General features: G+C 69.0%; 63 protein-coding genes and 5 pseudogenes (2 of these 68 cut by a window edge). 58 read left to right on the top strand and 10 right to left on the bottom strand.

What is annotated here, in order from left to right; translation table 11 throughout:
* The 13 genes from ACFYZA_RS23685 to ACFYZA_RS23625 all read left to right on the top strand — a co-directional run.
* Positions 1-197 carry the 3' portion of a C40 family peptidase gene (locus ACFYZA_RS23685; protein ID WP_388492592.1) on the top strand. Its footprint begins 922 nt before the window's first position, so only the last 197 of its 1,119 coding nucleotides appear in the window; its start codon lies beyond the left edge, outside the window; its stop codon occupies positions 195-197.
* Positions 198-325: 128 nt separating this feature from the next.
* The gene (locus tag ACFYZA_RS23680) at positions 326-640 is read left to right on the top strand and encodes a DUF6112 family protein (RefSeq protein WP_388492591.1); all 315 of its coding nucleotides are present in this window, start codon (positions 326-328) and stop codon (positions 638-640) included.
* The gene (locus ACFYZA_RS23675) at positions 640-1,332 is read left to right on the top strand and encodes a hypothetical protein (RefSeq protein WP_388492590.1); all 693 of its coding nucleotides are present in this window, start codon (positions 640-642) and stop codon (positions 1,330-1,332) included. The genes ACFYZA_RS23680 and ACFYZA_RS23675 overlap by 1 nt, the downstream gene beginning before the upstream one ends.
* Positions 1,333-1,368: 36 nt before the next feature.
* Complete coding sequence (locus ACFYZA_RS23670; RefSeq protein ID WP_388492588.1) at positions 1,369-2,736, top strand: ATP-binding protein; 1,368 nt, start codon at positions 1,369-1,371, stop codon at positions 2,734-2,736.
* Positions 2,737-2,817: 81 nt separating this feature from the next.
* A complete protein-coding gene (locus tag ACFYZA_RS23665; RefSeq protein WP_388492587.1) occupies positions 2,818-4,314 on the top strand; it encodes an SCO6880 family protein in 1,497 nt (498 codons plus the stop codon).
* Positions 4,315-4,341: 27 nt separating this feature from the next.
* Positions 4,342-4,800, top strand: a complete 459-nt coding sequence (locus tag ACFYZA_RS23660; RefSeq protein ID WP_388492709.1) for a DUF6238 family protein — start codon at positions 4,342-4,344, stop codon at positions 4,798-4,800.
* A 28-nt stretch (positions 4,801-4,828) separates the two neighbouring features.
* On the top strand, positions 4,829-6,343 hold the full coding sequence (locus tag ACFYZA_RS23655; RefSeq protein ID WP_388492585.1) for a VirB4 family type IV secretion system protein: 1,515 nt from the start codon (positions 4,829-4,831) through the stop codon (positions 6,341-6,343).
* An 86-nt stretch (positions 6,344-6,429) separates the two neighbouring features.
* Complete coding sequence (locus ACFYZA_RS23650) at positions 6,430-6,930, top strand: hypothetical protein (RefSeq protein WP_388492583.1); 501 nt, start codon at positions 6,430-6,432, stop codon at positions 6,928-6,930.
* A 277-nt stretch (positions 6,931-7,207) separates the two neighbouring features.
* The gene (locus tag ACFYZA_RS23645) at positions 7,208-8,089 is read left to right on the top strand and encodes a hypothetical protein (RefSeq protein ID WP_388492582.1); all 882 of its coding nucleotides are present in this window, start codon (positions 7,208-7,210) and stop codon (positions 8,087-8,089) included.
* A gap of 22 nt (positions 8,090-8,111) precedes the next feature.
* Complete coding sequence (locus tag ACFYZA_RS23640; RefSeq protein WP_388492580.1) at positions 8,112-8,711, top strand: hypothetical protein; 600 nt, start codon at positions 8,112-8,114, stop codon at positions 8,709-8,711.
* 110 nt (positions 8,712-8,821) lie between these two features.
* The gene (locus ACFYZA_RS23635; RefSeq protein WP_388492579.1) at positions 8,822-9,844 is read left to right on the top strand and encodes a hypothetical protein; all 1,023 of its coding nucleotides are present in this window, start codon (positions 8,822-8,824) and stop codon (positions 9,842-9,844) included.
* Between the two features lie 141 nt (positions 9,845-9,985).
* Positions 9,986-10,501, top strand: a complete 516-nt coding sequence (locus tag ACFYZA_RS23630; protein ID WP_388492708.1) for a hypothetical protein — start codon at positions 9,986-9,988, stop codon at positions 10,499-10,501.
* 46 nt (positions 10,502-10,547) lie between these two features.
* Positions 10,548-11,312 carry a glycosyltransferase family 2 protein gene (locus ACFYZA_RS23625; RefSeq protein ID WP_388492707.1) on the top strand — a complete coding sequence of 255 codons (765 nt, stop codon included), beginning with the start codon at positions 10,548-10,550 and terminating at the stop codon, positions 11,310-11,312.
* Positions 11,313-11,373: 61 nt separating this feature from the next.
* Here ACFYZA_RS23625 and merB read toward each other — a convergent pair whose 3' ends face one another.
* Together merB and ACFYZA_RS23615 are read right to left on the bottom strand one after the other, a co-directional pair.
* Complete coding sequence (merB, locus tag ACFYZA_RS23620; RefSeq protein WP_388492577.1) at positions 11,374-11,805, bottom strand: organomercurial lyase; 432 nt, start codon at positions 11,803-11,805, stop codon at positions 11,374-11,376.
* A gap of 269 nt (positions 11,806-12,074) precedes the next feature.
* Positions 12,075-12,542, bottom strand: a pseudogene (locus ACFYZA_RS23615) (IS5 family transposase); the annotation flags it as partial.
* Positions 12,543-12,661: 119 nt separating this feature from the next.
* Between ACFYZA_RS23615 and ACFYZA_RS23610 the strand changes: the two are divergent.
* Complete coding sequence (locus tag ACFYZA_RS23610) at positions 12,662-12,901, top strand: hypothetical protein (RefSeq protein ID WP_100573581.1); 240 nt, start codon at positions 12,662-12,664, stop codon at positions 12,899-12,901.
* Between the two features lie 111 nt (positions 12,902-13,012).
* Positions 13,013-13,537 (top strand): hypothetical protein, encoded by a 525-nt coding sequence (locus tag ACFYZA_RS23605; protein WP_388492576.1) that lies wholly within the window; start codon positions 13,013-13,015, stop codon positions 13,535-13,537.
* Here ACFYZA_RS23605 and istB read toward each other — a convergent pair.
* On the bottom strand, positions 13,534-14,307 hold the full coding sequence (istB, locus tag ACFYZA_RS23600; protein ID WP_168531939.1) for an IS21-like element helper ATPase IstB: 774 nt from the start codon (positions 14,305-14,307) through the stop codon (positions 13,534-13,536). The two genes, ACFYZA_RS23605 and istB, sit on opposite strands and share 4 nt — an antisense overlap.
* A 307-nt stretch (positions 14,308-14,614) precedes the next feature.
* Positions 14,615-16,351 (bottom strand): hypothetical protein, encoded by a 1,737-nt coding sequence (locus ACFYZA_RS23595; protein ID WP_388492574.1) that lies wholly within the window; start codon positions 16,349-16,351, stop codon positions 14,615-14,617.
* Positions 16,352-16,931: 580 nt separating this feature from the next.
* On the opposite strand from ACFYZA_RS23595, the gene ACFYZA_RS23590 reads away from it, so the two are divergent.
* The 21 genes and pseudogenes from ACFYZA_RS23590 to ACFYZA_RS23490 all read left to right on the top strand — a co-directional run bounded on the left by ACFYZA_RS23590 (position 16,932) and on the right by ACFYZA_RS23490 (position 32,450).
* Positions 16,932-17,486: an HNH endonuclease gene (locus tag ACFYZA_RS23590; protein WP_388492573.1), complete on the top strand. Its 555-nt coding sequence runs from the start codon at positions 16,932-16,934 to the stop codon at positions 17,484-17,486.
* A 256-nt stretch (positions 17,487-17,742) separates the two neighbouring features.
* A pseudogene (locus tag ACFYZA_RS23585) lies at positions 17,743-17,949 on the top strand (heavy metal translocating P-type ATPase); the annotation flags it as partial.
* Positions 17,950-17,977: 28 nt separating this feature from the next.
* A pseudogene (locus ACFYZA_RS23580) lies at positions 17,978-18,360 on the top strand ((2Fe-2S) ferredoxin domain-containing protein).
* 546 nt (positions 18,361-18,906) lie between these two features.
* A complete protein-coding gene (locus ACFYZA_RS23575) occupies positions 18,907-19,242 on the top strand; it encodes a hypothetical protein (protein WP_388492571.1) in 336 nt (111 codons plus the stop codon).
* Positions 19,243-19,297: 55 nt separating this feature from the next.
* A complete protein-coding gene (locus ACFYZA_RS23570; RefSeq protein ID WP_388492570.1) occupies positions 19,298-19,993 on the top strand; it encodes a hypothetical protein in 696 nt (231 codons plus the stop codon).
* Between the two features lie 37 nt (positions 19,994-20,030).
* On the top strand, positions 20,031-20,489 hold the full coding sequence (locus ACFYZA_RS23565) for a hypothetical protein (protein ID WP_388492569.1): 459 nt from the start codon (positions 20,031-20,033) through the stop codon (positions 20,487-20,489).
* Entirely contained in the window at positions 20,486-21,664 is a 1,179-nt protein-coding gene (locus ACFYZA_RS23560) for a hypothetical protein (protein ID WP_388492568.1), read from the top strand. Before ACFYZA_RS23565 ends, ACFYZA_RS23560 begins: the two co-directional genes overlap by 4 nt.
* A gap of 16 nt (positions 21,665-21,680) precedes the next feature.
* Positions 21,681-22,949 carry an MFS transporter gene (locus tag ACFYZA_RS23555; protein ID WP_388492566.1) on the top strand — a complete coding sequence of 423 codons (1,269 nt, stop codon included), beginning with the start codon at positions 21,681-21,683 and terminating at the stop codon, positions 22,947-22,949.
* A gap of 48 nt (positions 22,950-22,997) precedes the next feature.
* Entirely contained in the window at positions 22,998-23,495 is a 498-nt protein-coding gene (locus ACFYZA_RS23550) for a hypothetical protein (protein ID WP_388492565.1), read from the top strand.
* Positions 23,496-23,594: 99 nt separating this feature from the next.
* Complete coding sequence (locus ACFYZA_RS23545; RefSeq protein ID WP_388492564.1) at positions 23,595-24,020, top strand: hypothetical protein; 426 nt, start codon at positions 23,595-23,597, stop codon at positions 24,018-24,020.
* Entirely contained in the window at positions 24,017-24,859 is an 843-nt protein-coding gene (locus ACFYZA_RS23540; protein WP_388492563.1) for a relaxase/mobilization nuclease, read from the top strand. Before ACFYZA_RS23545 ends, ACFYZA_RS23540 begins: the two co-directional genes overlap by 4 nt.
* Before the next feature lie 35 nt (positions 24,860-24,894).
* Positions 24,895-25,569: a hypothetical protein gene (locus ACFYZA_RS23535; RefSeq protein ID WP_388492562.1), complete on the top strand. Its 675-nt coding sequence runs from the start codon at positions 24,895-24,897 to the stop codon at positions 25,567-25,569.
* 22 nt (positions 25,570-25,591) lie between these two features.
* Positions 25,592-26,353, top strand: coding sequence for a hypothetical protein (locus tag ACFYZA_RS23530; RefSeq protein ID WP_388492561.1), 762 nt, complete (start codon positions 25,592-25,594; stop codon positions 26,351-26,353).
* Positions 26,354-26,774: 421 nt separating this feature from the next.
* Entirely contained in the window at positions 26,775-27,158 is a 384-nt protein-coding gene (locus ACFYZA_RS23525; protein WP_388492559.1) for a hypothetical protein, read from the top strand.
* Complete coding sequence (locus tag ACFYZA_RS23520; protein WP_388492558.1) at positions 27,155-27,958, top strand: DUF317 domain-containing protein; 804 nt, start codon at positions 27,155-27,157, stop codon at positions 27,956-27,958. Before ACFYZA_RS23525 ends, ACFYZA_RS23520 begins: the two co-directional genes overlap by 4 nt.
* 28 nt (positions 27,959-27,986) lie before the next feature.
* A complete protein-coding gene (locus ACFYZA_RS23515) occupies positions 27,987-28,346 on the top strand; it encodes a hypothetical protein (protein WP_388492556.1) in 360 nt (119 codons plus the stop codon).
* Positions 28,347-28,506: 160 nt separating this feature from the next.
* A pseudogene (locus tag ACFYZA_RS23510) lies at positions 28,507-28,617 on the top strand (DUF317 domain-containing protein); the annotation flags it as partial.
* A gap of 443 nt (positions 28,618-29,060) precedes the next feature.
* On the top strand, positions 29,061-29,573 hold the full coding sequence (locus ACFYZA_RS23505; protein WP_388492554.1) for a hypothetical protein: 513 nt from the start codon (positions 29,061-29,063) through the stop codon (positions 29,571-29,573).
* Positions 29,574-29,653: 80 nt separating this feature from the next.
* Positions 29,654-31,444: a type IV secretory system conjugative DNA transfer family protein gene (locus ACFYZA_RS23500; protein ID WP_388492553.1), complete on the top strand. Its 1,791-nt coding sequence runs from the start codon at positions 29,654-29,656 to the stop codon at positions 31,442-31,444.
* Entirely contained in the window at positions 31,441-31,902 is a 462-nt protein-coding gene (locus ACFYZA_RS23495) for an XF1762 family protein (protein WP_388492552.1), read from the top strand. Before ACFYZA_RS23500 ends, ACFYZA_RS23495 begins: the two co-directional genes overlap by 4 nt.
* A gap of 140 nt (positions 31,903-32,042) precedes the next feature.
* Positions 32,043-32,450 carry a hypothetical protein gene (locus ACFYZA_RS23490; RefSeq protein WP_388492551.1) on the top strand — a complete coding sequence of 136 codons (408 nt, stop codon included), beginning with the start codon at positions 32,043-32,045 and terminating at the stop codon, positions 32,448-32,450.
* Between the two features lie 71 nt (positions 32,451-32,521).
* Here the strand turns inward: ACFYZA_RS23490 and ACFYZA_RS23485 are convergent, their stop codons facing one another.
* Positions 32,522-32,680 carry a hypothetical protein gene (locus tag ACFYZA_RS23485; protein WP_388492550.1) on the bottom strand — a complete coding sequence of 53 codons (159 nt, stop codon included), beginning with the start codon at positions 32,678-32,680 and terminating at the stop codon, positions 32,522-32,524.
* 287 nt (positions 32,681-32,967) lie between these two features.
* Here ACFYZA_RS23485 and ACFYZA_RS23480 point away from each other — a divergent pair, with 287 nt between their 5' ends.
* The 9 genes and pseudogenes from ACFYZA_RS23480 (at position 32,968) to ACFYZA_RS23440 (ending at position 41,224) form a co-directional block, all read left to right on the top strand.
* Positions 32,968-33,285, top strand: coding sequence for a hypothetical protein (locus tag ACFYZA_RS23480; RefSeq protein WP_388492549.1), 318 nt, complete (start codon positions 32,968-32,970; stop codon positions 33,283-33,285).
* A 69-nt stretch (positions 33,286-33,354) separates the two neighbouring features.
* Positions 33,355-33,903, top strand: a complete 549-nt coding sequence (locus ACFYZA_RS23475) for a hypothetical protein (protein WP_388492547.1) — start codon at positions 33,355-33,357, stop codon at positions 33,901-33,903.
* 116 nt (positions 33,904-34,019) lie between these two features.
* The gene (locus tag ACFYZA_RS23470) at positions 34,020-34,913 is read left to right on the top strand and encodes a hypothetical protein (protein WP_388492545.1); all 894 of its coding nucleotides are present in this window, start codon (positions 34,020-34,022) and stop codon (positions 34,911-34,913) included.
* A 171-nt stretch (positions 34,914-35,084) separates the two neighbouring features.
* Positions 35,085-35,630, top strand: a complete 546-nt coding sequence (locus ACFYZA_RS23465) for a DUF317 domain-containing protein (protein WP_388492544.1) — start codon at positions 35,085-35,087, stop codon at positions 35,628-35,630.
* A gap of 93 nt (positions 35,631-35,723) precedes the next feature.
* A complete protein-coding gene (locus ACFYZA_RS23460; RefSeq protein ID WP_388492542.1) occupies positions 35,724-36,017 on the top strand; it encodes a hypothetical protein in 294 nt (97 codons plus the stop codon).
* A 438-nt stretch (positions 36,018-36,455) separates the two neighbouring features.
* Complete coding sequence (locus tag ACFYZA_RS23455) at positions 36,456-37,097, top strand: hypothetical protein (RefSeq protein ID WP_388492541.1); 642 nt, start codon at positions 36,456-36,458, stop codon at positions 37,095-37,097.
* A gap of 154 nt (positions 37,098-37,251) precedes the next feature.
* Positions 37,252-37,515, top strand: a pseudogene (locus ACFYZA_RS23450) (hypothetical protein); the annotation flags it as partial.
* A 63-nt stretch (positions 37,516-37,578) separates the two neighbouring features.
* A complete protein-coding gene (locus ACFYZA_RS23445) occupies positions 37,579-38,775 on the top strand; it encodes a tyrosine-type recombinase/integrase (protein WP_388492539.1) in 1,197 nt (398 codons plus the stop codon).
* The gene (locus tag ACFYZA_RS23440; RefSeq protein ID WP_388492537.1) at positions 38,768-41,224 is read left to right on the top strand and encodes a tyrosine-type recombinase/integrase; all 2,457 of its coding nucleotides are present in this window, start codon (positions 38,768-38,770) and stop codon (positions 41,222-41,224) included. The genes ACFYZA_RS23445 and ACFYZA_RS23440 overlap by 8 nt, the downstream gene beginning before the upstream one ends.
* Before the next feature lie 25 nt (positions 41,225-41,249).
* Here ACFYZA_RS23440 and ACFYZA_RS23435 read toward each other — a convergent pair whose 3' ends face one another.
* Positions 41,250-41,729: a hypothetical protein gene (locus ACFYZA_RS23435; protein ID WP_351687958.1), complete on the bottom strand. Its 480-nt coding sequence runs from the start codon at positions 41,727-41,729 to the stop codon at positions 41,250-41,252.
* A gap of 185 nt (positions 41,730-41,914) precedes the next feature.
* Between ACFYZA_RS23435 and ACFYZA_RS23430 the strand changes: the two genes are divergently transcribed.
* Genes ACFYZA_RS23430 through ACFYZA_RS23410 form a run of 5 tightly spaced genes read left to right on the top strand, consistent with a single transcriptional unit; the run spans position 41,915 to position 46,303 of the window.
* A complete protein-coding gene (locus ACFYZA_RS23430; protein ID WP_388492535.1) occupies positions 41,915-42,502 on the top strand; it encodes a hypothetical protein in 588 nt (195 codons plus the stop codon).
* Positions 42,499-43,767, top strand: coding sequence for a DNA cytosine methyltransferase (locus ACFYZA_RS23425; protein ID WP_388492534.1), 1,269 nt, complete (start codon positions 42,499-42,501; stop codon positions 43,765-43,767). Before ACFYZA_RS23430 ends, ACFYZA_RS23425 begins: the two co-directional genes overlap by 4 nt.
* The gene (locus ACFYZA_RS23420; RefSeq protein ID WP_388492532.1) at positions 43,767-44,879 is read left to right on the top strand and encodes a DnaB-like helicase N-terminal domain-containing protein; all 1,113 of its coding nucleotides are present in this window, start codon (positions 43,767-43,769) and stop codon (positions 44,877-44,879) included. The genes ACFYZA_RS23425 and ACFYZA_RS23420 overlap by 1 nt, the downstream gene beginning before the upstream one ends.
* Positions 44,880-44,939: 60 nt before the next feature.
* The gene (locus ACFYZA_RS23415; protein ID WP_388492531.1) at positions 44,940-45,989 is read left to right on the top strand and encodes a DUF317 domain-containing protein; all 1,050 of its coding nucleotides are present in this window, start codon (positions 44,940-44,942) and stop codon (positions 45,987-45,989) included.
* Positions 45,974-46,303 carry a DUF317 domain-containing protein gene (locus ACFYZA_RS23410; RefSeq protein WP_388492530.1) on the top strand — a complete coding sequence of 110 codons (330 nt, stop codon included), beginning with the start codon at positions 45,974-45,976 and terminating at the stop codon, positions 46,301-46,303. Before ACFYZA_RS23415 ends, ACFYZA_RS23410 begins: the two co-directional genes overlap by 16 nt.
* Before the next feature lie 187 nt (positions 46,304-46,490).
* Here ACFYZA_RS23410 and ACFYZA_RS23405 read toward each other — a convergent pair whose 3' ends face one another.
* Entirely contained in the window at positions 46,491-47,387 is an 897-nt protein-coding gene (locus ACFYZA_RS23405; protein ID WP_388492528.1) for a DUF5655 domain-containing protein, read from the bottom strand.
* 72 nt (positions 47,388-47,459) lie between these two features.
* Between ACFYZA_RS23405 and ACFYZA_RS23400 the strand changes: the two genes are divergently transcribed.
* Complete coding sequence (locus ACFYZA_RS23400; protein WP_388492527.1) at positions 47,460-47,780, top strand: STAS domain-containing protein; 321 nt, start codon at positions 47,460-47,462, stop codon at positions 47,778-47,780.
* On the opposite strand, the gene ACFYZA_RS23395 is transcribed toward ACFYZA_RS23400, so the two are convergent.
* Together ACFYZA_RS23395 and ACFYZA_RS23390 are read right to left on the bottom strand one after the other, a co-directional pair.
* Positions 47,770-48,312 (bottom strand): GNAT family N-acetyltransferase, encoded by a 543-nt coding sequence (locus ACFYZA_RS23395; protein ID WP_388492526.1) that lies wholly within the window; start codon positions 48,310-48,312, stop codon positions 47,770-47,772. The genes ACFYZA_RS23400 and ACFYZA_RS23395 overlap by 11 nt on opposite strands.
* Positions 48,309-49,586: an XRE family transcriptional regulator gene (locus ACFYZA_RS23390; RefSeq protein ID WP_388492524.1), complete on the bottom strand. Its 1,278-nt coding sequence runs from the start codon at positions 49,584-49,586 to the stop codon at positions 48,309-48,311. The genes ACFYZA_RS23395 and ACFYZA_RS23390 overlap by 4 nt, the downstream gene beginning before the upstream one ends.
* Before the next feature lie 694 nt (positions 49,587-50,280).
* Between ACFYZA_RS23390 and ACFYZA_RS23385 the strand changes: the two genes are divergently transcribed.
* The 7 genes from ACFYZA_RS23385 (at position 50,281) to ACFYZA_RS23355 (ending at position 55,975) form a co-directional block, all read left to right on the top strand.
* Positions 50,281-50,430: a hypothetical protein gene (locus tag ACFYZA_RS23385; RefSeq protein WP_388492523.1), complete on the top strand. Its 150-nt coding sequence runs from the start codon at positions 50,281-50,283 to the stop codon at positions 50,428-50,430.
* A gap of 383 nt (positions 50,431-50,813) precedes the next feature.
* A complete protein-coding gene (locus tag ACFYZA_RS23380; protein WP_388492522.1) occupies positions 50,814-51,698 on the top strand; it encodes a glycosyltransferase family 8 protein in 885 nt (294 codons plus the stop codon).
* Positions 51,699-51,733: 35 nt separating this feature from the next.
* Positions 51,734-52,636: a phosphotransferase family protein gene (locus ACFYZA_RS23375; protein WP_388492521.1), complete on the top strand. Its 903-nt coding sequence runs from the start codon at positions 51,734-51,736 to the stop codon at positions 52,634-52,636.
* Positions 52,633-53,367: a glycosyltransferase gene (locus ACFYZA_RS23370; protein WP_388492520.1), complete on the top strand. Its 735-nt coding sequence runs from the start codon at positions 52,633-52,635 to the stop codon at positions 53,365-53,367. The genes ACFYZA_RS23375 and ACFYZA_RS23370 overlap by 4 nt, the downstream gene beginning before the upstream one ends.
* A gap of 24 nt (positions 53,368-53,391) precedes the next feature.
* Entirely contained in the window at positions 53,392-54,276 is an 885-nt protein-coding gene (locus tag ACFYZA_RS23365) for a PIG-L deacetylase family protein (RefSeq protein WP_388492519.1), read from the top strand.
* Positions 54,273-54,905: a hypothetical protein gene (locus ACFYZA_RS23360; RefSeq protein WP_388492518.1), complete on the top strand. Its 633-nt coding sequence runs from the start codon at positions 54,273-54,275 to the stop codon at positions 54,903-54,905. The genes ACFYZA_RS23365 and ACFYZA_RS23360 overlap by 4 nt, the downstream gene beginning before the upstream one ends.
* Entirely contained in the window at positions 54,902-55,975 is a 1,074-nt protein-coding gene (locus tag ACFYZA_RS23355) for a glycosyltransferase (RefSeq protein WP_388492516.1), read from the top strand. Before ACFYZA_RS23360 ends, ACFYZA_RS23355 begins: the two co-directional genes overlap by 4 nt.
* An 11-nt stretch (positions 55,976-55,986) precedes the next feature.
* Here ACFYZA_RS23355 and ACFYZA_RS23350 read toward each other — a convergent pair whose 3' ends face one another.
* A protein-coding gene (locus ACFYZA_RS23350; RefSeq protein WP_388492515.1) for a phosphotransferase crosses the window boundary here: on the bottom strand, positions 55,987-56,141 show its 3' end. Its footprint extends 874 nt past the window's final position; the window shows 155 of its 1,029 coding nt (coding positions 875-1,029); its start codon lies beyond the right edge, outside the window; it ends in the stop codon at positions 55,987-55,989.

The raw sequence follows: 56,141 nt of genomic DNA, 5'->3' as shown, positions 1-56,141 counted from the left end.
ACGAGGGCAAGGCGGTCCCGCCCGCCCAGCTCAAGCCCGGTGACCTGATCTTCAGCCGCGGCAGCGCCGCACGGCCCGAACACGTCGGCATGTACATCGGCGAGGGCCTCGTCATCGAGGCGCCGCGCACCACCAAGCCAGTCCGGATCACCCCGCTCAAGGACTGGGACATCCTCGCCGCCCGCCGCGTCCTCTGACGCCTCCCCCGCCTAACACCGCTCCGGGCGGGCCGCCGCTGCGGCACCTATGCGCCCGAACGCACCTCCCCCTCCGCCTTCCCGCCGGCCTCCCCCGGCCCGCGCATGCAAGGAGCCCCGCCACCCATATGTCCGTCCCCCTCTCCGACCGCGTCATCAAGCTCGCCTACGACCCAGGCATCTCGCCCCAGGGCGGCGGACTGCCCGGCCTCGCCGTGCTGAAGAACGTCGTCAACAGCATCAACATGTTCGGCATCATCGCCGTCGTCGGCGCCCTCGCCGTCTCCCTCGGCGTATGGGCCTGGGGCCACCACACCGGTGGCCACCAGGCCGAGGCCAACGGCAAGAAGGGCGCCGTCGTGGCCGCAGGCGCCGCCCTCGGCCTGGGCGCGGCCAACGGCATCGTCGCCTTCTTCTCGGCCCTCGGGTCGCAGGTCCACTGATGCGTAGCCGGCTCCCCTCCCTTTCGTTGTCCTCGTACGGCACGGGCTGGTCCGCCAACCGGCGCATCGCGGTCATCACCGGCGCCATCGCCGTCCTGCTCGCCATCGCCGGGACCGTCGCCCTGCTGACCGGCGCCAGCAACAGCCGGCAGCCCCAGGACAGCGCCGCGCCCCTGCCGAACAGCAGCCCGTCCGCTCCCGAGACCGCCCCGAAGCCCACCTCCGGATCGGGATCGGTGCCCACGCCTCCGCAGATCTCCGAACCGGTCGCCTACGCCAAGGCCGCGGCCCAGATGCTCTGGTCCTACGACACCCACAGCACGAGCCGCGACCAGCAGCTCACCGGCATGCGCGCCTGGATGACGAATGAGACCACGTACGCCGACTGGGCCTCGGTCTCCGGCCAGGTACCTGATCCGGTGCTGTGGTCGCGGATGGCCGACCAGGACCAGCGCGCCACCGCCAGCGTCACCGAAGGCCACTACCCCTCCGCGTTCAAACAGGCGCTGACCGACGACCCGTCGGCGATCACCAAGGCGTACATCTACGTCGTCACCGTCAACGGCCGACAGCAGATCGCCTGGAAGCAGGGCGGCAGCGGGGCCGAGGAACGGGCGGTGACCCTCGCCGTCCAGTGCCGCCCGAACCACGACTGCACCCTGGCCGCCATCGCCCCGAGCGTCACGCAGTGACCCGCGCCTGAGACAAGAATGGAGGAGTAACTCGCTTTGGGTTTCTGTGATTTGCCCCTGGCCGACAAACTGTGCGCCGTCGGCGACGCGGTGAGCTTCGCCTCGGACCCCGGCAAGGCCATCGGCGACTGGATGGCCAAGAGCGCCGGTGAACTGGCCGCCGCCGCAGCCGATCTGGCCGCCAAGGCCGTCGACACCACCACGAAGGTCGACCTCAACGCGACCTGGTTCGTCGACAACTACGAGATGCTGCTGCCGCTGGGCCTGGTCCTGCTCGTCGCCACCTTCTGCGCGCAGCTCGTCCGGGCCGCCATCCGGCGGGACGGACAAGCTCTGACCCAGGCGTTCACCGGCACCATGAGCGGCGTCCTGTTCGCCTTCTGCGCCATCGCCTTCACCACCGTTGCCGTCGAAGTGGTCGACGCCCTAAGCGACGGCCTGTTCAAGACCGCGCACCTGAACATCGAGTCGGCCGTACGCCGCATCGTGAAGGTCAACCAGATCGGCGCCCTGTCGGGGCTGGGGTGGCTCGTCCCGGTCGTCGCCGGCCTCGGCGCAGCGATCGGCGCGTTCCTCTACTGGTGCGTGATGATGGTCCGCAAGGTCGGCATCCTCGTCATGGTCACCCTGGCGATCTTCGCCTCGGCCGGCGGCGGCTGGGAGGTCGCCCGGCGCTGGCGCAAGGGCTGGATCGAAGCCACCGCCACCCTCGTGGTCTCCAAGCTCCTGATGACCGTGATCTTCGTGCTCGGTATCGCCGCCCTGGGCAAGACGGAGGCCAAGGACGGCATCGGCGCCCTGGCCGACGTCATGTCCGGCATCGTGATCATGATCCTGGTGCTGCTCTGCCCCTACGCCGTATTCAGGTTCGTCCACTGGGCGGCCGACGGGACGGACGGCGAGTCCATCCATCGCGCCGGCGGCGCCGGAGCGCAGATCGCCAGGGCGCACGCCGAGAAGGCCGCCCGCAAGGCAACCGCGGCGGTGGCAACCGCCGGAACCGGCGGCGCTGCAGCCGGAGCGGGCGCCGCCCCGCAAGGTCCCGACGGCGGCTTCCCCGGCGATGTCGCCGCCCACCCGACGGGCGCAGGCGCCGACGCCAAGAAGGGTTCGCAGAGCGGCTCAACGGGTGCCTCCCCCGGCGGCGGAGCCGTCAAGTCCGGTCTGGAGACGGCCGTTCAGCCCGCGCCGACGAGCGTGTCCGACGACACCAGCGGCCACGTGGGCGGCAGCCCTGGAACAGGCGGCCCTGGCACCGCCGCGTCCGGGCAAGGCGGCGGATGGCAGACCTCGCCACCGACCACCACCCCGCCGCCGCCGCAGGGCGCACCCCCGTCCCCCGGCTCACAGAACGCCCCCTCGAGCGGGCCGGTTTCACCGCCGCCGCCTGCGACCGGCCCCTGATCCCCTGACCGACTCCCGGGGGCGGGACGTGCACACGCCCTCCCGCCCCCGGGTTCCATCCGCGCCTCCAGGACTCGCCCCTTGACTGATCTGTCCGTCGCCCCGGTCACGGTGAAATTCCCGCACCGGTCCCGCCGCGGCATTCTCCTCGGCCTCTCCCTGCCCCAACTCGTCCTCGTCTCCTGCACCGTGGCGCTGCTCCTGATGACGGTGGTGTCCACCGGTCTGCTCGGCGCCGTCGCCCTGGCCCCGGTATGGGCCGCGTCCGGTGTGCTTGTCGTGCTCCGCCGGCACGGCCGCTCCCTGATCGACTGGGCGCCGATCGTCGCCCGCTACGCACACCGGCGCCGTACCGGCCAGACGCTCTGGCTCGCCCGGCCCGCCAACCGGCCACGGCAGGAAGGCATCCTGCACCTGCCCGGCACCGCCGCCTCCCTCAAAGTGGTCACCCCCGGCGACTCGGCCAACGGCGCCGCCGCCGTGCATGACCCCCACCAGCAGACCCTGACCGCCATCGCCCGCGTCAGCAGCCGCGCCTTCGCCCTCCTCGACCCAGCAACCCAGAACCACAACGTCAGCAGCTGGGGGCGGGCGCTCGCGGGCATCGCCCGCACCGGACACGTCGCCACGGTGCAGGTGCTGGAACGCACCGTCCCCGACAGCGGCGACACCCTCACCCGCCACTGGATACAGAACGGGCAGCCCCAGGCCCCGGTCGCCGGACAGATCTACTCCGAACTGGTCGCCTCGGCCGGCCCCGCCGCCGCCCCGCACGAGACCTACCTCGCCATCTCCCTCGATCTGAAAGCCGCCCGCCGCCTGATCAACCAGGCCGGAGGGGGACTTCCCGGGGCGTTCACCGTCATGGAACAGACCACGGCCAGCATCGCGCAGGCCGCCCGCACCGCCGGTCTCCAGGTCACCGGGTGGCTGAGCGCCCGGGAAATAGCCGCCGTCATCCGCACCGCCTACGACCCCAAATCACTCGGCGCCCTCCAGCAGTGGTCCGACACCGGCCGCGCCGAGGCCGACCCCGCAGCCGCCGGACCCGTCGTCCAGGTCGAGGAGTACGACCGCCTCGCCACCGACAGCGCACGCCACGCGACGTACTGGGTGGAGAACTGGCCGCGCACCGAAATGGGAGCCGGTTTCCTGCACGGCATCCTGTTCACGGCCGGGGTACGCCGCAGCCTCTCCCTCCTCTACGTGCCGCAGGGACTTGAGTCCGCACTGCGCGATGTCCAGCGCAAGAAGGCCGCGATCGTCTCCGACGCCAACGAACGCGCCCGCCGCGGACAGGTCGACTCCGAAGAGGACTCCGTCGAGTACGCCGACGTCAAAACACGCGAACGCCAGCTCATCGCCGGACACGCCGACGTGGCCCTGACCGGACTGGTCACCGTCACCGCCGAGACCGACACCCTGCTGGACGCCGCCTGCGCCCAGATCGAGACCGCCGCCGTCACCGCCGGAGTCGACCTGCGGAGGCTCAACTACCAACAGCCCAGCGCCTTCACCCTCGCCGCCCTCCCCCTCGCACGCACCGAAGGACAGAAGAAGTACGGCCTCGCCGCCTGAACCAGCCCCAACCGAAAGGTCCCCTTGATCCACACGACCGCCGCGCACGGCGACGCGCACCCCTACCTCCGCGCGGCGAGCGCCGGAGTACGCCATCACACCCGGGCACTGACACCGTCGGACACGAGGCAGCCCCCGGCGGACCGCCTGCACCTAGACGTGCTGCACGCCCATCTCACCGTTCTGCTCCAGCTCCTGGACCGGCTCGCCGAAACCACCCGGCCGCCGCACCCCGCGGCCGGCCGCCACCTCACCGCCGCGCATACCCGCCTCTGGCAGGCCATCAGCGAGGTCCACTCCGCCTTCCACCTGCTGCCCGCCAACAGCACAGAAGAAGCCGAAGCAGGCACATGCCATCCGGAGCGACTGCCCGAGGGACCCCCCGTGCTGACGATCTGCCAACGCCACCTGACCGCCGGGCACATCATCCGCCGCAAGACCACCCCCACCGACCTGCGCCCGCACACCACAGCGTGCGTGCGATGAGCGCCACCCGCAGAAACGAGGGCCACCGATGAGCCACCGGCCCGCCCGGCGCGCCCGCCGCGCCTCCGCCAGCCCGCTCTTCACCCCCCACGGCACCGACCGCGGCAGCCGCAAGGCCGCCCGCCGCCAGCTCGCGGAGGCCATCGCCAAGGCCCGCGCGGAAGCCGGCACGCAGCAGCTCCAGAGCGCATCCACCGAGCTCGAGATGCCCGCCGGCCTCTACCCGCCGGGCGGACGCCCCGGGCCCGCCTCCGCGCGGAAGAACCGGCTGAAGCTGCCCGCCCACCGCATGACCACCGCCGTCGCGGCCGGAGCGTATCCGTTCCTGGCCGAAGGCGGGCTCGGCGCCGAAGGCATCTACATCGGCCGCGACGTCCACGCCGAAGCCTCCTTCGTCTTCGACCCCTTCGCGCTGTACGGCAAGGTCGAGGGGTTCACCAATCCGAACCTGCTGCTGGCGGGAGTGATCGGCCAGGGCAAGAGTGCCCTCGCCAAGTCGGTCGCGCTGCGTTCGGTCGCCTTCGGATACAGGGTCTACGTTCCGTGCGACCCCAAGGGCGAGTGGACGCCAGTCGCCGAAGCCCTCGGCGGCCGGTCGGTCGCCCTCGGTCCCGGACTACCAGGACGCCTGAACCCCCTGGACGCAGCCCCGCGCCCGCAGAGCGTGTCCGACGCCGATTGGGTCGGCGAGATCCGCAAGCGGCGCCTCCTTCTACTCGGCTCCCTCGCCCGCACCGTCCTGGGCCGGGACCTGATGCCCATGGAGCACACCGCCCTGGACGTCGCCCTCGACGCCGTCGTCACCCACGCCGCCGCAAGCCACCGCACCCCGCTCCTCGGCGACATCGCCGCCACCCTCAACAACCCCGGTGCGCTCGAACAGGCCGCCGGGATCATGTCGGGCCAGCTCGGCGACGCCGCCCGAGACCTGGCCCACGCCATGCGGCGCCTGGTCCACGGCGACCTGGCCGGAATGTTCGACGCCCCCTCCACCGTCGCCTTCGACCCGAACGCGCCGATGCTCACCATCGACCTGTCCCGCCTCGGCGGCAGCGGAGACGACACCGCGCTCGTCCTCGCGATGACCTGCGCCTCCGCCTGGATGGAATCCGCGCTCTCCGACCCCAATGGCGGCCGGCGCTGGATCGTCTATGACGAGGCGTGGAGGCTGATGCGGCACGTCGGCCTGCTCCAGCGCATGCAGGCCCAGTGGAAACTCTCCCGCGGGCTCGGCATCGCCAACCTGCTGGTGATCCACCGGCTCAGCGACCTGCTCACCGCAGGCGACGCAGGGTCCCAGGGTCGGGCCTTGGCCGAGGGTCTCCTCGCGGACTGCTCGACCCGGATCATCTACCGCCAGGAGACCGACCAGCTGCACGCCGCAGCCTCCCTGCTCGGCCTCACATCCGTCGAGATGGACGCCATCGCCCACCTCAATCGCGGCCGCGGGCTGTGGAAAGTCGCAGGCAGGGACTTCATCGTGCAGCACCTGCTGCACAGCCACGAACTGGCGCTCTTCGACACCGACGCCCGAATGCATTGAGGAACAGCAGCTCCATGCCGCCCGACTTCCAACATGACCTGATACCGCGCGCGGACGTCGAGCACCTTCTCGGCGCGCTGCACTCGATGACAGACAAACTGTATGGCGCCGCCCAGGAGTGGGAGCTCTTGGACGAGGACGGACACGTGCCGGCCGAGCCCTCCTACACCGCGCTGCTCCAGCACGCCATCGACGCACACGACCTCACCCGCGACGTCCTCGCGCTCACGGCCGACTTCGCCCGCAGCCCGCACCACACCACGTCCGCCGGCAGCACGGTCCTGAAGCACCTTGCCGCGGCGGCAACCATGTCGAGCCACGCAGCACCGCACTTCAACGAGACCGCCGAGTGCGCCCTGGCCCTGCTCCGGTCCACCGACCCGCGTGACCAGCCCCACGTCGCGAACCGCATGTTCATCGAACACGCTTCGGCCCGCGCCTCCCTGCGCGGCGCCTCGCGATGCCTTCGCGCAGCAGCCAAGGAACTCGACGACCACCTCGGCTTCCACCGCTTCCTCACAACGCTCACCCGCAAGGAAGACCCACTGGCCCCCGCGCCGCCCAGGCCCGGTGGCCGTCACCGCTGAACGCGCCGGTGCCGAAGCTCAATCCGCTCCATCTCCCCAAGGAATGCTCTGAACCCCTCTCACTTCAGCGACGCCGACTGGGCCACGTACCAGCAGCGCCGGGCCGAACACGACGACTTCGTGGCCGAGGCCGCCGAGCGCACGGCCCGCATAGAACACGACCTGATCACCGCCGACAACGCGTACGACAGCGACTTGGGTGCGCCCCCGCACGCGGACGCCGACCTCCCAAGCCGGCCTCCTCAGCCACACCGTCCGGCGTCCGGCAGGCGAGGCCGTGGACGCTGACGACGCGAACGCCACGGCCGTCCGCTCGGACCCGCTCGCGCCGCTCCCCGACCACCACAACGTGAACACACCGTGGTGGCAGGAGCAGTGGCGTCGCCACGCGCACATCACCACACCGCTGCGAGAGCGCGGACTGCCCTGCGACGTCCAGTTCGGACTCAGCGCCTTCATCGTGCGCGTCTCGCTGCCTGACGACAGCCACCTGATCATCAGCCCGCCGCAGGAACCTGCCTCCAGGCGCCCGTCCGGAGACCCCGAGGGCTGGATCGTGACCCGTGAGCACACCAGCGGCCGGTCAAGCCTGTTCGAGCGCATCTACGACTCGGCGCCTCCCGCCTACCCCGGTGGCCCCGAGCAACCACAAGCCCGCCATGGCGGCAGGGCCCAGGCTCTGATCGAGGCGATCGACCAGCGCCTCACCGAACTCGGCCTGCTGCCCCAGTCCGCCCCGCACCATGAAGGCCCCTCCGTGCACCCAGTCCAACCAACCCCCGACTACGTCTACGGCACCGCGGTGCGCGATCTGACCGACCGTCTCAACGGCGCCAATTCGCACGCGGATGCAGCCGCCCTGCTGCACCAGATCCTGGAACCCACCAAGGGCCTGCTCGCACAGCTCGGCGACTTCTTCGAAGCAGCCGGCGAAAAGGCCAAGGAAGCCGAGGAGGATGACGGCTTCGACCTGTCCTACGACCTTGCCGACGCCGCCGCCGAGATCCGCAACCTCGGAGAGGTCCTGCACGTGGCCGAGGAACGCATGCGGGCCCTCACCCCGATCACACCCGCACGGCGGGCGCCGTCTGCCCCGGCCCGTCCACCGTCGCTACCGCCGCACGTGCTCACTCCGGCCCCGATGCGACACACCCGGTGACCCCGCTCGCCGCAAGGACCACATGCCCCCACCCCAGGCAGATCTGCCCGCCTTCGCCACCGCCCTCGCCGACCGCCTGCCCGGCACCTGGACCTGCGACTACCAACGCCACACGCAGTACGCCGACCAGTTCCCCCGCACTGCACAGCTCTGGGACACCGGCCACGTCGACCACCTCGTCAGTCGGTACGTCCTCAACCACGACGCCGTGCTCCACGGCCCGGCCGATCAGCGGCTGTATGTCACCGAACGGCCGCGCTGGCCGCACCAGTTCGTCGTCGCACCGCTCACCCCAGCCCGCCCGGACATCGAGCCGCACCACTACGACGCCGTCACCGAACCCCACGGCATCGCCGTCCCCAAGGACCCTGCCCGGGCCGCGGCGCGAGTGATCCGGCGGCTCCTGCCCCGCTACGAGCAGGCCCTGCAGACCGTGCTCGCCAACACAGCCGACCTCCCCGGCGGCATACAACCGGCCGCCGCTCCCCACACCGCGCGACGAACTCCAACCCCAAACCAAGGCACGGGACGCGTGGGTGCCGTGATCTCGCAGAACCCACCCGTCCGCGGAACACGCGCACCGGCCAACCCACCAGTCGGCACACGCCCACGACTCCGCTGACCGCCAGACCCGGCCCGCGTCCAGGTCCGTCGAGCAAGTACCTCGGCCGCCACCCACATCCCCCAACTCTCAGGAGCCCGCTCATCCACACCGCCCGCCGCGCCCTGGCCTTGCTCGTCCCCGCCGCGCTCCTCGTCGTCGCCGCCACCGCCTGCGGCAGCGGCGACGACAGCCCGCCCACGAAGCAAAACCCCGTCGCGCCGACCGCACAGGCGCCGGTACCCGCGCTCAGTGACACCCAGGCCCGCGCCGTCATCACCCTCTACTCGAAGATCAACAACGAGGCCAACACCGACAACAACCGGCGCCTGCTCGACACGATCGAAGACGGCCCGACATACGCGATGTCCGTCTCGGACTACACCGAGGCCGAAGGACTTCCCGCGGCGGACCGCAAGCCGTACAAGCCGTGGTCCTACGACGCCGCAGACGCCAAGCTGTACATCCCGCGGCTGAGCGCCGGGCAGCACCGCTGGTTCGCCGCCGCGCTCTCGGACCAGAAGGGCGAGCCCCCCTCGCGGCTGGGCGTGTTCGCCGAACAGCCCCAGCACAAGCGCTGGGAGCTGGTCTCCGTCGTCGACCTCGACAGCACCGAGATGCCGAGCGTCGCCCTCGACAGCGGCGGATACGCCACCGCTGTCCCTGCCAACGGCAACAAGGAGCTCGCGGCCGATGCCGACCTCCTGCGCGCAGGCGTGATCGACAACTTCGCCACCGGAGGCACCGGCAAGAAGGTCTTCACGCCGACCAGGGCGAGTGAGCAGCAGGTCGAAGTCCACGACAAGGCCGGCACCCGCTACGGAAACCAGGGCACCACCGTCTTCGCCGGCGCCGACAACCGCTACAGCGACACGTACGCCCTCAAGACCACCGACGGCGGTGCGCTGGTCCTCTTCTCGCACACGCACACCCAGACGGACGCCGTCGCACACCCCGGCCTCCAGATCAATCCCGGCCCGTCCGACCGGGCATGGCTCCACGACGTGCCCCGCACCTCCATCACCTTCACCTTCGTGTGCAACGACGCGGCCACCGTCCCCGCGAAGGCCGCCCCCTCCCGCCTCATCGGCTACACCTGCGCCCGCACCGACGCCTCCGGCCCCCCGGTCGCGTCCTGGTCGGACCGCGCCTGACCACACCTGCGGCCCTCGGCGACAACACAACGTCCCCCGTCCCCGTTGCCCGATCCGGAGAACTCCCTGTCCACTCTCTCCTTCATCGCCCGCCCCACCACCTGGAGCGCATACACGGGCATCCATGTCCAGTCCGACGGCCTGCCCAGCCACCACCTCCCCCTGCTCCTGGCCGCCTACCAGTACAAGTTCGATCGCGACATCGAGGCCATGTCCTGCCACCTCATCGACGACGTCTCGGTCGGCTGGAGCGAACTCGGCACCGACCTCCTCGACCGCGCCCCACGCCCACTCGTGGATGCCTTGACCGGCGGTGAGAACTGGCCCAGCCGGACCCTCGATCACCTCATAACCCCGGACGGTTCACCGCCGGTGCGCATGTCGGTCACCGACACCACCGCCGAGGAGCAGGGCGCCGAGTGGGGATATGTCCTGCGCCCGGAAGGCATTGAGGTGATCAGCCTTCTGAACGAGGACATCGGCCCGGTCGTGGACTGGGCCACCGACCCGCGCACCGTCTTCGACGACCACCCGGCAGCCTGGTCCTCCCGCGCCCACGCGCCCACGATCCGGGCATCACACAGCGCGCCACCCCGCAGTGCTCCCGCCGGCGCCCCGGCGAAGTCCAGTACCTCGCGCCCCGCCACGCGCCGCTAGTTCCCCTCGTCCCCCGGAGCCCTCCCTGCCCCCGAAGACCACACCCCTGATCACCGTCGTTATCGCAAGCCGTCTGCGCGAAGACCGGCTCGACTACCTGACCGCCATGCACGCCAGCCTCACCCGGCAGACCGTGCCGTGGGAGGCCGTGATCGCGATCGATGGTGCCTCGCCCGACCGCCTGCCGGCCCCTCTCGCGCAAGACCCCCGCGTCCGCACACTGGCGCTGCCCCGTCCGGTCGGCGCCGCCTGCGCCAGGAACCTGGCCCTCGCCCACGTTCGGACGCAGTACACGAACTGGGCCGACGACGATGACGAGTTCACCGACGACGCCATGTCCGTGAGGCTGGACACGCTGGAATCGACCGGGGTGGGCTGGTGTGCGGGATGGAGCGAGGATCAGTACCAGGACGGTTCGACCTCCGTGTGGCGGTGCCCCACGCCGCCCGGCCGGCACGAGGCCGGTGACGTGTGGACGTACTGGAAGTCGCCGCAGGACACCATCCCCATCGGGCCGACCACGATCCTCGCTCGCACCGACCTGGTTCGCGCCGCGCCGATGGGCGGACTCGTCCAGGGCGAGGACTACTGCGCGGCCCTCGGCGTAACCGCTCTCGCGCCCGGAATCCTGCTGCCCACTCCTGTGTACAGATACCGCAAATGGGACGGTCAGATGACAGCCCAGGCGGAATACGACCAGCTGGAGGCAGCGGCCAGAGAACACGCCTGGGCCTACGGACGCAGCCTGCGCGCTGTGATGCGTCGCGGCGAGGATGCAGCTTCCACGACTCCATGGGACATTTCCGCGTGATCGGGCGCGACTTAGAACTCCTTACAGAATGATCAATCGAGTGGCCTGATGGCGCATCGGATCAGAAGAGATCCGCCAGGCGCTTGCCGATGGCCCACGCCTCGTCGACGGTGCAGGCGGCCAGGTCGCTGTCGCGGGCCACTGCGGTGTCGGCGAGTTGGGCGGTGGCGTACAAGTTGACGCGGTTGCAGAAGACTTCGCGGATGTCCGCCCCGGTGGCGGGGGCGATGGTGACCGACGCGGTGGCGGGGCTCTGGTCGCGGATGCCGTCCGGTGTAACGGTGAGGGCGATCGGTTCGCCGGTGGCGGCGCAGCGAGAGGTGACCGTGCTCGTCGGCTCCTTGAAGACGACGGGGAACATCAGCACGTCCATGGCGCACCAGCCGTAGCGGCGCTGGCCCTGGAGCTGCATGGTGTGAGGGCGCTGGTCGTTGAGGGAGACACCGGCGCCGATGATGCGACCCCGCCTGTCGGTTTCCAGGTCGAAACTCATGGCGCGAAAGCGGTCGAGAATCTGGTCGGCGGGCCAGTCCAGCAGCCGGGAGGCCTCTTGGAGGGTGAGCGGCCCGTGTTCGAGGAGGCCGCCGACGACGGGGCTCCCGCGGCCATCAGCTCAACACCCTGGGGCGAGGTCCACTTGGTAACCAACTGGTCGGACAACTGTTGGACGCGAATATTCGACATTTTGGTTCCTTCCCGGCAAATCTTTGTCTCGTCCAAGCTAAGAGAACACAGGGCGAAGCAGCCGGAGCGACCTGCGTGTCAATCTTTTGGCGTCTGGGTTCTGGGCAGGGCGGCCAGGCGCCGCCAGCAGACCAGCGCGCATCCGAGGGTGAGGAAGGCTTCGTGGATGTCGTCGCGTATCTCCCAGCGGATCCGCAGGCGGCGGAACCAGTGCAGATGAGCGAACGCGCGCTCCACGACCCAGCGTTGGGTCCTTAGGCCGGAGCCGTGCTCGGTGCCCCGGCGGGCGATGACGGGCTTCACTCCGAGCTTTCGGGCAAGGCGGCGATACGTGTCGTGGTCGTAGCCGCGGTCACCCAGCACGACGTCCGGGCGACGACGGGGTCGGCCTCTTTTGCCTCGCACGGGAGGCACGGCTTCGAGGAGCGGGATGAGCTGGGTGACGTCGTTGCGGTTGCCGCCGGTCAGCGAGACGGCGAGCGGGATGCCGGTGGCGTCGGTGATCAGGTGGTGCTTACTGCCGGTTCTGCCCCGGTCAACAGGACTTCGTCTCCCCGATGGGTCGCGGGCTCGGTGCAGTCGATACAGCGCATGGCTCCTGGTGGGTCGTACTGGCATAAGAGTGATCGACCGTATCGCCGACGCACACGGGTCGTTTCCAGAACATGAAGAAGATCATTAGCGCCGCTGCTCTGGTCCTCGCCAGCGTTGCGCTCGCCGCCCCCGCCCACGCCGACAATGACGACAACTTCGGCAGCGGAGTCAACGCCGCCAACAACTGGAACTTCACCGCCGCCGACGTATGTATCCAGGAACTCGCCGTGGTGCCAGCCCTGAGCGACTGGACCGGCAACCACAAGAACAACTGCTCCAACGGCAACGTCATCGACCACTCGGGCCGCTGACCGTCCTCTGAACTCTTAGAACCCCTAATGTGAACGTTCTCGTTATTCCCCAGGCGTAAGTTCACGTAATTCCCCAGGCCCTGGCCGCGGCCGGGGGTTAGGTTGGCCAGCGTGAACTTGCTGGGGTGGAGCTATCGGTATGTGGGACCGCCTGATCTGCGGGCCCTTGTCCGGCCGGAGGCTGAGGGCCGAAGCATCCACTCGGCATCGGACTTCAACGACTGGGTGTCGGGTCTGGCGGCGGTGGAGCTGGCCGAGCCTTTCACGTTCGTCATCGACTCGGCGGGTGTGCTGCGGCTCGCGCCGCGCCGGAGCGAGCACGTGGTGTGTGCCGGCGGCGGCCCCGTGCTCGGTGCCGGGGAGATGAGCTTCCGCGAAGAGTCCGGGCAGTGGGTGGTCGCCGAGGTGAGTAACCAGTCGACCGGATTCTGCCCGGACATCAGCTCGTGGCCGGCCGTCGCGAAGGCTCTGGACTCAGCCGGGATCGAGCACCCTCCCGGCTTCACCCACGAGGTGGTGTTCCGGCGCTGTCCCGCCTGTAGCCAGCTGAACATCGTTCGGGAGGAGGACTTCGTCTGCGTCTTCTGTGACGAGGACCTGCCGCGGGAATGGAACGTGGACTGGGCTGGGCGTTAGCGGACCGGGGGTTTGTCGGGCTTGTCGGTGGGGTTTTTGGGTCGCTTGTTCGGGCGGTAGCTGGGGCCGTTCATGATGACCTGGTGGCTGGTGTTGATCAGCCGGTCCAGCAGCGACTCGGCGACGACCGGGTTCGGGAAGAGGGGATACCAGTCGCTGGGTGCCCGGTTGCTGGTGATGATCAGGGACCGGCCCTGCCGTTCGCTGACCAGTTCATAGAGGTCATCGGCCTGGGACGCTCCGAGCTGGCGCATGGCGAAGTCGTCGAGGATGAGCACGTCGGGCCGTACCAGTTCACGGATCCGCTTGTCCCAGGTGCGGTCCGCGTGGCCGCCGGCGAGGTCCGCGAGGATCCGGCTGGTCTTGGCGAACCGGACGTGGGCGCCCTGGCGGACCGCGAGATGGCCGAGGGCCTGGGCGACGTGTGTCTTACCAACCCCGACCGGGCCGAACAGGATGACCGACTCGCCCGAATGGAGCCAGCGAAGGGCCCCGAGGTCGCGGATCTGGGCGGCTGGAAGCTTCGAAGAGGCGGTGAAGTCGAACTCCTCCAGGGTGACCTGCTGCTCGAACTTTGCCCGACTCAGGCGTCGTTGGAAGGCGACGGTCTCGCGGCGGGTGATCTCGTCCTGGCAGAGGACCTGGAGGAAGTCCAGGTGCCCGAGCTCGCCGCCGTGGGCCTGGGCCAGGCGGGCATCGAGGGTTTCCAGCATCCCCGAGAGTCGCAGTGACTTCAGCGACTCACGCAGGGCAGAGTCCATCACGCTCATCAGATGCTTCCCTCAGCTTCGCCGTGGACCTGGTCGTCGTGGAGCTCATCCGCCGTCTCGGACGGGGCGGTCGAGCCACCCCGCACCCCGATCAACGGTCCCGGAGTAATCCAACCACCTAGAAGATCATTTCGTTAGGATTCTTAAGGCATTAGCGCGTGATCATGGACACCAGTGACGCCCAGTAGTTGTCACCTGCCGACCATCAACGATCTCCCAGTTTGGGCGGGGCGTTCGTGAGTCCTACGGACATCCCACTTCTGTCTCCGTATCCGCCCCTACGGCTTCGTGCTCGCATTCGGTCCCGCTAACACTCGGCGTACTCGCGCAGGGCGACCAGGAACACCTCCGCCTTCTCACGCGGAGGCCCGAGGCTGCTGCGGATTTGCATGGCCTGCCGTGTCTCGAACACGCGCCGCTGGTCGGGAAGGCAGTCCAGCACGGTGCGGTGCGGGCTGCGGCGAGGCGCACGCGGCAATCTGCCCAGAACCGGCATGCCGTGGCGGGCCAGTTGGACATCGACTGCGGCGTCAAAGGTGTCGGGTCCGCGCTCGTCGTGCGCGCACCACAGGACGAGGCCAGTCAGGGGCACCTCAGCGAAGGGAACCCTTGACAGGTGACGGTTCAGCCAGGCCACCGCGGACTCGCTGGACGTCAGCGGGATGGTGGTGCGCCGTAGTTCGCCGTCCCGGATGCTGGTGCTTCTCGTCGTCCTGTCGAAGTCTCCTCCTGTGATGATGACGTGGTCGTCGGCCAGCGAGGAAAGGCCCGCCAGAGGCAGGCCCGTCCATTGGCGTTTCATCATGATGATGTGGTCGAACTCTGCTCGGGCACGGTCCAGTTCGGACTCGAGATCGCCATGGACGAAGTCGGCATACCCTGTGAACATGGCCCCCGGCCCACCGGTCAGTCGCGCCCGCTCCCACGATCCGCTCTCACCGCGCCGGCTGCGGCTGCTGTCCACGCGCAGCACCAGGGTGCGCAGCTCCTGCTGTGCCCAGACGGCGGCGAGTTGCTTGGCCGCTTCCAGCCGATCGTCACCCCAAGGATCCACAAGCTGGAGGACGTGCCCGCCCGGTGATCTTCCTGCGCCGATTGCTGGAGGCTGCGCTTCGCTCAGAAAAGTCGACAGGATGCTCGCACGTGCGCGCCCCGGCCGCTGAGCGGGGCGGGGGTTGTCGGTATGGATGGTGCGGACGGTGAGCCGTCCGGAGGTGAAGGTCTGGACGCACTGCTGCTGATCGCATTCGTGACCGTCCGCGTCAACGACCAGTCCCGGTCCGGCCACCGTCTCGGCCAGCGCGATGGCGACGCGATCGTCGTGCAAGGGGCGTTGGCGTGGCACCCCGTGTTGCACCGTCCAGTTCAGGCCGGAGTTGTGCGCCTGACTGGTGAACGTCACCGTGCTGCCGCTGGTCAGCGACGACCACAGGTGCAGGCGGCGCAGGAGCCCGCTGGCGAGGTACGGGCGCACTGTGTGCGGGTCCACCGGCTTAGCCGTCTTGCTCGTCGTTGGCGTGCTTCGGCGCAGGGGCTGCGGCATCGGGCCGTGCGAGGTGCCCTTGGTCCATAGCGGCTCATAGCGCTGCTCCTCCACCGCCGTCCGGTGGGCGTCCAGGATCGTGGCGAGGTCGCAGCCCTCGGGACCAAGGACCAGGACGCGGCCGGCAGCGTTCCTGCCCAGGGCGAGCTCGATGCCCTGTCGGCCGGCATATGCACGGAGGTCGAGTACACCGTGCCGGGACCGGCGCCGGTCCTTGTAGGGCAGCAGTCCCAGTAGCGAGGAGAAGGGCTCCGGCGACTCCAGACGCAGTACGATCTGGTCGGCGCTGGGGATGACTTCGCTGACGCCGAGCGGGCTAAGCCCCTGTCCTTGACCGAGCGCGTGCAGCAAGTACGACTCCAGTCGCGCTTGATCGGAGTCCCTGGCGGCGGGAATGGCCTCGGACCAGTCCGGAAGTTCGGTCAGGCGGAGCCGCGCTTCTCTGAGCGTTTCGCCAGTGTGCTGGCGGCGGACGTCGACGATGTATTGCTCGATGCGCATCACGCTCTCCTTTGTTCCTGCCCCGACCCGGCAGGAGGTGCGTGAAGTTCACAAGCAAGCGGTGCGTACGGGTTAGTGCGCGAGACGGGCAAGGCACGGGGTGGTGTTGTCCGTCGGCGTCAGGGTCGGTTCGCGGCGCCCGGACCTGGCTGCCACCTGCCAGGTGGCAGCAGCTAACCGCAACCGTCGCTTGCTGTGCAACTCACGGAGCATTCGGCAGTGCAATCCCACTCGAAAGAGTGCTTCGCGAGCTCTTTACGCTGACGGCAGGCCTCGCGTAGCGGAAGTTCGCCCTTTGTTGCGGGCTTCCTCGGCCAGGTCGCTCACCGAGCAAGGCCCCTCCAGCAGACGAGCCAGAACCCCATGACGAATGAAGCTCATGACGCCCTGGTAGGTCACCCAGTGCTCGGTGACACCCAGGCAGGATGCGAATCCTCGCCAATGGCTGACGGCAACACCGCGCACCTCCGGACTCGCGTTGGACGATAGCGGGAACGACGCGTCGAGGAACAGGTCCGCTCCATGGAAGAGTCTTCTCTTTGGGACAGCGCAGTGCCGTGCCGGCGAGGGGAGACTGGCGATGGGGCGACGACGCCGACGGTTCATGATCTGGGAGTGGTTGGCCGTGCTTTCTGCCGGTGACGGCAGCTGCCTGTACTGCTTCCGCCGATCTCAGACGATGGACCATGTCATCCCCTTCTCGGACGGCGGCGCGGACGAACTGAAAAATCTGCTGCCGATATGCCGCCCGTGCAACCGAACCAAAGGCAAGAAGAACCCGGTCGTTTGGCACGTCGCCATGGATCTGTCTCTCCGCTGGAGCGGCACGGGCTCACTACTCAACGGCGCTGTCCTTGGGGATAAGAGCCTACGGGAGCTGTATCTGCTTACCCACCAGCAGGTTCTGGAAGTCCTGGACGAACTGGAAGAAGTACAGGCCGAAGTTAACGATCCGGGACGCACGGCCTGGTTCCGGCGGAACTTCGAACCTTACGGATACCCGTCTGCCAGGTTCGGTGTCCCCCGGGCCAGAGCCCAGTTCGACAAGCGCATCCGCGAGGGCCGAGCCAAGGGCTACCCGACAGCCGAAGAGGAGTGGCCGGAGCTCCTGAAGCAACTCGGCATCGGCAGCTAACGTCGCAGATGCCGAGTTTCCCCTGGTGCTTCGACCGCGAACGGCAGCTCCGTCTTCACGACGGTGATCGCCGTCCACGCCACCGACGCCGGGTTTGACCTCACCACTCCAGTACTGGCCGCGAGCGGGGTGTGCCTCGCATCGGGGCCAACGGCTCACGTGCCGCTCGCTTGGGGTTGACCCTGACTACCCGACCTAGAGCCTCCTACTCCAAGACCGGTACGAGCCTGGCTTTCTTGCAAGGTCGTGCAGTCGCTCCCGCACCGCGCGCCGCTTCGTCGCCCAGAATCTAGTCATGGCCGTGGCGTTCATCACCGTCCTGGTCACCTGGGACCTGATCGACACCCTCTCCCTGCCACTCGGCGTCGCCGGTCACGAAGGCTCCACCGTCATCGTCGGGACGAACAGACTGCGCCTGCTACGCGACGCCATCTGGCCCCGCCTCGGCAAGGACACCTTGTGAGTAATCGCGCCGACCGTTCCGCCCCCACCTGCGGGGCCCGCACGGCCCACCCGTCTGCCGCGGCCGCTGCTACGGCATCGCAAAGATCCCCGGCCTCGACCCCACCGCCCAGCTGCGCCAACTGCGCCAGTCCCTCGACGGACCGCGACCGTAGGGGGCACCGGCTGTCTCGACGCCTGCGAGCGCACCAACATCATCGTCGTCCAGCCCTCCGCCGAAGAACGCCGACAGGGCGGCCGACCCGTCTGGCTCGGACTCGTCAACGATCCCGACGCATCCGCCAACATCACCTGGATCGAGCACGGCGGTCCCGGGCTCGCCGATACGCCCGACGTCCTCGACATATACACCTTCCGCCCGTCCCACCGAGGTCCAGGCAGAACTCCACGACGATTGACGTGCCGGCGATGACGGTGAGGCACAAGGCGCAGGGGTAGGCGGTCCTTTGTCGAACTTCGATGCGAGGTGGCAAGGGCATGGAGCTGGCGGCAAGACACTGGCCAGATGGGGCGGTAGGGAAGATCGCGGCCATAGTGCTGCTGGTCTTCCTGATAGGGATGTTCGCATGGGGCATATGGCGCACACGGCGGTCCCGCCGGTAGGCCAGTAGGCCGAGAAGCCGGCCTCGCTCACGGCGGCGTCAGCTGCACGGCGCTTACGGCGGCATCGTCCCGCGCCGAGCGCGCGAGGCAACATAGCCGACGATCGCCAGTTAGGGAAACCGGCTTTTCTCGCGACCATTGACGCATCCCACTCGCCATCCGTGGAGGCATCACAATTTGACGCAGAATCGATCTGCCTTCAGCAGGCGACCTCAGAGGATGATACTGACCCACCCTCGACAGCAGCGCTCTGCTCATGATCACCCGCACGAAACAGTGTCCATCTCGTGCGGAACAGACGAAAGCGCTGAGCCCGCTGCTCACGGAACTGCGGGACCTACAGAGGATCTCGCCCGTGGCTGAAGCACAGATCCTACTCTCGTCCAGCCATGAGTCCGGGATCGTCGCCGTCGCCTCGGGCGAGCAGTACCCGTTGGCGTATACCGCCCTCGCGGAGTGCGGATTCCAGCGCGACAGCGACGGCGTCTGGCGCCCCGCGCAAGCCCAGACCGACTTGCTCGCGTCCGCCAAGCGGCACGGCGCGAGCGTGCACACGAGCAGCCGCCGGTTCATCGGCGACGCCGCGCGCGACCTCGCGCACCAACTACCCGGCCAGTGGGAGGCATCGGTCGAGATCTACCCGCACCCCGCCGGGCAGGAAGATCTGGTTCCCTGGATCTGGGAGCGGTGAACTCGGCCGTGCCGTTCAGAGTGAGCGGATTCCCTGCGCCGCTTTCCTCACCGATGTGGTGCAGGGCACCACGCTGCTGCTCATCGACCGGCCTGGCAATCAACTCGATCACCTCGTGGGCGCCTTCGCCCCGGAGGGGCTCGATGTGGGCTACGGCGATCCATACGCTCCGCGCAGCGTCGTCCTGCCGCCATCTCCCGGGCAGGCTGCCCAGATCCTCGCCGACCGCTATCTGCCCTCCTACGAGCAGGCCATCCACGCCCACCAGAATGCGGACATCGCCACCGCGCTCGGGTACATCCGCTCCGAGCACCGCACCTGGCAGACCTTGAGCGCCTCCGGCCGGTTCAGCGACGCTACCCCGCTGAGCGCCGCCGCCTTCGGTACTTCGACCCAGATGTTCCTCGACCACGCCTGGCATCGCTTCCTCGTCGTCATCGACCACGCCCCGACGCTGCTCGACCGCTGTCGTCCCGACAGGAGCCCGTGGCCCGACGACGCCGCGGCACTCTCCCACCTGGCCGACGCCGTAGCGGATGCCAAGGCACTGGTCGACGAAATCCGCAGCGGACAGGTGTCGGAGGCCGAGCGCCGAAATCGATCCTGGTTGGCCATCAAGACCTGGCTCACCGACGGTGAAGTCTTCCTGCGGCAGGTCCGCGTGAGCGCTCCCCACCGCCGACCCTCCCTCCCTGTCACCGCACCACCACGGCCTCCCGCCGCAGGCCGTGCCACGCACCGCGGCCCCTGACCGCACCAGCCACCACCGTGAGGAGAACCCCGCCCCCTTGCACCCCGGCCCCCACTTCGCCTTCGGCGACCACGCGGAACACGGCCTCGTCGCCTCCTTCGCCTCCGCCCTTCCCGCGCACGTCGCCCACTGGTACCTAGAACGCCAGCAGTTCGAGCCCATCCCGGATGAACCAGGGCTGTTCCGGCTCAGCGAGCCGGAGCGCGACGGCCCCCGCCGGATCCGCCAGGCCGTCCACGACCTTCGCCGCCTGCACTTCGCCGTGCAGGCCGACATCCGCCTCGACCCGGCCCGATCCAAGGCCCCGCCCCGCCCGGTCCCCCCGAACGGCCTCCTGGAGCGCCGCAGTCGGCTCGCCCAAGCCGCCGGCCGAACGACCCAGCGCCGCGCGACACCGCCCACGACCTCCCTGCCCGCAGCCCGGCTGGTCCCGCCGAAGCCCGCCTACGCACCGACCGTCCACCTGATGACCGCGGGCGGGGGCCGGTCCCGATGACGCCCAACCCCGACGGGACACTGGCCCAATCACCCGAACTCGCCCGCAGCGCACACGATTTCCGCCTGCGCATGTCGGTGATCGACTGCGAGACAGCGAGGGCCCTCGACACGACGCGGGACCGCTATGGCCGCACCGTTCACGAAAGTACCGCCGCAGCCGCACGCGCCCACCGCGACAAGACCGCGCTCGACGCATACCTCACTCACCTTGCCCCGCACGCCGACGCTCTGCTCGATGCAGCCCGCCGCGCCCTCGACGAACTGCCGCCCGCTCGGCACCTGGCCGGTTGGCGCTCCGTACTCGACGGCCTGGCCACCGCCACCGCCGAAATCCGCCGGGCACTCGACCGTCCTGCCGCCCCCGGCTCTCCAGCCGAACGTGCCCAGCACGCAGCCCTGTGGCCCTACCTCGCCGCCTGGGCCGATCACAGCCCGATCGCCAGCAACCTCGCCGACCAGCACAGCGAGCAGCACCAAAAGGCTCCGCTGACCGCTGAGGAACAGCGGATGTGGACCGAGATGGCCCAGGCCGCGCACAAACGAGGCGAACTGGAGCTGACCGAGTCCTGGCACACCGCCGACGGGCAACCGATCTTCCTCGCCGACCTGGTCGAGGACGACAACTCGACCGTGGTCGCCCTTCGAGGCGACCCCGACACTCCGGGCTGGCAGGTGATCGGGCACTACACGCACGCCGACATGCCGGGGAACATGCTGCCCGCGGCAGTCCCTCCCGGTGTGCTGCGCCCCGACTTCTCCCTTTTCAACCGGCCCGAGCCTGCCCCCGAGGTCTCGCTTCAGGAACTCATCCGGGATGTCATCGAGGCACAGCACGCCGGCGACGCCTCCAACGCCCTGCTGACCGCCACCCAACGCGGCTACGAAGCAGGACCGATGGTCCGTCTCCAAGAACTCCTGGAAACCGGAGGCCAGTTCGCCAGCGCGCTGGCGACCGTGCAAGGCCGCCAGATCGCGGCCCGTCTCTGGGCACTGGGACGGCAGATCGAATTCCTCACCCGCGAAGTAGAAGAAGCAGCCGAGGACCTCGGCGCGACCATCGCCGTCCTGCCTCCGCATCGCACCCCCGTGCTGCGCGTCCGCCCGCGCCCCGCCGTGGACACCACGCCCCCCACTCCGGCGGCCTACGCGAGCACGCCCGCCCGCCACCGCTGACCACGAGAAAGCGTTCTTGTCCCTGACCGCACTCCCCACCCGGGCACCGCGCATCACCTACCGCGCGGTGCTGGGCAGCCCGTACGTCGCCCGCCTGCTCGGCGGCACCCTCACCGGCAGGCTCCCCGACAGCATGGTGCCGGTCGCCCTCGTGCTGTGGGCCACCGCGAGCGGCAGCAGTATCGCGTTCGGCGGGCTGCTCAGCGCCCTTTACGGGCTGTCCTCGGCGCTGGTGCAGCCGGTCAAGGGACGCCTCATGGACCGTCACGGCCAAAGTGCCGTGCACCTTCCGGCGGCCCTGCTCAATGCGGCGCTCCTGGTGATCCTGCCTGTGGCCGGTCCGTCCGGCGGGCCGGGCCTGGCCCTGGGCCTGGTCGTCGGCATCGGCATGACCGTGCCGTCGTTGGAGGCCGGGCTGCGGGCGCTGTGGCCGACGGTGCTGCCCGACCCCCGGCTGCGGCACGCCGCGCTGGCCCTCGATACCGGCGCCCAGGGTCTTCTCTACGTCGCCGGACCTGTGTTTGTCGCCGCGCTCGCCTCCGCGTGCAGCCCGAGCGTCGCACTGGCCGTCACCGCCGTGCTCGGCCTGGCGGGCACCCTCGTGGTCGTACTCGCCCCGCCGTCACGACGCTGGCGGCCAGCGCCGCCAAACGGCCCTCGGACGGGCGCAGTTGACCGGCTGGTCAGCCCCGGCCTGGTGTTCCTGTTCATCGCGCTCACGGGCGTCGGGTTCGCGCTCGGAGCCATGAACGTGTGGTCGATCACGATGGCCGAGCACCACCACCAGGACATGCTCTCGGGCATCATCCCCGCCACGTGCTCCACCGGCAGCCTCATCGGCGGCCTCATCTACGGACGTCGCACCTGGCAGGGCACCATCACCAGGCGACTGATCATCGCCACAGCCGCGTTCCTGACCGGATGGCTCCCCCTGCTGTCGCTCCCGGGCCCCTGCGCGGCCATCGCCACGGTCGCCGCGCCCGGCGCGTTCTTGAGCATCGTGGTCGCCTGCGCCTACGTCATCACCGGTGCCCTCGCACCTGCGGGCCGCACCAACGAGGCGTACGCCTGGCTGATCCTTTCGATCGGCGCCGGGCAGTCCGCCGGGACCGCTCTCTCAGGACGCCTCGCCGAGCAGTCCCTGACCAGTGCCGTGCTCCCCGCCGCCGGTTCAGCCTTCGCGCTCAGCGTCCTTCTCGCTGCGCGGCGGCACCTCGGCCCCACCGGATGCGCGCGCCGCGGTCGTCACCGCCGCCCCGTCCGAGGGCGCCACAAGACGCCCTGATCCGGGCGCAACTCCCCCGTTTTCTCGACCCTTTGAGGAGATCAACACATGGCTGTCCAGACCAAGTGGACCGTGGAGCACACCTGCTCCCATCAGGTGGTTCATGACCTTTCCGGACGTCCGGCCGACCAGCGGGCCGGATTCGCCCGCTGGCTCGCCGGCCGGGACTGCACCGACTGCTGGAAGGCAGCGCGCGACGCCGACACCGCCTCGAAGGAGGAGTGGCTCGCGGCCAAGCGCGCCGCAGAACAGGAGGCTGCCCTCGCGTGGGCGAAGCAGTTCGACATGCCGCAGTTGGAGGGCCCGGAGAAGGCCCTGGACTGGGGCGAGCGCTCCCGTCACCAGCTCATGACCGCCGCGCACACCGCCCTCGTCGTGGAGGGGAGTTGGGACGAGGCGGACTGGGCGGAGCTGGAGGAGAAGGCACGGTCCGTCACCCGTGCCGGATGGTGGATAGACCAGCGTGACGCCGACGGCACGGACCTGCTCGAACTCCTCGACGCGGCCACCGAGGCGGACCGCGGGACGGAGAACCCGTTCCGCTGATGGCGGGGCAACATAGGCGACGATCGCCGGTTAGCCAAACCGGCGTTCCTCCGGACTATTGATGCTCCCACCCCGCCAGCCACTGCGTGGAAGGAACTCATGTCCCAGCCCCCACCTCCGTCGGCGTTCGCGCCGACGCCCGACCCGCTCACCCCCGACCGGGACATCACACACCAGCACTTTCAGGCCGGTGACACCGTCGTCGTGCTGAAAGGGGTGGCAGCCGGCGAACTGTGGGGAGACGCGATGCGCGTCGTGGCCCCGTCCTGGCACACCCCGACCGACGAGAACGGATGGCGGCTGCGGGACGCGACCGGCGGAGACCAGTCCTACGTCACCGCCCACCCCCGCTACCTCGTGCACCTCTCGCGCCGCTGCCCGGACTGCCTGATCCACCTGCGGGCCATGGAGGACGCGCTCCTGACCCGGTTCGCCGACCGCGACGAACTGATCGACTGCGGCTGGTACACCACCACCGCCCTGGGCCAGCTCGTGCACATCGCCGACATCCGGGGCGGCCGGTGATCCCCCGCGTCCACGCGCGGACGCACACGCCACACGCCCCGCTCTCCGAGGCACTGGGGCGGCCGGTCTCCCCGGCCGAGGGCCTGACCGAGCACACGGTCGTCGCCCACTGGCCGGGACTGGATTACTTCACCCTGGACGACGAGCAGGAGATCTGGACAGCCCTCGAATGGGCCGAGCACCTCGCAGGGGCATTCTTTGAACACACAATCGGCGCAGGCCCCGACGACCGTCTGGGCATCCTTCACCTCGAAGTGCGCCTGCATCCGGACGACCGGCAGCTGACCATCCCCGAGTGGTCCGAGGCTGCTCGTCGCCTCGCGCGTGCTGCCGGCATCGAGGTCCCCGGCGAGGCCAGCGGCTGCCGGTGGATCGCCGTCCAGGCCCAGCCCGGGCGCCTCGATCTGATCGCCAACCTGGTCCGCCATGACCGCGGATTCGACGCCGCACCCCCCACGATCCTGCGGCGCCTTTCGCGCGAGGCGCGCCGCATCGAGCGGGACCTCCACCTGGTCCGCGTCCGTGGCGAGCCCACAGGCCGGCCGATCGCCCCGACGGTGCCCACGGCATCCACCTCGCTCGCGGGTGTTCTCGCGCAGCTCGCCGACGAACGGACCGGCCCTCTGGCCGCGGTCCGCGGGCTCATCGAGCACGCCGCCCACCGCGTCGCCCGCCAGCCAGGATCCGCCGGCACCGACACGGTCCACCATCTGGAGCTGCTCGCCCGCCGCCTCCACGCCATCCAGCAGGACTTGGACACCGCCGCCGTTCGCATGGCCCAGCCCCGGATCCCTCCTGTACCACCAGCCACCCGGCACACCGCCCAACGCTCGCTGTAGGAGAACCACACCCTTTGTCCCTCGCCGAGCGTTTCTTGGATGTCCGCCGTGACCCGCACTCCGGCGAAATCCTCGCCCGCGGTGGTGACTCCGAAGCACACAGCATCCTGGAGCGGGCGGGACTCGTCGCAGTCACCCGCGTGCACGAGACCTACCACCGCGCCCCCACCGGCTTGGCCGACAAGGACGAGGACCGCCTCGCCACCAACGCCGTCGCCCGTCTACGGGCCAACGGATATTACGTCGAATGCGACGAGGTCTTCGACACCGATGCACGTCCATCGAGCGACCTGCCTCTGGGCAGCTCCGTCGCTCACCTCGCCGAGCGCATTGGCCAAGCCGTCACGACGGACGAGGCGGCCGAGGCCCTGACCGAGCTGACCGCCGCCCACGACGGCGTCTTGGCCGCGTTGGAAGAAGTCCTCACCGCCACAGCCGACTTCTACGACGGGCTCGGCCACGCGGCCGACCCCAACATCGCCCGGCGCCTGCGCTACCTCGCCGACCAGCCCCTGCGCCTGATCCGCACTGATCTGGCCGACACCCGCAATCAGCTCGCCGATCGGCACGCCCCGCACCCCGGTCGCAGCATCTGCAGCGCAGACGTCCCCGCGACTGAACGCGAACGCTCCGCCGTGTGCGCCTGCCCGCCCCCGCCACGCGTGCTCCCGGCTCCGCCGCCCCCGGTGGCCGCCGGACGGCGCCTCTGACACCAACTCGCCCAAGGACACCATGCACGACCACGACGACACCTCCGAGCGCCTCGCCTCGTACGCCGACGTTCTCGCCGGTGAACTCCCCGATACCTGGACCAGCTCCCACCTCCCCCCGGATGCCAAGGACGACCTCGCCGAACTCTCGGCACGGATCTGGGACCTGGACCTGGCTGCGGCTTCCCTCGCCGAACATCCGCTCCAGCAGGCAGCCGTCCTGAGCCGCCCGGACGGCGCACAGCTCGTCGTTCTCGACCGGCATGACGAACGTGACGGCTTGCTCATAGCCGCCGTCGCCCCACGGGCTCTGCCCGGCGAGGCGTACCGCGCCGTCCCCGAGCCCAACGGTATTGCGCTGGCCGACGACCCGTTTCTGGGCGCCGAGCAGGTCGCCGGCGACCTGCTCGCTCGCTACGACGGCGCGCTCGCCCAGGTCCGCCACAATGCGCTGGGCGGCGTTCAGCCCTCCCAGCCGGACCGGCTCGTCCTGACCTGGCAGCCGGACGGCAGCGTCGCCACCGCCCCGGCCGACGAGCGCGCCGGCGCTGTCCTGACGGCGCACGGCTTCCTGCGGGACCCGCAGAGCGGCATCTACCACCTCGACGGCGACGACACCCAGGCTCAGGCCCGAGCACTGCGCGCACTCGGCCCTCAGCTCGACGCACTCGGCATCGGCACGGCTTTGCAGCATCCCGCGGGCCGCACCACGCCCGCCGCCACTGCGGCATCCACTCCGCCGATCCCGTCGAGCAGCCGCACATCGGCCACCAGGTCTCGGTGACTGAACCGCAGCCCGCATTCCTGAGTGCTGGAGTTCGCCTCCAACACTCAAGGCCCGCGCAGCGACCTCGCCGTCGCATCACTGCCCCGCCGACGGGCTGACGCTCAGCAGCCGACACCGGCCCGTTCCCGTCACGCCCACCAATGGCGCCTGCCGGCGCCTGGGGTGGCCCCGGCACCCTGCCGGGGCCACCCCGTCCCGACCTTCCGGAGAACCTCGTAGCACCCCAAAACCCCCCACCGATCAGCAACCGGCTCACGCCCCGAATCGCGACCGCCCTCTTCCGCCGCTACCTGCGCGCCTGCATCCCCACCGGTCACCCCGGCTCCCCGCTGGCCGGTGCCCGCCCGGAAGCCGTGCTCGCCGAGAGGCAGCGGATGAACATCACCGCCACGACTGTCCCTCTGCCCCACGAAGGAATATGTCCCCCTCCACCTCTCATCCGGTGAAACTGGTCGAGGAGATCACCCGGCAACTCGGCCTGTTGACCGATCACCTCGCCCAGCTTCCCCCGCATGAAGCCATGCAGGTCATCGCACGCGTCCTCGATCCCGACGACGGTCTGCTCGACAGCGTCACCGGCCTCGTGTCCGTGGGCAGCACCGTGGCCATGGCCCAGGCCAAACGCGGCGTGCTGCCGGCCGAGGTATGTCTTGCCCTCGGCCGGGCCACCAACGACCTCGACGCCATCGGCACAGATCTCGACGAACACCGCGCCACACTCAGAGAGGTCGCCACCAAGCCCACCACCACCGCGGCCACGCCTCCGGTCCCCGCCCCGCTCGTCGTACGGCGCCGCCGGTGAAGAAGACGCAGTGGCAGGGCTGGGGGCCCGGCGAGCAGGCCGAGCAGCACTACTTGATCCAGCCCCGCACCCTGGCCGGCGGCGGCGACGTCCGGCACGTCTCGGAGTTCCTGCGTGCCTCCGGCTGGCGCGACAGGTCCAAGACGGGCGGCCCCCTGGACCTGGAGAGCCCGGACCGCACCGTGCGCATCGCCTACGACCCCTACGTTCTCCCTGGCGGATGGACCATCCACGGCCGCGCGGACGGCGCCAACGGCGAGTGGTCCGCCCACTTGGGCAGGCAGGCACCGGTGGAGATCGTCGCCGGCCTGACCGACGCCCTCACGCGCCCCCTCACCGCCCACGCCCCCAACGTCTGGGCCCCGCTGCAGGAACAGACCTGGCACACGCGTTTCGAGGGCAAGGACTACATCGCGACGAGCCCCGACGGCACGGCGTGGATGCAGTACCGCCACGATCCCGACGGACAGGCGATGTGGTGGACCGGAGCGCAGGACAAGCAGGGCAACGGCTGGACCGCCACCCTCACCCCGAACACCCCGATGCACCTGGTGCAAGCCCTCTCCGCCGAACTCGCCAGCCCAGGGCCGGTGATGCGCCCACGCGGACGCGTACCGACGAGCGCGCAGATCCGCACCTGGTCGGTCTCCGTGCGCCCCAGTGAGCTCAGCGCATGGCAGCAGGCCCGTATCACCGCCGCCCGCGCCGCCACCTGGGCTCGCAACAGCGCCCCCAGCACCAGGCCGCGCACCAGCGCCCGTCCCCACACGCCGTCCGGCGGCGTAGGCAACCGCCGCTGATCACCCACCCCGGCCCCGAAGGAGCCCGATGCCGGCACTCACCCCGGACACCATCCGCACCCTGACCGAAACGCTCGCCGACCTCACTGACTATCTGCGCGAGGCCCCCGACCCCGCTGAGGCCCTCGCCCTCGTCGAGCCTCTCCTCGACGAATACAATGGCTTGCCCGTCCAGTTCGCCGACACGCTGCGCGCCCTCGCCCGCGCCGTGCAGGAGCACCCGGACACACCGCGCACGCCGCAGGGCAACCTGCTGATCACCGAGTTGCGCACGGCCGCGTGGGAACTGGCCGACCAGCACACTCTTCACTACGTGCTGGACGAACTCCGCTTCCTGTACGGCAGTTCACCCACGCACGCCGCAGTGTGCAGCCGTGCCGCTGAGTGAACGCCAGCTCGCGGCCTTCGCCGACAAGCACGCCACGCAGATTCCGCTCGACACCAGCCCCCGCCACCTGGCAGGCCCCGGGGATGCCCGCCACGTCACCCACGGTCTGGCCGCCGGCGGCTGGAACACCGTCTCCGATCTGCTGAGTGCCGAAATCGTCATGACCAGTCCGGACCATCGACACCGGCTCCAGTTCGATCCGCAGACCACCACCTCGGCGTGGTGGCGGCTACGGACGGAATCCAGCGACACCGAACGAGGTTGGTACGCCGAGTTCGGCGAACTCATGCCCGCCGAGATCCTTGCCGCCTTCACCGATGCCCTCATCACCAAGCCTCGGCAGCAGGCAGACCCGTGGCGGGCGGTGACTTCGGCAGGCTGGCACCGCGCATCAGGCGTCTACGCGAGCTCGCCTGACTCCATGTGCCATATCGAACTGCGTCTGCTGAGCGAATTCCACGACCAACCGTCGTGGCATATCGACATACGCGAGCCCTCTGCGGCCAGAGCAGGTCGTCGACGCCCACACCGCGCGCGTCACGTCGCTCCGCTCGCAGGCACGCTCCGCCCGTCGGCAGCAGACCACACCCGCGCCGCCCCCGGTGAACACCGGACCCATGCCGTGCGTCGCCCGCCCCTGACTCGACAGGACTCCTCCCCATCGCCCCCGACCACCGCGCACACCGCAACTCCCTGCGGAACCTCGACCACTACGTGCGGGACAGCCAGAACATCCTCGACGCCTGGGGCGCCTACTCCGACGAGCACACCGACCTCGACGGCTGGCCCCACGACGACCACACGTACGGCATACGCAAGAGCCAGCGCGACGCCGACACCGCCGAGGCGTTCGAAACGCTCCGCTACGGCGCGCGCCACCTGCTGGCCACGGCCGAGACACAGCTGACCCGGCTGCCGGAGAACGCGGCCCAGAGCCGCTGGGTCTATCAACTGGGCGTCCTGCACACGGCTCTCGACCGGCTCGACGAACTGCACGAGCAATGGCTGCTCACCCTCGACACACTCCCAGCCAGCGCCAAGCCAGGCACGCCGGACCACGACAACGCCCTCGCCGAATACCACGGCGAATCGTGGAGCTACCTCGACGACTGGGCCACCCACGGCAAGGCGATCAGGGAAATCAACACCGCAGCCCACAAGGCCCCCTCACCTCTGGCCCCCACACCGGCGCTCGCGCCCGCCCAGCGCAACGCGACACGGAAATGACCAGGCCCCGGCCGCGATCCCCTCGCCCAGACCCGGCCACAGCCGCTGACCCCCGCACCCCACCCGGAAGCCCGTAGTCCTTGCCCCCTACTTCATCCAATGGCAACACCGACGGATACGACCTCGTCCTGCGCCTCCTGTTCGGCGTCCTCGCTGTGGCCGTACCCCTGTCCCACCTGGCCTGGCTGTCCGGCAACATCACCGCCTACCTCACCGGCACCAGCTGGGCCCCCTACCAGCCGGCCAGGGCCCTGCTTCACCCCGCACAGGTCTGGCCCGCCGCAGGAGAAACGTCCCTGCTGATCGGCGCCCGCATCGTCCCGGTTCTCGTATTTCTCGCTCTCGGGGCGGGGGCGGGCCTCCTGTGGGCCCGGCACAAGAACCGAAGCGGCGGGCGGAAGAAGATTACCGACATGGCCAAGGCCCGGGACATCGAGCCGCTGATGGCCAAGGCGATCACCGACAAAGCCCGCTCCCTGCGCCCCAGCCTGAAGGACACCAAGCACATCGAGGCGAAGGACACCGGCATCCTTCTCGGCAACCTGCAGGGCAGCCGTCACGAAGTACGCATGGGGTTCGAGGACGTTGCCGTAGCGATCATGGCGCCACGGTCCGGCAAGACCACCTCGCTCGCCATCCCCTCCATGCTCGCGGCTCCGGGCCCGGTCCTGCTGACCTCGAACAAGGCCGCCGGCGATGCCTTCACCACCGCCTACGAAGCCAGGGCCCGGGCGGGGAGGGTGTGGACCATGGACCCGCAGCAGATCGCGCACGCCGCCCGCGAGATGTGGTGGAACCCCCTCGCCTCCGCGAAAACCCTGGACGGCGCGAACCGGCTCGCCGGACACTTCCTCGCGGCAAGCGTCGATGCCTCCCAACAGGGCGACTTCTGGTCCAAGGCCGGAAGCAACATCCTGTCCCAACTGCTGCTGGCCGCAGCGCTCGACGAGCGGCCGATCACCGACATCATGCAGTGGCTCGCCTTCCCCGCCGACCGCACCCCGCTGGACATCCTGCGCGATCACAGTTTCACCGCCGTCGCCGCTCAGCTCAAGGGCACCGTGGAAGGTCCCCCGGAGACGAGGGACGGCATCTACGAGACCGCCCGGCAGTACGCAGCCGCCCTCCTGAACGCGGAGATCGCCGTGTGGGTGACCCCACAGAAGGACGTCGCCGAGTTCCGGCCAGCCGAGTTCGTCACGTCCACGGACACCCTGTTCCTGCTCAGCAAGGACGGCGGCGGTGGCGCCTCGGCACTGATCGCCGCGTGCGCGGACTCGGTGATGCGGGCCGCGACCGCACAGGCCGAACGCGCCGGCGGCCGACTTGATCCGCCCATGCTCGCGATCCTGGACGAGGCCGCCAACGTGTGCAAGATCAGCGACTTGCCTGACCTGTACAGCCACTTGGGCTCGCGCGGCATCATCCCGATCACCATCCTGCAGTCCTACCGCCAGGGTCAGAAGGTGTGGGGGGACGCGGGCATGGACGCCATGTGGTCCGCCTCCACCGTCAAGGTGATCGGCTCCGGAATCGATGACCCGGACTTCGCGGACAAGCTCTCCCGGCTGATCGGCGACCACGACGTGGAGACCACGTCCACCTCGCACTCCGAGTCCGGCAAGAGCACTTCGGTGTCGATGCGGCAGGAGCGAATTCTGCCCGCCGACGCGATCCGCGCCCTGCCCAAGGGCACAGCCCTCTGCTTCGCCACCGGCATGCGAGCCGCGATGCTCGACCTTCGCCCGTGGTACCTGGAGTCCGGCGCACAGGAACTGTCAGCGGCTTCCGCCCGCGCGTCAAAGGCGATCACTATCCGCGCCGTGGCCAAACACGCACCGACGCAGGCCGACTTCGGGAAGGCCGCGTGAGCGACACCGCCCGACTGCACCTGGTCCCGGTCCGCTCCCGTGAAGCCAAGGACTTCGTGCAGACCTGGCACCGCCACCACCGGCCGCCCCCGGGCCAGATCTTCGCCGTCGGCGCCGCCGACGAGACGGGCACCCTGCGCGCTGTCGCCATCGTCGGGCGGCCCGTTGCCCGCCACCTCGACGACGGCGCCACTCTCGAAGTCACCCGGACCGCCAGCGACGGCGCCCGCAACGCCAACTCCCTCTTGTACAGCGCGTCGTGGCGCGCGGCGAAGGCACTCGGGTACCGGCGCCTGGTCACCTTCACCCAGGAGGGCGAGAGCGGCGCTTCCCTGCGCGGCGCGGGCTGGCGCCTGATCGCCAGCCGACAGCCTCGGGCTGGATGGCATACCCCGTCCAGGCCCCGCGTCGACCACGGAAACGATCACGTCTCCCGCTTCTTGTGGGAAGCCCCCTGACCGAACCCGTCCTGTGCGACGACACGCCAACCCTTTCGCGCAGCCCTCGCCCAGCCGACCCCTACGGAGTTGCTCTGCACACCGTCGACCTGACTCAACACACCCGTCTCCTGGTCGAAGTGGGCCCCCCACTCTCGGAGTTGCGTGCGGAGGCGACACGGGTCCGGGAAGGCGAGATCGCCAAGCCCGTTCGTGAGATCGCGCCTCTGAGCCTGCGGGTGCACGAGCTGGCGGTGAAGTGCACGCGGCAGGTCCACGATCTGCCGGTCAGCCAGTACCCCGCGATGAAGAACCGTGCTGAGAATCTGGCGCAGCTCGCCGGTGCCTGCGCCCAGATCTCGCTCGCCGCCACCCTGTGCAACCTCGCCATCCATCACCGCACCGAGATCCTGCAGTACGAAGACGCCGACGCGACTCCCGCGACCAGCCGAGACCAACTACGCCGTGCCGGGGGCGAGATGAAGAGGGCTGCCACCACCTATCGCAGCGTGACGCGGCAGCTTTCTCACCGCCTCGGATCCTTCGCGGCGCGGGCCGAGGACACATAGCTCGTCGCCGACGCTCAACCGCCGAGCTCTCAGCACGCACCGCCGAGGCCAGCCGTCTTCACCGGCAGGCGTCACTCATGACAACACCCCACGACGATCTCTTGTTCGACGTGGCCACGCCGCCGACGCCGGTGGAGCGGCTTCTGCTCCTCGCTGACCAGTACGTGCAGCACAACGACACCCTCGACCGTCTGCTGGGAGCCGCTCGCCCGTCCAGCCTCAACGCCCATGCCGCCTCCGCCCAGCTCCTCGCGTCCGCGACCCGCACCACCATCAAGGCAGTGACAGAGGAACGGCTCTACGAGAGCCACGCGATGTGGGACGCCATGGTCCGCCTGCATCAGCTCGCCTTCCTGAGCAGGCCTCCGGGCCGACCAAACCCTTCAGACTGCCCGCACCATGACGGCCCTGGCCCCCGAAGCCGTCTTGGGCTGCGCCGAAAGCGTCGCCCAAGAGATCGCCCGCGCACGCGGTCGTACCGGCGTAGATCCCCTCTGTGAGCTGACCGCCGCCCAGCATGGCGCTCTGCGGGGAGATCGCTTGCGGGCACATCGCGGCGACACGCTCGCTGGGGCGCCAGTACGTCCGCTGCCGCGACGAACAAGTGCTGATCGGCACGCTGCGGTCACTGGAGGCGAAGGGCCTCGCCGAGCGGGTCACAGCTTCTGTGCCCTCCGTCTACGCGGGCGGACCGCCCCAGGACCGGGTACGCCTGACCGCCGCCGGCACCACCGCCCTGGCTGCCGCGCTCCCCGGCCCGTCAACCGCCCGGCCATCCGGCGAAGCTCCAGCGCCCTCACCCATCACCGCGAAGACGGCCAGCCGAAGCCGCTGACCGAACCAATCGCTGCCACAGCCGACCCGAGCTGCCCTGCCGGCCACGACAGCCCTGGATCTGCCCGCCATGCCGCGTCACCCTCGTACAGGAAAGCCCATCGCCACCTACACCTCCCCCGACCTCGACGACATGACGGCCGACGCCGCGCTCGATGCCGTCATCGCCGACATCCGCTCCCACCCCGGCGGCGCCGGCCCCAGCGGCTTCTTCACCGCCCTGCGCCACATCGATCTGATCAGCCATCTCGCTCTGCGGTTTGCCGGCGATGCCGTCCATCACCTAGACGAGCACCGGCAGATGGGCGCCCCGTGGCGCCCTGTGGAAGCACTCACCACCGCCGCTGTCCCCCTCAGCCGGGCCCAGTACCACTACACGCACGTCATGGCCGCGATCGCAGCAATCGGCAGGCCGAACACCGACACCTCCATGGCCGCGCGCCTCGACGGACTTGAGCACCGCAGCACCCTCCACGGCCACCTGCGCGCCGTCGAGGAATCCCTCGCCGAAGCCCGCTGCACTCTCACCGCGCCTGTTTCTGCGCCGCCCCGTACGGCATCAGCCATCGAGCTCCCAGCGGCGATGCCAAGTCCGTGCGACGTACGCCGGATTCGCTGATCCTGCCCCACCCCTCACCGCAGAGCAGCCGCGCCTCCGCTACCAAGTGCCCCTCACACTCCCTCGCAGGGGGTGGCGCCGTTCAGGGGGGCTCGTACCGAAAGCCTGTATCGCCCATGACAGTTTCTTCCCCGGGTATGCCCGGCGACCGGCTCCGGGTCATCGCCGACGGCTTCCTGGACCTGAGCCGCGACCTCGATCGCAGCAACCCGGTTGCTGGCCTCCAGTCTCTGGATTCCCTGGCCAAGCCCTACGCCTCCGCTCAGGAGCTGGCAAACACGTCACTCCTCCTTCTGCTCAGCGCGTCCAGCCACCCTCTGGCCACGGACACAGTCGAGGGCCACTACGCCGTGGAGAGCCTTGGACACTACGTGCGGGTCAGCACCACCGTCACCCATCGCATCGCCTCCGCGCTCCAGGTCGCCGCCCAGTACCACCGCATCGACGGCGTCAACGACACCGCCGGGCACCTCCAACCGCGACAGGCCCAACGGCAGGACGAACTGACCGCACATCTCCAGGCCGCGGTCCCGCTCGCGAACGAGGGATATACGCGCGCGACCGACGCGGCCCAGGCCCTCGACGCCGCCGAACAGCGCCGCCGACGTGAGACAGGCCAGGCCCACGCAGGCACCTCCGCGTCACGCGACGAGGCTCGCACAGCTGCCATCGGCAGCCCGGCTACAGGACTGAGTCCGGCGCAGCGCGGAGCGCTGCGGATGATCCGCCGCGGGTACGCCCGCCTGCACGAGAACGAGGCCGGGAAGCGACGTATCGAAACGGGCACGTCCACAAAGATCACCATGGCGACCTACGAATCCCTGCGCGGCCGAGGACTCATCAACTCGGAGTCCGGCGGCCGTCTCCTCTACTCAGGCCGCCGCCTGCTCCTTACCCACGCCGGTGAACAAGCCCTGGTAGGCCTCGAATCTGCACCCAGCGTCCGGCCCCCTCTGCCTGGCAGGCCTGCCACCACATCCTCGGCCGCCGACCGGCAGGTGCGGCGATGAGCCGTCACGCAGACCATGACCGGGTCATGGTCTCGCCGCGCTACATGGCGGGCGCCGGGACCGGTTCGCCGATGTACTCGGTCCCCTGAGATCCACCTCTTCGGATGGCGTCACGACCACGACCCGGCCACCGGGAACGTCACCATCGACAGCCCCGACGGCAGCACCTTCGTGGACTTCCGCCCGCTGCACCCGCTCGGACGCTGGGTGACCGTCACCCATCACGAGCCGTACTGGAAGGCGTCGTTCAGCCGGCAGGCACCGCTGGAAGCGGTCGCCGCCGTCACACAGGCCCTGCCGCAACTACTCGGTGACACCCGGCACAGCAACCGCATCCCAATCACGGACACGCCGCTGGACCAGCCCGCCGAACTGCACGACTGGGCGGTTGGCGACAAGGGAGTCCTCACCTCACCCGACCACTACTGCCGCCTGGAGCACACACCCGGCGAGGAGACCGCCTGGCAGGTCGAGCACCTCTTCTACGAGCACGCACCGCTCGCCACATTCACGCAGGACGCCCCCGAGATCCTCGTGCGCCAGTTCTTTACGTACTTGGCGACACCCATCGCGGTGGAGAGGTCGTTCGGGGACCTGCCCCCGAGTACCCGGCAGACACGCAGCGCGCTGATCACCCCGGTGCGCCCAGCCGGAGTGGACATCGAACTCGTGCATGCCCTCGACCAGATTCTCGGCTCTCCCGGCCGCCGCCGCTAAATCTCCTCTCCTGCGGAGTCCCCCTGACGAAGACCTGTTCACTTGAGCCCGCCGAGCAACTCCTAGCACTCGCTGCGGATTTCACCCGCTTCAATGACGCGCACATCCCCGCCGAACTCCACCGCCGCAAACCCGACCACTGTGCTGACGCAGCAGACGGATACCGCCCAGCACCTGGCACGGTCCGCTCTCGCCATCGCGGAAACCCTCGGCCACCAGCCGTCGATGTATCACAGCCCTGTCATCCGCGCGGTGTTCGCGCGCGTGCGTCAACTCGCCCACCTCGCGACCGACGCCGCAGACCACCTCATCGACGCCGTCGACATCCTCAACGACACCCGCGCGGGGCTCCCATCGAGCTGGGCGACGACTTCCTGGCCATCCTGACCGATCAGCAAGCCCGCCAGGAGGCAGGTCGGCACTTCAACCTCGTCGGCACCCTCACCGCCCTCGGAGCCACAGACACCCTGGCGACGGCGGAGACCTACATCGCCGAGCGGCGACACCGCGGCTTCCTCCCCACACATCAGCCGCCCGCCCTGAGCGCGGCCCAGAACACCGCCCTGCGCGCGATAGCCGGCGGCGATGTGGCCATCACCGACGGCAAGCCCGTCCTGCGCCGCGACGACCTCCGCGTCACCATCACCCCATCCGCTCCCTGGACCGGGGCATGATCCTCCGCCAGGACTGCCCGGACTGGTTCCGCGACGAGCGTCTTCACCTGAGTCCGGCCGGGCGCCGTGACCTCGCCGCCTCCTTCGCCCACCCCCGCCCGCCGCCCTGGCGACCACACACCCCGCACCCCTACGCCCCCATGGCACCTCAATGCCCGCCGCGGCCGGTGAACCCGTCCACGACCCGGCCCACCGCAGCCGTCCGGCGCTGGTGAGCCGCCCATCTCCGGGAGATCGCACGCCCTCCGATACACCCACTCCCCACGACATCGCCCGCGCACTCGCCGACCTGCTCCAGCCCGGCGCCGCGCCCCGCGACGTGACCGTCTCCTTCGCCGCCCGCCGACAGGCCCCTGTCGAATACCGCGACCGCAGCCGGGGCGGACCCGTACCAGCCTTCGCCCAGGCGCTGCACGCCGCTCTCTACGGCCTTCCCTCGCACGACGCGCCGCTGCCCGACTCCCTCAGCAAGCTTCTGCAGGCCACGCACACCGCGACTGCTCCCGAGCAAGAAACGGCCACGCTGCGGCACGTCGCCGAGCAGATACGCGATGCCGCCGAGATCATTCGGCGCTACCAATACCAAGCCCAGTGGGAGCGGCTCCCTACCGAGGCCGCCCAGCAGCTCGCCGCCGCTCACGACCAGGCCCAGCTTCTCGCCCAGGCCCTCGATCACGCGGCCCCGGCCTTCAGCCTCCAGCCCACCGCAACGGCCACGCCCCGTGCTCAGGCGCCCCAGGGACGGAGCCTTCCCGTGGACCGCCCGCCGTCACCAGCCCCACGCCACCGCTGAGTCCCGCCAGCCCCCTCTCGCACCACGCCCCCAGCCGCAGTGGGGCCGCGATGGAGTGCAACGCCTCCAATTTCCTCACACCCAGGACCGACCCATTTCAGATAAGCCTCAGTTCCGCGCCCTGTCCCTGGGCGCCGGAGTCCAGTCCAGCACCCTGCTCGCCCTGTCTTCCGAAGGCATTCTCCCCAGAGTCGATTACGCGATTTTCGCCGACACCGGCTGGGAACCCAAGGCGGTTTACGTCCACCTCGACCGCCTAGAAAAAGAAATAGCCGCACCGGCCGGAATACCCATACTTCGCGTATCGGCCGGGAATATCCGCGATGACGCCCTCAATCCAGATCGCCGGTTCGCATCCATGCCTCTCCACATCCTCAATCAGGACGGGCGACCTGGAATGACGCGACGGCAGTGCTCCGTTATCTGCACCTCCTCAGGCTCGTTGATCGCGTGACCGACGCACGTGATCAAGGAGTGTGGAGTGGATATCCGACAGGAACTGATGGAGGGACGTGCTGTCGTCCCCTCGGCCGGGGCAGTTGTACCGGCCGAGGGGCAGCACCCTCCGTACATCGTCGTCAACGGCTTTGGTAGTGAAGTGGAGCCGGCGACCGCGTACTTGAAAGACCTGGCTCTGGGCGACTGCAGTCCACTGACCGGTCGGAGCTACGCATACGGCCTCCTGCGCTGGTTCCGGCTGTTGTGGCTGCTGGGCACGGCATGGGAGAAGGCGACGGAGGCCGAAGTCGCGGTCCTTGCGGGATGGCTGCGGTCGGCCCGTAATCCGCAGCGTCAGCGGAGCTCGTCCCAGAGCAGCGCGGCGGGAGCCGTGAATATCCGTACAGGCAAGGCCAGTCTGGGCCCGGGGTACGCGCCGCGAACGATCAACCATGCGTTGTCAGTCGTCAGCGGGTTCTACGAGTTCCACGGGCATCAGGGCCGCGGGCCGGTCGTGAACCCGGTGCCAGCCTCGCCGCAGCGTCGGCGGGTACTCGGCCATCGCAGCCCCCTGGAGCTGGCGCCCGTGCTGGGCAGGGCACGGCTGCGGCAGAAGGTTGCTGACCGGCCGCCGCGGTCTATCCCGGATTTGCTCTGGGACGAGCTGTTCGCCGCTATGGGCTGTGAGCGCGACCGGGCGCTGCTCGACTTCTACGTCTCCAGCGGTGCAAGGGCGGAGGAACTCCTCGGGGTGGGCCTGCAGGACATCGACTGGTCCGGCCAGAAGGTCTACGTCATCTCCAAGGGCACCCTAGCCCGCGAGGCGGTACCCGCTTCCCCGGCAGCGTTCCTGAGGCTGGCCAGCTACCTCGATCAACGCGGAACTCCTCCCCCAGGCGAACCGGTCTGGCGGACCCGGCACGGACAGGACCGGCCACTGAGCTACTGGGCGATGCGACGAATCATCCAGCGGGCCAACACCAGGCTCGGGACGAACTGGTCGCTCCACGACATGCGGCACACGGCCGCCTACCGCATGGCCAACGGCGGCACGCTCAAGCTGGAAGAGGTCCAGGCCGTCCTGCGGCACGCGAACATCCAGACCACTAACCGGTACCTGACCGTCCGCGTCGAGGAACTCTTCGACGTGATGGCCGCGCACTACGCCAAGCCGCGCACACCCACCCACTACGCGGTCGGCTACGACCCGTCCGACATCGCGGCGGTGTTCGGTGCCTGAGGCCACGACCTCCCTGCCGGCCACGGGCCGCACCCGTCGGCATGAGTACGCCGACAAGGAACTGAGCTTTCCCAGCCGCTTCATCTCCGGTTCTCTGGAAGCGGCACCCGCGGTCGCCGCCACGCTCCCGCGGCCCCACGGGGACCTGAGCACGGCTTCCGCGCAGGGCATCGCTGAAGTCGTACGCGACATCGGGCAGATGTCCGCCAACACCCGCAGCAAGCGGGTCCAGGTGACGCGGACGATGCTCGACTACCTGAGCGACTTTCCCGGAGGCACCTGGCAAGAACGCTGGGACGCCTGCCCGATCGCGCCTGGCGGTATCAACTCCAGCGACCTCAGCCAGGAGCTCGGCTTCGGCCGGGACCTGAACACCGGCCTGCGCTCCCTGATCTGCCTGCGGGTGCTCCAGCCGTCCTTGAGAGCCTTCCGCAGCCAGACCTTCCCCAGCTTCGCCACGCCGTTCCACGAGGCGCAGAACGACCCACTACTCGACGCCTTCCACGACCGCGTCCAGGCACATGACATGTCCTGGCAGCACAAGCGCAACGCGCTCAACGACATCTGCGCCCTGCTTGCTGTCCAGGGCGTCTCACTGTCCGATGTCACCCCGGCGGCCATGCTGCACCACGGACATGAGAGCCGACGGGCCGCAGTCGCCCTCGGGCTGGGCGAGGCACGGAAGGTCGTCTTCCCTGGGATCGGCGCCTGGAACGTCCTGCACGCCATGGAGCACTTCCCGCTCGGCACCCCAACCACGCTGCGGGGGGCGCTCACCCGCGGCCAGCTCAGCGTCGAGGACCTGATCGACCGCTACCCGATCCGCAACCAGGGCATCCGCCAACTCCTGATCGACTACTGCAGCCGCCGCATGGTCGAGACCGACTACGCCACCTTGTCGCACATCTGCTACCTGCTGGGATCGATGTTCTGGCGCAAGGTCGAGCAGATCAACCCCGACCAAGCCGACCTGCGCCTCACCCCCGAGACCTATGCGGCCTGGCGCCAAGCGATCACCATCCGGGATGACGGCAAGCCCCGCCGACAGCAGGACGACATCATCATCACCGTCCGCAGCCTCTACCTCGACCTGCACACCTGGGCCGCGCAGGAACCCGAACGATGGGCCCACTGGGTCGTCCCCTGCCCCATTCCGCCGGGAGAACTACGAGGAGTGGGCAAGCGCCGACGTCGCCACGACGAGCGCACTGCTGACCGAACCCGCCAGCGACAGCCCCTTCTGCCGGTCCTCGCCGAGCACGTCGAGAACCGCTACGACCACGCCCGCAGGTTGCTGGAGCAGGCGACGAGCACACCTGACGGCATCCGCTTCGTCCTGGACGGCACGAGCTACCGGCGGACCGTGACCGAGTCCGACCGAAAGATCGCACGCCACGAGACACCGCCCGTCAAGGTCACCGACGAGGCAACCGGCCGGCTCATCCACATCACGACCGATGAGGAGACGGCGTTCTGGGACTGGGCCAGTATTGAGGTGCTGCGGCACTCCGGCATCCGCATCGAGGAGATGTGCGAGCTCAGCCACCTCAGCATCCGGCAATACCAGCGCCCCAGCGGCGAAGTCGTCGGCCTGCTCGTGATCGCACCGTCCAAGACTGACCGGGAACGCGTCATCCCTATGTCGCCCGAGCTGTTCCACGTCATCGCCTGCCTCATCCGCCGCCACACCCGCGACGGACATTCGATCCCGCTGGTCAGCCGCTACGACCCGCACGACAAGCTCTGGAGCACCCCTTTGCCGTTCCTGTTCCAGCGTCGCATCGGCGCCAACCGCGGGGTGATTGGCGCCAACACCGTCCTCAACATGATCCGGCGCCGCTGCGAGGCTCTCGGCGAGACGCACCCTGGCTTCCGGGACCTGCACTTCACCCCGCACGACTTCCGCCGGATCTTCGCCACCGAACTGGTCAACAGCGGACTACCCATCCACATCGGAGCGGCCCTGCTCGGACACCTCAACATCCAAACCACCCGTGGTTACGTCGCAGTCTTCGACGAAGACGTCATCCGCCACTACGTCACCCACCTCGACAACCGACGCAAGATCCGCCCCAGCGACGAGTACCGCCCCGCCAGCACCGAAGAGTGGGATGAATTCACCGAGCACTTCGACAAGCGCAAGGTCGAACTCGGCTCCTGCGGCCGCCCCTACGGAACCCCCTGCCAGCACGAGCACGCCTGCATCCGCTGCCCGATGCTGCACGTCAACCCAAAGATGCTGGGCCGCCTCGACGAACTCGAGAAGGACCTCCTCGCCCGTCGGGACAGGGCCGAGCGGGAAGGCTGGGCCGGTGAGATCGAAGGACTGAACCTCACCCTCGCCCTCCTACGCTCCAAGCGCGAGGAGTCTCAGCGCATGGCACGCCGACCAGCCGTCGACCTCGGTATCCCCAAGCCCCGGCCTCGTACCCTCAGAGCCCAGGAGTGATGCGGGCGCTCACGGCGCACGAGATTCACGTCGTCGCGCTGGCCCACTCCTCGGTATTCCGATGCAGGCCCAGACCCACGGCCGTGAACTCATCCTCCCGCTCACGCACGCGGACACCAAGTTCGCGCAGAGCGCGGCAGACGGGCGTGCCCGCATCTGGGGGCAGTTCGCCTTCGGCAAGGTGAAGCGGGCCCAGCACGAGCCGCCCATTGCGCCAGACCGCCACGTTCTCCTCGCCTGCACCTCCGAAGTACTCGGATTCCACATACGCGACGGAGCCTTCCATCGACCACGCGGCCAGCACACGGTCGAAGCCAGGCGGAAGGCTCCAGAAGTCGCCACGGCGCGGCTGATCAGCGTCGGCCACTGCCTCGGAGAAGGCATCAGACAGAGGCAGCAACGCCAGACCTTGCTGCAGATCAGCGACGCACGCCGACGGAAGACCACCGGTCACCGCAGCCAACAGGCCGCTCCCCGCGATCACTGCCTTGAGGTCATAGCTCAACCCACTCACCCTCCCCAACACTCGTCATCGCACTGATCTTGGCACCTCGCGCCCCCAAGCGGCGCCGCCCTCAGGCGCCGACATCGAGCCGCCCGCATCCCCTACTCCACGGAGCCCCATTGCCCAACCACATACCCCTGGTCACCCGAACGAATGAAGTGCAGAGAAGTACCGGCGAATATAAGGTGAAGCCGATCAAGCAGAGGGTTCGTGAACTGCTCGGCTACCCCTACCCTGCACGCATCCCGAAGAACATTTTCGTCGAGCAGTGGGTGGGAATCTCCAAGGATGAATTCCATCGCGCGAAGGACGCCGACGTCAAGTATATGCGTAATCGGCATCCTCTACTGGACCTGTCATGGAACAGGTCCGACTGCATACGATATCTGACCTCGCTCGGGCTTGCCGATACGCCGAAATCCAGTTGCCTGGGCTGCCCCTTTCACGGAAACGCGCAGTGGCGGCATATACGCGACGCCTCCCCGTCGGAGTGGGCAGACGTCGTCGAATTCGACGCGGCCATCCGGCGGGGAAACGCCCGCGCCAATGCGTCGGGCAGCCGCCTGCTCGGCGAGGCGTTCCTGCACCGCTCCCGCGTACCGCTGAGCCGGGCGCCGATCGACCACGTCACCGCAGCCGAGCGAGCCGCCCAGCAGATCACCGCGGACGAGGCCAACGTCCTGGAGAACGGTGTCGAAGACGGCTGCTCGCCCTGGGCGTGCCGCGGTGACACCGATGCGCTGGCACAGGACGACTTCGGGCTGGCCACGTGATACTCGACCTCTTCGCGGGTCCGGGCGGCTGGAGCAGGGCACTGCACGTCCTCGGTGCCCGCGACGTCGGGCTGGAGTGGGACCCGTGGGCATGCAAGACCCGCCGTGCGGCTGGGCAGTTGACCATCCGGGCGGACGTTGCGATGTATCCGACCTGGCCGTTCGTCGGCCGCACCCGCGGTGTAATCGCCTCTCCGCCCTGTCAGGCATGGAGCATGGCCGGCAAGCGTCTGGGGCTGCTCGACCGGCCACTGGTGCACGCCGCGGTCGACGACCTGGCCGCCGGGCGCGACACCCGCGAGCGTCTCCTCGCCGCCTGCCGGGACGAGCGCTCCCTGCTCGCCGCCGAGCCGATGCGCTACCTCTACGCACTGAACACGGTCGGCGACCCCGACTGGGTCGCCATGGAGGAAGTCCCGGACGTCCTGCCGCTGTGGAAGCAGTACGCGGCCATCATGCGCGGGTGGGGATTCTCCGTCTGGTACGGCATCCTCAACGCCGCCGACTTCGGTGTTCCGCAGACCAGACGGCGGGCCATCCTCCTGGCCTCTCGCAGCCGGACGGCACAGCCGCCCACCCCCACGCACGCTCAACTCGCCGAGCCCGAATCACTGTTCGGGCCGGGCCGAACTCGCTGGGTCAGCATGGCCGAAGCACTGGGGTGGGGCGCGACCGACCGCCCGGTCCCCACCGTCTGCGCAGGCGGCGGCCCCGGCGGCGGGCCGGAGCCGTTCCCGTCGGGCTCCCGCAAGGCGTTGTCCGACGCCCGGGAGCGCGGCACCTGGACGCCCCGGCCGGACGGGATCGTCCTCGCCCCTCGTCGCGAAGGCACGAGGCGGTTGGCCGGACACGGCGGCCGTGAAGGCCATGCAGGCGCTCCTGTACCGAAGTTCACCGCCGACGCCCACCGCTGGTCCTGGTCCCTGCGCAACAACAGCCAAGCCAACGCCACCGTCCGTCCGCTGTCGGAGCCGGCCGGCACGCTGTTCTTCGGTCACCGTGCGAACGAGTGCACGTGGGTCGCCGAACCCGCCACACCTCCGGCCGAGAACGCCGACGCGCTGGCCGTTCCTCAGCCGATCCGGATCACGGCCGAAGAGGCCGGGGTATTGCAGACGTTCCCCACCAACTACCCCTGGGCCGGAAACAAAGGCCAGCAGTTCTCTCAGATCGGCAATGCTGTGCCGCCGCTCCTTGCGGGCCATCTCCTGGCCCCGCATCTCGGCGTCACCCTCGACCCCGACGACTTCACCCTCGCCGCCTGATGCCCCACACCCCCGAACCCGACGACGGCCTCGACACCCCCGCACCGCCCCCGCCCGTTTTCCACGTCGAGCAAGCCCTCCTCGGCGCCCTACTCCTCGACCCGCACCGTGCGGACGACGTGAGCGGCATCACCGCCGACTCCTTCTCCACCGCCGCACACGCCGCCCTATACGGCGCGATCATCACGCTGCCGCGGCCCGATCCCGCCGCGCACGCGAGGAGCACCCAGTGGCTCGACCGCGTACTCGCCACGGCGCGGGAGCAGGCGCGAGGGCTGACCGCTGCCTACGTGCATGCCCTTGTCCAGGTCTGTCCCTGGCCCAGCCACGCCCGCGCCTATGCCCGGATGGTCGAGGCCGAGCACGCCCGGCGTCGCCTTCAGACGGCAGCCGGACGCCTCGTCCGCACCGCCCACGATCTCTCCCTCCCGCACCCCGTACCAACGGCCCTCACCGAGGCCGACGCGCTCGCCACGGTTGTGGACAACATCGCTCACCGCTTCCCGCCCCGCGCAGGCGTGCTGCCCCGCACCACGACACCGCCGTCCCTCGCTCGCGAGCATGCAGAGGCCGGCGAGGAGGAGCAGCTCCTCCTCGCCGCCGCCACGGCCCACCCCGCCGACATCGACTCTGTCGGGTGGCTGCTCGCCGACGACTTCACCGTGCCGCTGCACGCCGGATTGTGGCAGTGCCTGACGGCCTTGGCCCGCCGCCAGGAGCCGGTCGACCCCGTCACGGTCCTGTGGGAGGCCCAGCAGCGCGGCCTGCTGGACAACGGCAACGAACCGGGCGAGGTCCTGCGCATGCTGGCCGAACCCGCCGGATCCGTCGAGCACTGGAGCGAACACGTCCTGGAACGCGCTCTCCTGGCCGCCGCCGAACACACCGGCCAGCGCATCGAGGCGTACGCCGGCGACCCGGCGAACACCCCGTTCCAACTCGTCATCGCAGCCCGCCGCGCCCTCGTCGACATCGCAGCCGTCCGCACGCGCTGGCAGCACGCCACCGGAGCCACCCCTCCGCAACGCCGACGTCCCGCGCCCACTACCCGCGCCGGCCCCCCGACGACCAGGGCCGCGCACGCCGCCCGGGTCACAGGCGCAACTCGATAGCCGCGACTACGCCGTTGGCCAGACCCAAAGGTCCGGCCAACGGCAGAACAGAGACCCCACGTGACTCCCGCCATCGACGCACACGTCCGACTCGACACCCACCCCACTCACCCGAGCGCCGTGCAGGCCGTCCTGACCGGCACCCAGGCCCGCGTCGCCCTCCTGGCGCTGGAAGCCGCCGACTGGAGCGTCGCCGCCACCAACGTCCTGGTTCTGGCCCGCATTGATCACGAGGAGCCCTATTGGGCCAATGACGCAGCCAGGCATCTGCGTTCCGAAGGCATCAGCGTCGAGATCACCCCGCGACTCCAGGAGGCCATCGACGAGGAGTGGACCTGGGCGGGCTACCCGATGCCGTGGTGCACCCGCAGCGAGATCCGCGAAATATCCAATCAGGCACAGAAGATCCACGACGACATCCGCCACGGTCAGCTGCTCATCCACGCCCACGCCCCGGACGGCCACACCACCGTCGCGGTCGGCACCTATCTGCACCGGGGCGGCAAGTCCGTCTACCTGCACGGCGAGGACCACCTGCGTCAGATTGCCGACACCTTCGACTCGCCCGCAGAGGCGCTGACGGCCTTCGAGAAGGTCCACGCGGCCAAGATGCGCCCCGGATCGGCTCCCCTGACCGACACCGAGCGCGCCGCCATCGCAGCACGCTCCGTCATCGACGCCACCACAGCCATCTCCGAACCATCCCGCCCTGAGCCGGAGACCGTCCCCGCCTACCTGGCCGACGCCGGCGACCACGACGCGCTCCTGGATAGCCTCCTCAACACGTACTGCGAGTTCGAGAAGTGGCGCACTTGGTCGGATGACACGACCCACGTCATCCACGAATCGCAGACTCTGCGCATCGAACACATCCACGACACTCAAGCCCGCGACACAGCCTGGACCGTGGCCGCCTACGAGACGCCCGTCTCCGACCGCATGTGGCACCTCACCGCCACCAGCGACACCCCCGCCCCGGTACTTCAGGCGCTCCTGGTCCATCTCGGCGACGGCGAAGACTGGGACGAGGTTATCGCCACGCCGGTGGACGAGGAGACGATCACCGACGCCATTCGGCCGCTCACCGAGGCCGGATGGACCACACCTTGACCGGGTACGGAATCCGCTGGACATCCCCCAACGGCGAAGCAGGCGTGCAGTTCGACCCACTGTCAGCGCAGCATGCCCACAACTCGACTGTCTGGAGCATCTGGGCCGGCTCCGCCCCGAACCAGCCCACCTGGGCCATCACCGCGTCCCCGCACGCCCCGAGTTCGCTGCTGGCGACTCTCACAGAAACTCTGGCCCAGGAGACCGACACACGTGCGGCCAAGCCGGGTCGCAAGCACGGAGCCGACCTCACTGCGAATGCCCCGGCGGCTCCGACGGCCGGCGCCAGCCTTCCCACCCCTCGTTCACGATGATCATCGGCCCGTAAGAGCGGGGCAACATAGCGTGGGACCACCAGTTGGCCAAACCGGCGATCACTGGGTTAACGCGGCGAAGGCAGTGTCCACCCTCTCAGGTGTCTCGCTCTCGCAGGGCTGCTGACGCCTTACGCCTGTCTGGCGGCTTGGCCGCCTGTCTCGGTTGCCAGGCGGCGGCAGCCATTCACGCCGCCGCGTAGCTCGCTCGAAACATATCCTGCGCCCGCTCCACGTCCCTCGGCGTACGAAGCTGAACCTCCAGGTCGCCCGTCCCGTGGTGACCGAGACCAGACACGTCCCGAGTAAAGCCCGGAACGAGGTCGACGCCCTTCGGGTTGACCTTGAGGTAGACCAGCAACTTGGTCCGCTGCGGCGGGCACAGGCAGGCGAAGTTCCGCAGCCGCTGATACGCCCGGTACTGCTTGCGCTCCACGCGGTTCACGCCGTCTCCAAGCCCGAGGAGAACCTCGTCGACCGCGCCCGTCAGCTCCGCCATCGCCGAGCCCTGGACGCCCGCCACCGCCTGGGCAACCGAATGGCGCCGTGCCCGGTGCGACGCCTGCATGGCGCTGCTGACGGATGCCACAGTCTCAAGGCCGAGCAACTCGCTGCCGAAGAGCCGGTAGCGGACCAGATCAATCGAGCGTCGATGCTCGCGCACGGCGTGCACGTCATAACGGGTGAAGTCGCCTGCGATGCAGATCAGGCGCGGGCCGCTCCACAGGACCTGCGACACGGCCGTCACCCCGAGCCGGTCGCGGACCAGGTGCTCGAACTCGGCGCGGTGATCCATCAACCAGGCCAGGTAGAACAGGCCCTGGTTGATCACGCCGGCATCCGTGCCGCGTTTGTACTCGACGATGACCGGCGATCCGTTCTCGTCCAGACCGAGCGAGTCGATCCGGCCCCCGTGCAGCGGTCCGGTACCGTACTCGCTCGCCAGGAACCGGACTCCCAGCAGCGTCTCCATATTCGCCTCTACGAGACCCTGCACATCTGACTCGACCTCAGCAAGACGCGGCATCACCTCCGCCATGCCGCTATTCGTCGTGTCCGTGCGGAACAGCCTCAGTCCCGACACCTCCCCCTTCTCTACGCAGAGATCACCAACGCCGATGAGCGCGCGATTGTTTCCACGAGAGGCGCCGGAGGCGTGGAGGCATGTAAGACGGACGGCATCCGCGTCGTCGCTCTGGCCGGAGAGATCGACCACCAGACGGGCAGCATCCTGAGCGCGGCACTCGATCCGGCAAGCGCGCCCACCGCGCGCATTGCCATTGATCTGCGCCAGGTCTCCTTCATGGACTCCAGCGGGATCAACATTCTCGTCACGGCTCACAACGCCCTCACCGAAGCAGGCGGATGGCTGCGTCTGGCAGCCCCCACCGAAGCCGTGATGCGCGCCCTCCACATCGTCGGCATCGACTCCGTCATCGGCACCAGCGACACCCTCGAGCAGGCCCTCAGCCACTGACACGGCGGATCATCGCGGCCAAAGGCGGGGAACCGGGCGAGGGCCGCTGCGCGCTGACTGTCTCGTATCCCCACCTCTCGTAGAGGCGGTGCACCTTGCCATTGCCGGCGGTCGGGTTCACAAGCAGGCTGACCCGCTGTTCGGGTCGATGGGCGAGGAGTTCGTCGTGGATGCGCCGGGCGGTTCCGGTTCCGCGCCATGGTGTGCGCACCATGATTTCCTTCAGCGCGATGGCCGGGGCAGCGGTCAGCTGGTCGGGCAGGGGCGGGTCCATGCGGTTCCACCAGCGGTTTCCGGGCTCGACGGTGTTGCAGTATGCGTATCCGACCGCCTCTGTGCCCTCGTAGCCGATGACCACCTCGAAGCCGGCCTCGGTGGCATGGCGGTCAAGGCGCTCGGCATAGGCGTCGACCGCGTAGTGGGGCAGATGGAGGAGCGGGGCCCGGACGTCGGCGTACACGTCGAGGAGGTCCTTGCGCACGCAGACGATGTCGGTGTGGTGGCGCAATTCGACGCCGGGCGCGGTGGTCATATGGGAAGGGCCTTCCGGTAGTCGTGGAGGTAACTGGCCCAGGTTCGGGCCGCGTTGCTGTCCGGGGCGGTGGAGTTCAGCTTCGTGGTGAAAGTGTCCAGCATCGCGATCACGCGCGGGTGGTGGCCGTTGTTGCTGGGGACCGACATGGCGGTGGAGACGGCGTGATCCAGGTCGCCCTGGCCGAGCTGGGCTCGGGCCACGCGGACGGTCATGATGGCGCGGCTTCGCTCCATGTGGGGCTGCAGGTAGGCGAGGCTGCGGTGGCCCTCGGCTTCGGCGCGCTCGTACTGGCCGAGGGCGAGATGGGCTACGGAACTGAGGCTGTCGATCTCGCTCGGGCCGAAGAACGCCGTTATCCATACGGGGCGCGGAGTGTAGGCGTCAGCACGGTCCAGAGCTTCACTGGCATATCCGATACAACGGTCGGTCATGCTGGCGCTGCCCGCCAGACCCAGGATCGCGGCGTGCCGGGCATGCCCCAAGGACGCGAACATGGGGTCCCGGCGGGTAATCGCGAGGTTGCGGGCCACGTCGTTGGCGGCCAGGGCGTCGGCAGGTCGGCCCATATGTCGGTAGAGGCTTCCCGCGTGCGACCAGATACGGAACTGGATGCCCTGCTCTCCACTCATCGCGGCCAGACCGGAAGCCCTGTTGAGATGGTTCTGTGCGGCCCCGAAGCGTTTGCCGTCGATGGCCGCCCACATCGCCGAGGACATGAACGACGCCGCACACGCGTAGAGAGAGCTCCGGACGCGCTGGCTCGCGCTGTGATCCTGCTGGAGGCGTAAGGCTTCCTCCGACAGCGCGATCGCCCTTTGCTCCACCCGGAGTTGCCCGCCACGGTGGTGGTCGCGCACGACGAGGTCGGCGAAGCGGGCGTTCAAGCGCTCGACGTCGCCGCGGCCGAGCCGACCCGCGGCAACCGTGTTGGTGGGGGTAAGGGCCAGGGCAGTGCCGGTGGCGGCGGTCATGAATGCGCGGCGGAGCACGGGGTCATCCTCCGGGTGTACAGGTGGGATGGGCTCGCCCCGGGGCACGAACCCCAGGGAGCGGACGGGGCGGCCTGAGACGGCCTCCAATGCCAGCCGCTGACGTAGCTGCGGCCACCGGGTCTCGCCGGACAGCCAACGGAACACATTGCGCTCCGATGTCTCGCCGATCTTCCCAGTGATCTCGCCTACGGCCTTGTTGACCTGGTCGGCTACCGCGTCGGGGCTGATGTCATGCGCGTCCATCCAGGCAGCGAGTGCCTTGTTTCTCGCCCGTTTCATGCCCTCACCGTAAGGCGGGACGGCACAAGCGAAAGGTAAACGGCCTACCAAGTCGTCAGTAGCGAGGCAGGCAGGCTACACGTTGTTCGTCATGGTCCCAGCGCGCGACGGGCGGTTGTCTGTCCGTACGACATACCGCGCCCCCTCGTCCCACGGAGGTATCGGCCATGCCTGCCGAGACATTCAGCACCGCCTCCGGCTCGTTCTGCATCGGTGATCTCGTTTGCGGGACAACGGACGTGGCGCCAGACCCACGAGACGTGGGAAAGCGGAGCCACCCAGGGACGCAATGGTGCAGCTCGGTTTCGGCTGAGCTGACGTGGCCCAGGGCTTCGGCTGGCTCGCGGCAGGCCTGTGATGAGACCGCAATTTTGCTCCACCAACGTGAGGTCACAGCTGCCACGTACGACGACGCGGCGGCCCCCACCTTCTGCGCTACAGGTGCGCCAGCGCAGCAGCACCGACGAACTCGGTGCAGTCGAAGCGGCCACCCTTCCCCTCGCCCCGCATTCGGAGAGGCCCGATGAAAATCAGTGACACCGGAAGAGCTGTCCACGGGCAGGTGACGCACAGCACCGAGGACGGCGATGTGCCCCCTGCTCCCTCCAGCCCGATCGCCTTCTGGCCTTCCGTGCATCAGGTAGTACCGCTCCGCCGTGACACGACGTACGACTTGAATACGGACAGGGCTCGCATGCCGGTGGAGATCCAGTTCGTCGATGGGTCCACGGTCCGTACGGAGATGGTCCTCAACCCGTCTCAGCTGCACGCCGCAGGCATCCAGATCGAGCGGGCCATTCTCGCCCGTGAGGCCGCGCGTTTCCGTCCGTCAGGCCCGTCGTGAGGGGCCGCCATCGGCTGGAAGTCGACAGTGATGTGGTCGCGGCCGTCGCATGGTGGGCAGCGATTGCGGCCGGATTCGGCTTGCTCGGAGCGAGCGTCAGTCACGAGATCACGGACCGACCGTCCAGCCCAGGGGCCGCCGTTTCCGTACCGGAGAAGGTCCCAACCAGTGACAGGCCCAATGGATCCCTCCGGCCCCGGACCTCATGATCCACCAGACAGACCAGGCTTCCGGACAGCGCCACCGGGTTCGTCCACTGGCCCTTGCCGGGGCCGTGCGACGCACCTCGTTCCTCACGTACACGGTGTGGCTTCTCGGTCGCTTCGAGCCAGAGCCACCAGCCCGCCCTCTCTCCCCGCTCAACTTCCCGAGGAGCCCGTGGAATGTACGCGATTGGTATGTGCGTGGATGAGCGTTACCTTCTGCCATCGCTGGTCACGCTCACATCGCTGGCCGACGGCCTTGACACCGCGGCCCGGCGCGATGTGGCGCTGCGGGTCCTGACGTTGGATCTCAGCCGTCAGCACGCCGAGACCATGGCGGCCGTGGCCAAGCGGTGCGGGTTCGGCTCGTTCGGCCTCGACTACCGCCGCCCTGACCCGGTCAGTGTGATGGACGACGCCTCGTACATCACGGTCACTACTTATCTGCGGTTCCAGTTCACGTCGTCGTTCGTTGGCCGCTCGCATCTGATCTACGTGGACGCCGACGTGTTGGTTACGGGAGATCTGTCGGTCCCGCTGCACGGGTTGCCGGCGGACCGAGTGGGAGCGGTACGCGATGAGTTCAACTGGTCCGTCGGCCAGTGCCCGGCGCTGCCCGGTGTCACTGAGAGGTGGCCACAGCTGTACGGCCGGCCCTACGTAAACGCAGGGATGTTGTGGCTGCCCGTCGCCCTCTTACCGAGGCTGCGCGCGGGGGTCGAGAAGGCCCTGGTCCAGGGGCGTCGCCACATTCTCCACAACGACCAGGACGCCCTGAACTTGTGGCTGTTGGAGACCGGGGCAGCCCATCCCGTACCCGGGGAGTTCAACCGGTTCGAGCTCGGCAGGTTCCTGGAACGTGGCGACTGGGTCCGGCGCGTCATCCACCGTCCGCTGCGATCGGACGCCACCGCCTTGCACTTCGTGGGTGAGCACAAGCCGTGGCAGGCATCGTGCCCGAACACCGACGATGTCCGTAGGTATCGGGCACATGCCGTCCGGGCGTTGCGGTTCGTGGGCCGTCTCGGGGACCAGTCCATCGGTGTCCCGGGCGGTATGTGGTGAGCGTTCGTTTTCCCGCCGTGGAGCGGGCCTGTCGGATGCTGATGGGAAGCAGCCCTCTGCTGATGGCCCGCACCCGGACGGGTCCTGCCTCGTCGGTGTATCGAGTGACGCTTGCTGATGGCCGCCGGGTGGTGGTCAAGCTGTTCGCCGAATCCTGTGCCCACACAGCGGAGGGTGAGGCGCGCATGCTGCGGGCGGTGGCGGTCTCTGGCCGGACTGCCGTGCCCGAGGTTCTGGCGGCCGGCCGTGTTCCGGGATTTGCGGGGACGGCGCTGATCAGTCAGGACGTCGGAGACGTCACCCTGGGCGGCCTCGTCCGTGCCGGCTCGATAACTCCCGAACGGGCGTTGAGACGATTGGGCACTCTTCTGGCCGCCTTCCATGCCATTCCCGCTCCGACCGGTGCACGGATGGCTCCCGGGGTCATCGAACAGGCCGGCGCCGTAGTCAGTCGTTGTCCGGACGGGCTGGCGTCACGGATCGCACCGGCCCTGGAGGCCATCGCCGAACGCTGTGGGGACCGCGGCGGATTCGTCTGGTGTCACGGAGACTTGCACTGGGACAACGTGATCCCTGCAGCGGAGGGACGGGAGTACCTGACCGGCAGACGTCTGCCCGGGCTCCTCTCGGAGCGGCTGGTGGACTTCGAAGGTTCCACTCTGTGTGCTCCGGAGTACGACGTGGCCCAGACCTTGGTCACCTGTGACGCCTTCACGCCGACCGCCCGTACCAGGCTTACCGCCGCCTACTGGCGGCCGCTCGATGCTCGCCTCCTCGATGCCTTCACCGTCTTCCAAGCCGTACGGGGCTGGACTTTCGCAGCCCAGGTGGAGCAGCGCGACCGGGAGAAATGGGCCGCTCGGCTCCATCACGCACTGACCGACTTCCCCCACCAGGTACGTCCGTCTACTCCCGGCCCCGAAGGAGCGCGCCCATGAGCTCGCCGGAACTGTCGGTGATCATCCCCGCATTCAACGAGGCCGACTACTTGCCTCACTACCTGCCGACCGTGAAAGCCGCACTGCTGCACTGGGAGACGGCCACCGGTCAAAGCGGAGAGATCATCGTGGTGGACAACGCGAGCACCGATATGACCCCGCAGATCGCGACCCAGTTGGGGGCGCGCGTCGTCAGCGAGCCGATCCGCAGCATCGGGCAGGCCCGCAATACCGGAGCCCGGGCCGCCCACGGCCGCGTCCTGTTCTTCACCGACGCCGACGTGGCGGTGCCCCTGGAAGCCTTGGCCGTATCCATGCGCCTCATGCCGGAGGGGGCCTGCGTGGGCGGGGCGATACCGCCGCTCTACACACCAGCCCGCTTCGGAGCCCGGCTGCTGTGCGCGTTCTGGGATGCCTACCGCACCCGCAAGGGCGGAGCCCAAGGCGTGGCCCAGTTCTGCACCGCAGCCGTCTTCGCTGAACTGGGCGGCTACCGGGCCGACTTGCTCATGAGCGAGGACGTCGAGTTCTTTGCCCGCCTGACCGACCACGGTCACCGTACCGGTCAACCCGTGCGGATCGTCGACGAGTTGCGCGTGCGCCCCTCGACCCGCCGCTACGACCAGTGGTCCAGCTGGCGCATGTGGTGGTGGCAAAACCCCGTCACCGCCCGTCTCGCCCTGTCCTCGCCCCGGTTCTGGCGCCACTGGTACCAGTCCACAGTCCGCTGACCCCACCCTCATAAGGAGTCTGACGTGCCGAACCTGCCGGTACCCGACGGCCAAGGGATCTACTCCTTCGCCCACGACTTGGAGACCGCTCACCGCCACTGGATGGCAGCCTTGGCCTCCCCCGCAATCATGACGCCGGTCATGCAGGTCAAGGCTCCGGCCACCGGCGAGCGCTACCGTATCGAGGAGCGCCGCCCAGAGGGGCGCCCGGTCGTGGTGATCGAGCCGCACCATGACGACTTCGTCCTGTCAGCGTCCGGCCGGTTCCTGGCGCACCCGCGCCCGCTGACCGTGATCACGGTGTTCACCCGCTCCCGCAGCGTCCACCCGTCTCTGGAGGCCGCCTACCCGACCGTCAAGGCAGTCTCATCGATCCGGGAAGAGGAAGCCGCTGCCGCGCTGAGGCCGTTCGGCGCCCGTCGCATCCTGCTGGGGCACCGGGACGCCAGCCCTCCCTACCGGGCCTTCGACGATCAACGCGCACAGACGATCACCGCTGAACTCCGGACGATCCTGGCCGACCACCCGGGGGCGGAACTGCTTGGCCCGGCAGGTGTCACCCGCCACTCCGATCACCTCCTCGTCCACGAGGCAGCCCGCGCGCTGGGCTGCCGCTGGTACTGGGAAGACGTGGCGTTCTGGCCCACCTATGCGCTCGCCGGGTGCGACCGCGCCTTGTTCGAGCAGCGCACTGCGAAGACGCTGTGCCCCGAACTCACCGACATCACCGACGTCGTCCTGGACAAGCTCACGCTGCTGCGTCTCCACGGATCGCAGATGCACCCGCCCCGCAAGATGTACCGGCCCCTACGGCATGCCTGGACCGTCGCCGCCGATCTCATCGACCGGAACTCCGTCGACGCGGCCCGGTACGCAGAGCGGTTCTACCGGCTGGAGGACGTCGTATGACCACCGTCATCGCGTTCGAGGGACCCTCCTACGGCGGCAAGACCACCGCAATCGACCACCTCCGCAGCACGCTGGACCCGAACTGCGTGCTGTTCTGCGACTGCTACGTTCGCAGCATCCCCCACCGCCAGGACATACCCCGTCCCTCCACTCAGTCCGCCGACGAGCAGCTACGCGCGTTCGAGACATTCATGCGGATCGAAGAGGCCAGAGCCACTCTTCTCGCACGCCGGCCCAAGACGCGACTGGCGGTCCTGGACCGATCCGTGGACACCCTCCTGGCTCACGCCCACGCCCTGGACGCCATGTATGGATACGGGGTTCTGGACCGGGCCCGTTGGCGTCTTGGTGCGCTCCCGCACCTGCGCCCGGACCACACGCTGTACCTGGACACCTCCCCCGAAGTCCTCAGCCTGCGGCGTAAAGAGGCAGGGCACACCGCGGTCGAGCCGGAGTACTTCCTTCACGATGCGCAATTCCTCCACCACACCCGCGCCTACTTCTGCGCCCCCTCCCGCGCAGCCGCGTCGACCGTGGCTGCCGAGGTCACAGTCGTGCCCGGTGACGGCCCCAGGCACGACATCGCACAGGCCACGGAAGCGCTCGTCCGGTTCTGGGCGCCCTCATGACCGGGCCCACCGTCCTCTTCGGCTGGCGGCGCACTCCACCACCGCTCCTGGTCGGCGGCGCCGAGGTGTCGCAGCAACTCCTGGCCGAAGAGTTCGCCGCCGCCGGATGGACCACCGTCTACATCGGTTCGTTCGAGCCACCGTGGAACGCTCCATCGCAGCTCGACTCCCTCCGTTCTCACCTCGCCCGCGCTCACGTTCCGTTCGAGGAAACCGCTGGAGAGATGCGGTACCGCTGGAACGGCGTGGACTGCATGGCCGTGTCACAGCATCGGCTTGAACGAGCCTTCAGCCGCGCCATCCAAGCCCTCTCCCCACAACTCGTGATCACGTCGCAGGAGCGTGCTGCCGACCTCGCGGCCCTCGCCCGCCGAAGCGGCCACCAGGTCGCGGGCTGGCTTCACTCTGTCTCCCCCACCAGCCAGAACGTCCTACATGGCCGCCCGCACGTCGCTTTGGCCACATCCCGCTTCGTCGCAGACCGAATCCGCCCCGCAGCCGAAACCAAGACTGTGGTGTACTACCCGCCCTTCCGGCCTCCCTCAGCGAGCGCCGACAAACCCCTGGACCTCCGCCCTGGTCTCTCCCGCTCGCCAGCGGGCGGGCTCCTGATGGTCAACCCCGTCCCCGCGAAGGGCTCCGCACTTTTGCACGACCTGGTCCAGCTGCTACCCGCCGAACGGTTCACCCTGGTCGAAGGATGGTGGGACACCGCCAGCGACTTCGCTCGGTACCCCAACGTCACGTACGTGCCACGGACTTACGATATGGAACCCCTGTATGGGGCGCACCGGCTCCTGTTGGTGCCCTCGGTCGTCGAGGACGCGTTTCCCCGCGTCATCGTGGAGGCAGCCCTGCACGGATGTCCGGCCCTCGGCTCACGCCGGGGAGGCATCCCAGAAGCGATCGCAGGGGGCGGCCTGCTGCTGGCGCACGACGATGTCGGGGCCTGGGCCAAGGCCATCGAAGGCCGCGAGGGAGAAACCCTGGGCGGCAGAGCCCGGGAGCGGGCACTGCCGCTCGTGCGAGCGTGCTTGCCCGAACTCGCAGCGTTCGGGCTGCTGGGATGAGCGGGCGCGGCCTAAGGGGCGGCCTGGAATGCCGCCTGGACGTCGTCTCGGTGGCCGGTCCACCACACGAGCAGTTCCTCGTCGGCGAGGAATAGATCGTCGCAACCGGCATCGCCGCGGTCGTAGTGGAACTCCAACTGCCAGAAGTCCGTCATACGCTTCCACC

This window comes from Streptomyces sp. NPDC001828 (assembly GCF_042892175.1).
Taxonomy (GTDB): Bacteria; Actinomycetota; Actinomycetes; order Streptomycetales; family Streptomycetaceae; genus Streptomyces.
The sequence above is the reverse complement of the archived record's forward strand: the minus strand, read 5'-3'. Positions and strand labels throughout refer to the sequence as shown.

Bases quoted from the DNA above. Each gene is read 5' to 3' on its own strand.
- ACFYZA_RS23680 (WP_388492591.1), top strand. From the start codon at position 326: ATGTCCGTCCCCCTCTCCGACCGCGTCATCAAGCTCGCCTACGACCCA.
- ACFYZA_RS23675 (WP_388492590.1), top strand. From the start codon at position 640: ATGCGTAGCCGGCTCCCCTCCCTTTCGTTGTCCTCGTACGGCACGGGC.
- ACFYZA_RS23655 (WP_388492585.1), top strand. From the start codon at position 4,829: ATGAGCCACCGGCCCGCCCGGCGCGCCCGCCGCGCCTCCGCCAGCCCG.
- ACFYZA_RS23650 (WP_388492583.1), top strand. From the start codon at position 6,430: ATGACAGACAAACTGTATGGCGCCGCCCAGGAGTGGGAGCTCTTGGAC.
- ACFYZA_RS23640 (WP_388492580.1), top strand. From the start codon at position 8,112: ATGCCCCCACCCCAGGCAGATCTGCCCGCCTTCGCCACCGCCCTCGCC.
- merB (WP_388492577.1), bottom strand. From the start codon at position 11,805: ATGAGTTTCGACCTGGAAACCGACAGGCGGGGTCGCATCATCGGCGCC.
- ACFYZA_RS23610 (WP_100573581.1), top strand. From the start codon at position 12,662: ATGAAGAAGATCATTAGCGCCGCTGCTCTGGTCCTCGCCAGCGTTGCG.
- istB (WP_168531939.1), bottom strand. From the start codon at position 14,307: ATGAGCGTGATGGACTCTGCCCTGCGTGAGTCGCTGAAGTCACTGCGA.
- ACFYZA_RS23595 (WP_388492574.1), bottom strand. From the start codon at position 16,351: ATGCGCATCGAGCAATACATCGTCGACGTCCGCCGCCAGCACACTGGC.
- ACFYZA_RS23590 (WP_388492573.1), top strand. From the start codon at position 16,932: ATGGGGCGACGACGCCGACGGTTCATGATCTGGGAGTGGTTGGCCGTG.
- ACFYZA_RS23560 (WP_388492568.1), top strand. From the start codon at position 20,486: ATGACGCCCAACCCCGACGGGACACTGGCCCAATCACCCGAACTCGCC.
- ACFYZA_RS23550 (WP_388492565.1), top strand. From the start codon at position 22,998: ATGGCTGTCCAGACCAAGTGGACCGTGGAGCACACCTGCTCCCATCAG.
- ACFYZA_RS23545 (WP_388492564.1), top strand. From the start codon at position 23,595: ATGTCCCAGCCCCCACCTCCGTCGGCGTTCGCGCCGACGCCCGACCCG.
- ACFYZA_RS23530 (WP_388492561.1), top strand. From the start codon at position 25,592: ATGCACGACCACGACGACACCTCCGAGCGCCTCGCCTCGTACGCCGAC.
- ACFYZA_RS23525 (WP_388492559.1), top strand. From the start codon at position 26,775: ATGTCCCCCTCCACCTCTCATCCGGTGAAACTGGTCGAGGAGATCACC.
- ACFYZA_RS23515 (WP_388492556.1), top strand. From the start codon at position 27,987: ATGCCGGCACTCACCCCGGACACCATCCGCACCCTGACCGAAACGCTC.
- ACFYZA_RS23485 (WP_388492550.1), bottom strand. From the start codon at position 32,680: ATGGGCGTTGAGGCTGGACGGGCGAGCGGCTCCCAGCAGACGGTCGAG.
- ACFYZA_RS23480 (WP_388492549.1), top strand. From the start codon at position 32,968: ATGGCGCTCTGCGGGGAGATCGCTTGCGGGCACATCGCGGCGACACGC.
- ACFYZA_RS23475 (WP_388492547.1), top strand. From the start codon at position 33,355: ATGCCGCGTCACCCTCGTACAGGAAAGCCCATCGCCACCTACACCTCC.
- ACFYZA_RS23470 (WP_388492545.1), top strand. From the start codon at position 34,020: ATGACAGTTTCTTCCCCGGGTATGCCCGGCGACCGGCTCCGGGTCATC.
- ACFYZA_RS23460 (WP_388492542.1), top strand. From the start codon at position 35,724: ATGACGCGCACATCCCCGCCGAACTCCACCGCCGCAAACCCGACCACT.
- ACFYZA_RS23455 (WP_388492541.1), top strand. From the start codon at position 36,456: ATGCCCGCCGCGGCCGGTGAACCCGTCCACGACCCGGCCCACCGCAGC.
- ACFYZA_RS23420 (WP_388492532.1), top strand. From the start codon at position 43,767: ATGCCCCACACCCCCGAACCCGACGACGGCCTCGACACCCCCGCACCG.
- ACFYZA_RS23410 (WP_388492530.1), top strand. From the start codon at position 45,974: ATGGACCACACCTTGACCGGGTACGGAATCCGCTGGACATCCCCCAAC.
- ACFYZA_RS23395 (WP_388492526.1), bottom strand. From the start codon at position 48,312: ATGACCACCGCGCCCGGCGTCGAATTGCGCCACCACACCGACATCGTC.
- ACFYZA_RS23390 (WP_388492524.1), bottom strand. From the start codon at position 49,586: ATGAAACGGGCGAGAAACAAGGCACTCGCTGCCTGGATGGACGCGCAT.
- ACFYZA_RS23385 (WP_388492523.1), top strand. From the start codon at position 50,281: ATGCCGGTGGAGATCCAGTTCGTCGATGGGTCCACGGTCCGTACGGAG.
- ACFYZA_RS23380 (WP_388492522.1), top strand. From the start codon at position 50,814: ATGTACGCGATTGGTATGTGCGTGGATGAGCGTTACCTTCTGCCATCG.
- ACFYZA_RS23375 (WP_388492521.1), top strand. From the start codon at position 51,734: ATGCTGATGGGAAGCAGCCCTCTGCTGATGGCCCGCACCCGGACGGGT.
- ACFYZA_RS23370 (WP_388492520.1), top strand. From the start codon at position 52,633: ATGAGCTCGCCGGAACTGTCGGTGATCATCCCCGCATTCAACGAGGCC.
- ACFYZA_RS23360 (WP_388492518.1), top strand. From the start codon at position 54,273: ATGACCACCGTCATCGCGTTCGAGGGACCCTCCTACGGCGGCAAGACC.
- ACFYZA_RS23355 (WP_388492516.1), top strand. From the start codon at position 54,902: ATGACCGGGCCCACCGTCCTCTTCGGCTGGCGGCGCACTCCACCACCG.